This window comes from Klebsiella sp. CN_Kp097 (assembly GCF_040064495.1).
Lineage (GTDB): Bacteria > Pseudomonadota > Gammaproteobacteria > Enterobacterales > Enterobacteriaceae > Klebsiella > Klebsiella aerogenes.
Genome location: NZ_JBEAIL010000001.1, coordinates 112,733 through 170,038, shown reverse-complemented (window position 1 = coordinate 170,038; position 57,306 = coordinate 112,733). Strand labels below are relative to the sequence as shown.

The 57,306-nt window shown below is 54.1% G+C and carries 55 protein-coding genes (1 of these 55 running past the window's edge); 18 read left to right on the top strand and 37 right to left on the bottom strand.

The window, feature by feature from the left end; genetic code table 11:
• The 5 genes from ABLV07_RS00855 to ABLV07_RS00835 form a co-directional block, all read right to left on the bottom strand.
• On the bottom strand, window positions 1–635 hold the 5' portion of the coding sequence (locus ABLV07_RS00855; RefSeq protein WP_348853251.1) for an SDR family NAD(P)-dependent oxidoreductase. The gene continues 121 nt to the left of window position 1, outside the view; the window shows 635 of its 756 coding nt (coding positions 1–635); it begins with the start codon at window positions 633–635; its stop codon lies beyond the left edge, outside the window.
• Between the two features lie 19 nt (window positions 636–654).
• A complete protein-coding gene (gene acpS / locus ABLV07_RS00850) occupies window positions 655–1,023 on the bottom strand; it encodes a holo-ACP synthase (RefSeq protein ID WP_047035446.1) in 369 nt (122 codons plus the stop codon).
• 18 nt (window positions 1,024–1,041) lie between these two features.
• Window positions 1,042–2,688 carry a ShlB/FhaC/HecB family hemolysin secretion/activation protein gene (locus ABLV07_RS00845; RefSeq protein ID WP_348853252.1) on the bottom strand — a complete coding sequence of 549 codons (1,647 nt, stop codon included), beginning with the start codon at window positions 2,686–2,688 and terminating at the stop codon, window positions 1,042–1,044.
• A gap of 62 nt (window positions 2,689–2,750) precedes the next feature.
• Window positions 2,751–5,411 (bottom strand): filamentous hemagglutinin N-terminal domain-containing protein, encoded by a 2,661-nt coding sequence (locus tag ABLV07_RS00840; protein WP_348853253.1) that lies wholly within the window; start codon window positions 5,409–5,411, stop codon window positions 2,751–2,753.
• Between the two features lie 749 nt (window positions 5,412–6,160).
• Entirely contained in the window at window positions 6,161–6,652 is a 492-nt protein-coding gene (locus ABLV07_RS00835) for a YajQ family cyclic di-GMP-binding protein (protein ID WP_015367982.1), read from the bottom strand.
• Window positions 6,653–6,790: 138 nt separating this feature from the next.
• On the opposite strand from ABLV07_RS00835, the gene panE reads away from it, so the two are divergent.
• The 3 genes from panE to ABLV07_RS00820 are packed head-to-tail and all read left to right on the top strand — an operon-like array spanning window position 6,791 to window position 8,785.
• The gene (gene panE, locus ABLV07_RS00830; RefSeq protein WP_126027556.1) at window positions 6,791–7,702 is read left to right on the top strand and encodes a 2-dehydropantoate 2-reductase; all 912 of its coding nucleotides are present in this window, start codon (window positions 6,791–6,793) and stop codon (window positions 7,700–7,702) included.
• Entirely contained in the window at window positions 7,665–8,258 is a 594-nt protein-coding gene (gene yajL, locus ABLV07_RS00825; RefSeq protein ID WP_015367984.1) for a protein deglycase YajL, read from the top strand. Before panE ends, yajL begins: the two co-directional genes overlap by 38 nt.
• Before the next feature lie 50 nt (window positions 8,259–8,308).
• Window positions 8,309–8,785, top strand: coding sequence for an SRPBCC family protein (locus ABLV07_RS00820; protein ID WP_348853254.1), 477 nt, complete (start codon window positions 8,309–8,311; stop codon window positions 8,783–8,785).
• A gap of 56 nt (window positions 8,786–8,841) precedes the next feature.
• Here the strand turns inward: ABLV07_RS00820 and thiI are convergent, their stop codons facing one another.
• The gene (gene thiI / locus ABLV07_RS00815) at window positions 8,842–10,290 is read right to left on the bottom strand and encodes a tRNA uracil 4-sulfurtransferase ThiI (RefSeq protein WP_015367986.1); all 1,449 of its coding nucleotides are present in this window, start codon (window positions 10,288–10,290) and stop codon (window positions 8,842–8,844) included.
• Window positions 10,291–10,524: 234 nt separating this feature from the next.
• On the opposite strand from thiI, the gene xseB reads away from it, so the two are divergent.
• The 4 genes from xseB to ABLV07_RS00795 are packed head-to-tail and all read left to right on the top strand — an operon-like array spanning window position 10,525 to window position 14,582.
• Window positions 10,525–10,767 (top strand): exodeoxyribonuclease VII small subunit, encoded by a 243-nt coding sequence (gene xseB / locus ABLV07_RS00810; RefSeq protein ID WP_015367987.1) that lies wholly within the window; start codon window positions 10,525–10,527, stop codon window positions 10,765–10,767.
• Window positions 10,768–11,667 (top strand): (2E,6E)-farnesyl diphosphate synthase, encoded by a 900-nt coding sequence (ispA, locus tag ABLV07_RS00805; RefSeq protein ID WP_126027555.1) that lies wholly within the window; start codon window positions 10,768–10,770, stop codon window positions 11,665–11,667.
• An 18-nt stretch (window positions 11,668–11,685) separates the two neighbouring features.
• Entirely contained in the window at window positions 11,686–13,548 is a 1,863-nt protein-coding gene (gene dxs / locus ABLV07_RS00800; protein WP_126027554.1) for a 1-deoxy-D-xylulose-5-phosphate synthase, read from the top strand.
• Between the two features lie 59 nt (window positions 13,549–13,607).
• Window positions 13,608–14,582, top strand: coding sequence for an aldo/keto reductase (locus tag ABLV07_RS00795; RefSeq protein WP_015367990.1), 975 nt, complete (start codon window positions 13,608–13,610; stop codon window positions 14,580–14,582).
• 38 nt (window positions 14,583–14,620) lie between these two features.
• Here the strand turns inward: ABLV07_RS00795 and pgpA are convergent, their stop codons facing one another.
• From pgpA to nrdR, 6 genes are all read right to left on the bottom strand, one after another.
• Entirely contained in the window at window positions 14,621–15,133 is a 513-nt protein-coding gene (pgpA, locus tag ABLV07_RS00790) for a phosphatidylglycerophosphatase A (protein WP_264673663.1), read from the bottom strand.
• Window positions 15,114–16,091, bottom strand: a complete 978-nt coding sequence (gene thiL, locus ABLV07_RS00785) for a thiamine-phosphate kinase (RefSeq protein WP_015704562.1) — start codon at window positions 16,089–16,091, stop codon at window positions 15,114–15,116. The genes pgpA and thiL overlap by 20 nt, the downstream gene beginning before the upstream one ends.
• A 73-nt stretch (window positions 16,092–16,164) precedes the next feature.
• Entirely contained in the window at window positions 16,165–16,584 is a 420-nt protein-coding gene (gene nusB, locus ABLV07_RS00780) for a transcription antitermination factor NusB (protein WP_015367993.1), read from the bottom strand.
• Between the two features lie 20 nt (window positions 16,585–16,604).
• On the bottom strand, window positions 16,605–17,075 hold the full coding sequence (gene ribE / locus ABLV07_RS00775; protein ID WP_001021161.1) for a 6,7-dimethyl-8-ribityllumazine synthase: 471 nt from the start codon (window positions 17,073–17,075) through the stop codon (window positions 16,605–16,607).
• 86 nt (window positions 17,076–17,161) lie between these two features.
• Complete coding sequence (gene ribD / locus ABLV07_RS00770; protein WP_015704561.1) at window positions 17,162–18,265, bottom strand: bifunctional diaminohydroxyphosphoribosylaminopyrimidine deaminase/5-amino-6-(5-phosphoribosylamino)uracil reductase RibD; 1,104 nt, start codon at window positions 18,263–18,265, stop codon at window positions 17,162–17,164.
• Window positions 18,266–18,268: 3 nt separating this feature from the next.
• Window positions 18,269–18,718, bottom strand: a complete 450-nt coding sequence (gene nrdR, locus ABLV07_RS00765) for a transcriptional regulator NrdR (RefSeq protein ID WP_047464843.1) — start codon at window positions 18,716–18,718, stop codon at window positions 18,269–18,271.
• A 147-nt stretch (window positions 18,719–18,865) separates the two neighbouring features.
• On the opposite strand from nrdR, the gene ABLV07_RS00760 reads away from it, so the two are divergent.
• Together ABLV07_RS00760 and ABLV07_RS00755 are read left to right on the top strand one after the other, a co-directional pair.
• On the top strand, window positions 18,866–19,405 hold the full coding sequence (locus ABLV07_RS00760) for a DUF3251 domain-containing protein (RefSeq protein ID WP_015367995.1): 540 nt from the start codon (window positions 18,866–18,868) through the stop codon (window positions 19,403–19,405).
• Window positions 19,406–19,705: 300 nt separating this feature from the next.
• Window positions 19,706–20,590: a nucleoside-specific channel-forming protein Tsx gene (locus ABLV07_RS00755; RefSeq protein ID WP_015367996.1), complete on the top strand. Its 885-nt coding sequence runs from the start codon at window positions 19,706–19,708 to the stop codon at window positions 20,588–20,590.
• A 56-nt stretch (window positions 20,591–20,646) separates the two neighbouring features.
• Here the strand turns inward: ABLV07_RS00755 and ABLV07_RS00750 are convergent, their stop codons facing one another.
• The 7 genes from ABLV07_RS00750 to queA form a co-directional block, all read right to left on the bottom strand.
• Window positions 20,647–21,336: a YafY family protein gene (locus ABLV07_RS00750; protein WP_047076833.1), complete on the bottom strand. Its 690-nt coding sequence runs from the start codon at window positions 21,334–21,336 to the stop codon at window positions 20,647–20,649.
• A 24-nt stretch (window positions 21,337–21,360) separates the two neighbouring features.
• Window positions 21,361–21,726: a VOC family protein gene (locus ABLV07_RS00745; RefSeq protein ID WP_032712728.1), complete on the bottom strand. Its 366-nt coding sequence runs from the start codon at window positions 21,724–21,726 to the stop codon at window positions 21,361–21,363.
• Window positions 21,727–21,862: 136 nt separating this feature from the next.
• Window positions 21,863–22,834 (bottom strand): protein translocase subunit SecF, encoded by a 972-nt coding sequence (secF, locus tag ABLV07_RS00740; protein WP_015367999.1) that lies wholly within the window; start codon window positions 22,832–22,834, stop codon window positions 21,863–21,865.
• A gap of 10 nt (window positions 22,835–22,844) precedes the next feature.
• Window positions 22,845–24,692, bottom strand: coding sequence for a protein translocase subunit SecD (secD, locus tag ABLV07_RS00735; protein WP_015704558.1), 1,848 nt, complete (start codon window positions 24,690–24,692; stop codon window positions 22,845–22,847).
• A 26-nt stretch (window positions 24,693–24,718) separates the two neighbouring features.
• On the bottom strand, window positions 24,719–25,051 hold the full coding sequence (yajC, locus tag ABLV07_RS00730) for a preprotein translocase subunit YajC (protein ID WP_003859109.1): 333 nt from the start codon (window positions 25,049–25,051) through the stop codon (window positions 24,719–24,721).
• 22 nt (window positions 25,052–25,073) lie between these two features.
• Window positions 25,074–26,201 (bottom strand): tRNA guanosine(34) transglycosylase Tgt, encoded by a 1,128-nt coding sequence (gene tgt, locus ABLV07_RS00725; protein ID WP_015368001.1) that lies wholly within the window; start codon window positions 26,199–26,201, stop codon window positions 25,074–25,076.
• A 108-nt stretch (window positions 26,202–26,309) separates the two neighbouring features.
• A complete protein-coding gene (gene queA / locus ABLV07_RS00720) occupies window positions 26,310–27,374 on the bottom strand; it encodes a tRNA preQ1(34) S-adenosylmethionine ribosyltransferase-isomerase QueA (protein ID WP_015368002.1) in 1,065 nt (354 codons plus the stop codon).
• 150 nt (window positions 27,375–27,524) lie between these two features.
• Between queA and acpH the strand changes: the two genes are divergently transcribed.
• Together acpH and ABLV07_RS00710 are read left to right on the top strand one after the other, a co-directional pair.
• Window positions 27,525–28,106, top strand: coding sequence for an ACP phosphodiesterase (acpH, locus tag ABLV07_RS00715; protein WP_015704556.1), 582 nt, complete (start codon window positions 27,525–27,527; stop codon window positions 28,104–28,106).
• A 169-nt stretch (window positions 28,107–28,275) separates the two neighbouring features.
• On the top strand, window positions 28,276–28,878 hold the full coding sequence (locus ABLV07_RS00710) for a peroxiredoxin (protein WP_015368004.1): 603 nt from the start codon (window positions 28,276–28,278) through the stop codon (window positions 28,876–28,878).
• 102 nt (window positions 28,879–28,980) lie between these two features.
• Here ABLV07_RS00710 and ABLV07_RS00705 read toward each other — a convergent pair whose 3' ends face one another.
• The 3 genes from ABLV07_RS00705 to ABLV07_RS00695 form a co-directional block, all read right to left on the bottom strand.
• On the bottom strand, window positions 28,981–30,849 hold the full coding sequence (locus ABLV07_RS00705) for an amidohydrolase (protein WP_042893550.1): 1,869 nt from the start codon (window positions 30,847–30,849) through the stop codon (window positions 28,981–28,983).
• A gap of 25 nt (window positions 30,850–30,874) precedes the next feature.
• Entirely contained in the window at window positions 30,875–31,420 is a 546-nt protein-coding gene (locus ABLV07_RS00700; RefSeq protein ID WP_045361774.1) for an antibiotic biosynthesis monooxygenase, read from the bottom strand.
• A 184-nt stretch (window positions 31,421–31,604) separates the two neighbouring features.
• Window positions 31,605–32,246 carry a hydrolase gene (locus ABLV07_RS00695; protein WP_020079504.1) on the bottom strand — a complete coding sequence of 214 codons (642 nt, stop codon included), beginning with the start codon at window positions 32,244–32,246 and terminating at the stop codon, window positions 31,605–31,607.
• 278 nt (window positions 32,247–32,524) lie between these two features.
• On the opposite strand from ABLV07_RS00695, the gene ABLV07_RS00690 reads away from it, so the two are divergent.
• On the top strand, window positions 32,525–33,427 hold the full coding sequence (locus ABLV07_RS00690) for a LysR family transcriptional regulator (protein ID WP_015704553.1): 903 nt from the start codon (window positions 32,525–32,527) through the stop codon (window positions 33,425–33,427).
• Here the strand turns inward: ABLV07_RS00690 and malZ are convergent.
• The 5 genes from malZ to phoB all read right to left on the bottom strand — a co-directional run bounded on the left by malZ (window position 33,424) and on the right by phoB (window position 40,625).
• Entirely contained in the window at window positions 33,424–35,241 is a 1,818-nt protein-coding gene (malZ, locus tag ABLV07_RS00685) for a maltodextrin glucosidase (protein ID WP_047046855.1), read from the bottom strand. The genes ABLV07_RS00690 and malZ overlap by 4 nt on opposite strands.
• Window positions 35,242–35,388: 147 nt before the next feature.
• On the bottom strand, window positions 35,389–36,762 hold the full coding sequence (proY, locus tag ABLV07_RS00680; RefSeq protein WP_042893547.1) for a proline-specific permease ProY: 1,374 nt from the start codon (window positions 36,760–36,762) through the stop codon (window positions 35,389–35,391).
• Between the two features lie 123 nt (window positions 36,763–36,885).
• On the bottom strand, window positions 36,886–38,205 hold the full coding sequence (gene brnQ, locus ABLV07_RS00675) for a branched-chain amino acid transporter carrier protein BrnQ (protein ID WP_015368011.1): 1,320 nt from the start codon (window positions 38,203–38,205) through the stop codon (window positions 36,886–36,888).
• 413 nt (window positions 38,206–38,618) lie between these two features.
• Window positions 38,619–39,914 carry a phosphate regulon sensor histidine kinase PhoR gene (gene phoR, locus ABLV07_RS00670; protein ID WP_032707533.1) on the bottom strand — a complete coding sequence of 432 codons (1,296 nt, stop codon included), beginning with the start codon at window positions 39,912–39,914 and terminating at the stop codon, window positions 38,619–38,621.
• A gap of 21 nt (window positions 39,915–39,935) precedes the next feature.
• Window positions 39,936–40,625 (bottom strand): phosphate response regulator transcription factor PhoB, encoded by a 690-nt coding sequence (phoB, locus tag ABLV07_RS00665; protein ID WP_004099401.1) that lies wholly within the window; start codon window positions 40,623–40,625, stop codon window positions 39,936–39,938.
• 219 nt (window positions 40,626–40,844) lie between these two features.
• Here phoB and sbcD point away from each other — a divergent pair, with 219 nt between their 5' ends.
• Both sbcD and sbcC read left to right on the top strand, forming a co-directional pair.
• Window positions 40,845–42,047 carry an exonuclease subunit SbcD gene (sbcD, locus tag ABLV07_RS00660; protein ID WP_015368013.1) on the top strand — a complete coding sequence of 401 codons (1,203 nt, stop codon included), beginning with the start codon at window positions 40,845–40,847 and terminating at the stop codon, window positions 42,045–42,047.
• A complete protein-coding gene (sbcC, locus tag ABLV07_RS00655) occupies window positions 42,044–45,178 on the top strand; it encodes an exonuclease subunit SbcC (protein ID WP_348853255.1) in 3,135 nt (1,044 codons plus the stop codon). Before sbcD ends, sbcC begins: the two co-directional genes overlap by 4 nt.
• A 49-nt stretch (window positions 45,179–45,227) precedes the next feature.
• Here the strand turns inward: sbcC and mak are convergent, their stop codons facing one another.
• On the bottom strand, window positions 45,228–46,133 hold the full coding sequence (gene mak / locus ABLV07_RS00650) for a fructokinase (RefSeq protein WP_015704548.1): 906 nt from the start codon (window positions 46,131–46,133) through the stop codon (window positions 45,228–45,230).
• A gap of 91 nt (window positions 46,134–46,224) precedes the next feature.
• On the opposite strand from mak, the gene rdgC reads away from it, so the two are divergent.
• The gene (gene rdgC, locus ABLV07_RS00645) at window positions 46,225–47,136 is read left to right on the top strand and encodes a recombination-associated protein RdgC (RefSeq protein WP_015368016.1); all 912 of its coding nucleotides are present in this window, start codon (window positions 46,225–46,227) and stop codon (window positions 47,134–47,136) included.
• 54 nt (window positions 47,137–47,190) lie between these two features.
• Here rdgC and ppnP read toward each other — a convergent pair whose 3' ends face one another.
• The 4 genes from ppnP to aroL all read right to left on the bottom strand — a co-directional run bounded on the left by ppnP (window position 47,191) and on the right by aroL (window position 49,279).
• Complete coding sequence (gene ppnP, locus ABLV07_RS00640; RefSeq protein WP_015368017.1) at window positions 47,191–47,475, bottom strand: pyrimidine/purine nucleoside phosphorylase; 285 nt, start codon at window positions 47,473–47,475, stop codon at window positions 47,191–47,193.
• A gap of 87 nt (window positions 47,476–47,562) precedes the next feature.
• Window positions 47,563–48,240, bottom strand: a complete 678-nt coding sequence (locus tag ABLV07_RS00635; RefSeq protein WP_015704547.1) for an AroM family protein — start codon at window positions 48,238–48,240, stop codon at window positions 47,563–47,565.
• A gap of 251 nt (window positions 48,241–48,491) precedes the next feature.
• Window positions 48,492–48,683, bottom strand: a complete 192-nt coding sequence (locus ABLV07_RS00630) for a YaiA family protein (protein ID WP_015368019.1) — start codon at window positions 48,681–48,683, stop codon at window positions 48,492–48,494.
• Window positions 48,684–48,754: 71 nt separating this feature from the next.
• Window positions 48,755–49,279 (bottom strand): shikimate kinase AroL, encoded by a 525-nt coding sequence (aroL, locus tag ABLV07_RS00625; protein WP_348853256.1) that lies wholly within the window; start codon window positions 49,277–49,279, stop codon window positions 48,755–48,757.
• A 334-nt stretch (window positions 49,280–49,613) separates the two neighbouring features.
• Here aroL and ABLV07_RS00620 point away from each other — a divergent pair, with 334 nt between their 5' ends.
• Window positions 49,614–50,321 (top strand): DUF2076 domain-containing protein, encoded by a 708-nt coding sequence (locus tag ABLV07_RS00620; protein ID WP_046884023.1) that lies wholly within the window; start codon window positions 49,614–49,616, stop codon window positions 50,319–50,321.
• Here ABLV07_RS00620 and ABLV07_RS00615 read toward each other — a convergent pair.
• Window positions 50,318–50,776, bottom strand: a complete 459-nt coding sequence (locus tag ABLV07_RS00615; protein WP_032707528.1) for a YaiI/YqxD family protein — start codon at window positions 50,774–50,776, stop codon at window positions 50,318–50,320. The genes ABLV07_RS00620 and ABLV07_RS00615 overlap by 4 nt on opposite strands.
• Window positions 50,777–50,891: 115 nt before the next feature.
• Here ABLV07_RS00615 and proC point away from each other — a divergent pair, with 115 nt between their 5' ends.
• Entirely contained in the window at window positions 50,892–51,701 is an 810-nt protein-coding gene (proC, locus tag ABLV07_RS00610; protein ID WP_015704543.1) for a pyrroline-5-carboxylate reductase, read from the top strand.
• 50 nt (window positions 51,702–51,751) lie between these two features.
• Here the strand turns inward: proC and ABLV07_RS00605 are convergent, their stop codons facing one another.
• The 4 genes from ABLV07_RS00605 to ABLV07_RS00590 form a co-directional block, all read right to left on the bottom strand.
• A complete protein-coding gene (locus tag ABLV07_RS00605; RefSeq protein WP_020079512.1) occupies window positions 51,752–52,063 on the bottom strand; it encodes a PsiF family protein in 312 nt (103 codons plus the stop codon).
• Between the two features lie 91 nt (window positions 52,064–52,154).
• Complete coding sequence (phoA, locus tag ABLV07_RS00600; protein WP_015368025.1) at window positions 52,155–53,570, bottom strand: alkaline phosphatase; 1,416 nt, start codon at window positions 53,568–53,570, stop codon at window positions 52,155–52,157.
• Window positions 53,571–53,670: 100 nt separating this feature from the next.
• Complete coding sequence (iraP, locus tag ABLV07_RS00595; RefSeq protein WP_015368026.1) at window positions 53,671–53,931, bottom strand: anti-adapter protein IraP; 261 nt, start codon at window positions 53,929–53,931, stop codon at window positions 53,671–53,673.
• Window positions 53,932–54,241: 310 nt separating this feature from the next.
• Window positions 54,242–55,441, bottom strand: a complete 1,200-nt coding sequence (locus ABLV07_RS00590) for a multidrug efflux MFS transporter (RefSeq protein ID WP_020079514.1) — start codon at window positions 55,439–55,441, stop codon at window positions 54,242–54,244.
• 302 nt (window positions 55,442–55,743) lie between these two features.
• Here ABLV07_RS00590 and ddlA point away from each other — a divergent pair, with 302 nt between their 5' ends.
• Complete coding sequence (gene ddlA / locus ABLV07_RS00585) at window positions 55,744–56,841, top strand: D-alanine--D-alanine ligase (RefSeq protein WP_348853257.1); 1,098 nt, start codon at window positions 55,744–55,746, stop codon at window positions 56,839–56,841.
• Window positions 56,842–57,306: the final 465 nt, after the last annotated feature.

Sequence of the window (57,306 nt, the reverse complement as noted above, 5' to 3'; positions counted from 1 at the left end):
GGAATTGAGTTAGTCACCTCACGAACCACGGTACGGGGAACCTTCTTCGCCATTTTAGATTCAATCATTCCTGGCGCTACCGCATTAACACGCACTCCCCGCGGGGCCAGCTCAGCCGCAAGAGTGCGGGTGAAACTTAAAATTGCACCTTTGGATGCACAATAGTTTGCCTGGCCAATGCTTGGTACCAGAGCTGCAACAGATGCAACGTTGATAACAACTGGACTTTCCGCTGAACGTAATAACATTAATGCTTCTTTCGTTAACCGAAACAGACTAAGTAAATTGATGTTGATAACCGAATAAAAATCATCAAAACTCATTGATGCAAAGAGGCTATCTTTAACAATTCCCGTATTATTCACCAGCACGTCCAGTCTTCCGGCATTTATGGTCAGGCGCTCGCACAACGCCACGACTTCTTCCCGGTTCGTGAGATCGCAAGGCAAAATATGTAGCAAGTCACCATTGGCATGATTTTCTTTCAGTGCAAGCAGCGGTTCGTCATTCGATTTATATAATGCATAAACAATACATTTTTGCTCAAGAAATTTCCCACAAATTGCAAGACCTATGTCGCCGCTAGCACCAGTAATCAGCACCTTTTTACTTGCAAGAGCGTTATATTTATACATTTTATATGAATGCCTTAAATTAATATATGATGGTTACGGCTATCGCATATGTCCGGCAATGTGAAATACTTAATGACATATTCATCACTCGCTGCTCATTAAGAATATCCCTAACTCTACCGGATAATATAAACTCAGGTTTTCCATATTCGTCATGAACAACTTCAATATCATGGAATCGAATTCCATGGCCAAATCCGTAGCCAATGGCTTTTACCAGAGACTCCTTTGCAGCCCAAAATCCTGAGGCTCGTTCATAATTTAGATCAATAACATCGATTTCTTTTATTTCATTATTCGTAAATACTCTCTGAAGAAACCCCGACTTATGATTAGCAATAGCCTTTTTAATTCTTGCTACTTCGACAATATCTGTACCAATACGCATTACATATTTCCAAAAGAATTAAATCTGGTACGAAAAATTGAAATTAAGCTTATACTTATCCACATCGAAATCATCCGGATAGAGAAAAGGTGTTGATAACGAAGCATCATACTCGACCGCTTTCACCGCGCCTTTAACTCCTAAGACTCCACCCATTATCCTTTTCCCACTCAGGTCTTGTGAAGGTAACTTACCAATTATTTGTCCATAATCTGTGCCAACATAAGGGGTGATACCGTCAAATCCAGTCACTACATTCAGGGTATTTTGTATAAAAAAACCTTTATTCCCATAGATACCATCGCTGTTTTGAAAACCACGTACACTCCAACGATCGCCTATTGTAAATTGATCCTGTAACGTCAAATTATCTGGTGAATACTGGGCACCAAAATTAAGTTCGTAATAGGCATTGGCTGGCAATATCGTTAACCATTTCACATAGTTCACATTAAGGTTTACAATTTGACTTTTCTTACTCACAGTGCCAGTACGCATGTCTGGTGTGTCAGTACCACCAAAAGCCCTGGTAAACCGTTGCCAGGTTAATGTGGAATCCAATGCTGCCCCGGTAAAGTTTCTCTTATAATTTAATCCTAACCGTATGTTACCCATATCTCGTTTTTGCAAAACCAGTTCTGTCCCACCCAATGTGTAGTCATATTTCCGTCTGATAAATTCAGCACTCGCAGACAATTTAGAGTTCACATTGCGGTATAGCATACGATTACCTTTGAGGCTGAAATATTCCGTCTCACCTACATAATCAAAAGTATATGTACCAACATCAATACCCTGAGTAGATTTACTTTTACTATAAAAAAGACTTAGATCGTTATATCCAAAAGGCACACTATAATAGGCACTAGCATTTTTATACCCCCCGGTCTGGCTACCCGTCCCTGCCAGGTAAAAAACATCGCTCAAACTAGTGACATTATATAAATACCCCACTCCACCAATAAGTTGGTTTCCAGTGCTATCATCACCATAGTTATTGTACGAAGCTCTGGCACTCCATATTTTTTTTCGTTGCGTATTAATTACCAACTTGCTCGTGCCATTTTTAGTACCTGGCACTATGTTAATTTTAACATCAACCTCAGGTGTTCTCTGTATATTTTCCAGGCCCTGCTCAACATCCCTGATATTGAGAATATCACCTTCTGAAAATGGCAAAACCCATTTACTTATATCGTTATCAACAATGACAATCTCAGAAATCCTTCCTGGTATCACTGCCAAACTTAATTTTTTAGTCAAGAGATCTTGAGATGGAATTTCCACCCTCGTTGTTATATACCCCGCATTTATATAGTAATCTTGAAAAAGCACAGCCGCTTTTTTCAACCCATTCATCCCTAAGCATTTTCCAGCAACCTGTTTTTTAATTTTATTTAATCCGCGATCGTCTAAAAAATCATTGCTAAGCACTAATTCATCAATTTGAAAACACGGAGTTTCCAGCGGGAATGTGCTATCGGTTTCTTTTTTTGCGACGGCATCGGAGAACACATCCTTTTGTTCTATTTTTCGGTCTTTGAACGCAGCGTTATCATTGCTTTGCTGGTCTTTTACAAGCCGCCCTAACTGAGCATCAGCCGCTACTGCAGGGCCGGTAATCAACAATACCAGGCTAATAATTACTATATTGCGAATATCCATTTCATACCCTAATCAGGTAAAAGCAGTAATCCCTTACCGCTTTTACCTTCAACCTAAGTTATTTATTTACCTACAACGGTACCAAATACGTTTACAACATTAGCTGTAGTCTCAAATCCTTGAGCTCCACCTAATACAGCCCAGAAACCAGTGTTGACGATTTTCTTAGCATCGATTACCGCCTTACCCGCTGTATAAAGGTTGCCATAGTTGTAGATGTTATTACTTGCAGTGACATTCAACTGGCTATCAGCAACTAAATTAGCCCAGTTTGAGATATTTTTAGCTGTGACGTTAGTTGTTTTGGCAGAAATGTTTGCGCCAAGATTATTGGTCAAATCATTCGCCGTCGAAATGTTCAAAGTATTACCAGCAGCAATATCGCTGTTGTTAGTGATGGTTTTCCCGGTCAGGTTCAAGTCACCATCAGCATTAAAAGCGTGATTATTTGTCAAGTAACCGGAGGCATTAACCGTCAGATTACCTTTAGCATTCACCCATCCGGTGTTATTATAATCACCATTAATATTAATCAAGACGTCGCTATCTGAAGAGATGACTCCGTTAGCCGTATTCTTTGCAATGGAACCGCTTGCTTTTGATGACAATGAAGATGCATCAATTTGCATGTTACCAGAGCTATAAATAGTTGCGTAATCAGCAGCGATTTTCTTCGCAGCAATCGTCATCCCCCCTGAATTAGCAACAATCTGCCCTTTGTTACTTGCGAGATCGCCAGTCAGATTAATATTTACATCACCGGTTTGCGCAATAATACGGCCAGATTCGTTATTCAGGCTCTTAGCCGTAATATCAACCCCTTCACCGCCAATTAGACCGCCTTGCTGATTCCCATAGCCGAAGTATTGCCCCACATAGAAACCAAATTTGTCACTGTCAGTACTGGTGATTTTACCAACCGCATTAAGCGCTAGTTTTTCATCCGCAACCATCATTGTATATTTCGCATCAATATCAGCGCCTGAATCAATACTGATATTTTTAGCTTTGATCACCGAACTGTCTGTACTGACTGTATCGGCTTTGATAGTTACGTCACCGTTCACGGAAGTTATTACGCCCAGACGGCTATAATAGTTGTTAAGATCGATATTAACACCCGCCCCGCCATTGATACCCGATTGGCTGGTATTCATGTTGCGACCAGTAATTGACACAGTCTTACTGCTTTCAATTTTACCCATATAGTTATCAATATCACTGGTGGTTTGGATGCTCACATCACCATCTGAGGCAATTTCGCCAGCCCAGTTAAATAAGTAGTCAGCAGCAATCTCGATGCCATTACCTGAGACGATACCCAAGGATTCACCGCCCGTGGTATCGGCCGATTTGTTGTCGTTGTTTTTAACTGCTTTGGTTGTCGTTAATTTTACAGCACCAGCACTGGAGCGAATCAAACCAGTTACGTTTTCAATATTCCCCGTACTTTCAACTTCAACATTTCCAGTTGAATCAATAGTGCCGCCATTATTAGTTAACGATGTATTTTTCAGGCCAACATAGCCAGCATGAATCTGACCGTTGTTATTATTAAAATCACCTGATTCGATTGCAACGACACCCGCCTCAATACCCGCCGTTTTAGCTTTTCCGGTATTGGTAAAAGTATTACCGCTAGTATTGACAGCCAGCGTTTGTCCGGCAGCCAGTTTACCATTGCTATTATCGAATTTACCGCTGGTAATATAGTTATTAGTGGTTGCTAAAATATTGCCACCGTTGATATTACTAACTTTATTACCCGCGGTATCAATGGCGATCATTTTGTCGCTGTTGATTTTCCCTGCGCTATTTTCTAAAACACCGTTGGTGTTCAGGGTGATATCACCACTGGATTGAATAACCGCATTGTTGTTAAGCAGTTTACCGTTACTGGTAATCTTAATACCGCTATCCCCGGCAGAAATCGTCCCCAGATTACGCACGCCTACGCCATTTTCTGTGCTGACAAGACTAATTTTATTCGCATACATACCACCAAGCTTAGAAACATCCACGCCGTAGGTACTTGCGTTACCGGTAGGCGTTACGGAGTCGGTGACCACACCGTCGGCGTTGACCGCATTACTCCCTGCGACAATCTTAAGCTCACTGGCTGAAAGCGCACCATTCACAACGACACTACGCGCCAGAATTTCGGTCGGTGATTCGCTCTGAAAGCCACTTACAGTAATCGTTCCGCCATTAACGGAATAGCCATTTAACAGCCCATCCTCACCTAACTTTGGCGTACCTGTCGTCAACGTCCCTTTTTCAGCGTTGATGAACCCGCCTCCCTGAGTCGTGATGCCATTAGGGTTGGCAATGATTAAGTGAGCGGAATCCCCGGCAACTTCCATCATGCCATTAATGGTACTCGCATTCGTTGAAGTCACTTCGTTAAGAATAACCATCGCGCTGCGGTCCGTAAGGTTCGGGTTGGCCGCAATCTGCCCAGCCAGCACGGACTGCGCCGCGCTTGCCGCGTTGTTAAAGATCACCCCTTCAGCGCCAACGTTCAGGGTGTCATATACGTTATGCGAAAGACCATTGCTATTCGGTTTCGCGATATTGACAATCGGCACACCATTTGAGGCTTCAGTAACGCTGCCATTTTTAATAGAAATTTCCGCTTGCGCCACTACAGGCATCAGCAGTAATAATGATGCCGCAATTGGGTTTAATTTCGCGGACCTTTTTTTATTTTCGTGATATTTCATATGAACCTTTCTAAGATAGTATTGATTGAGTGCAGCCAGAAAGAATAACCTGCGCTTATGCAGCGATATTCACCCTGACTATTTTAAGTACGCGTCATGCGTACAAAATCCCTGTGAAAAGCACGTAAACTCATCAAACGTTATATGCAGTTCTATTCAACAAATTAATATTAAATAAGTTAAAAATTATATATTTCAGATCGTTTACGCCGAATGCATATACCTACATGGCACAAAGAAAGTTGATTTAATTCATACGAAATATGAGACATCCCCTGTCCGTGCATCGAGCGTAATTCCTCGTTTAAGCGTTGTTGACTCATCATTTTTCAAGCGCTAAATCACCTGTTCTCGTGATGCGTAATAAATAATGCCACGTACAACACCATATCCTTACTCCGTTACAGTTTCCCCGATCAATATAATGAACAAAAAGTGAATTCTTTCTATACATATTCAATTTTCTTCACTTCATGATTGAGATCACGACCCTCGCCTCTTCTCTCCCAGGGATTATTCATCCTTCAACTTCATCATTCATGCGTGAATTCATCTTTATGAATTTGTATTTGAAAGCAGATGGGCACAATAAGCCTGCGGCGGGTAATGAAGCCGGCATGATGAAATGCCTTGTGAAGGATTAAAAAGAAGTTCAGAAGAGATAGGTAATGAGGACTTAATTTGCCGGAGAGAGGCTTAATGCCTTCTCCGGCCTGGATATCAACACAATGCCTGAATCGCTTTGCGTTTTAATCGCGGAAGTTTTTGAACTGGAATGGCTGGCCAAGATCGCCGCCGCGAACCAACGCCATAACCGACTGCAGATCGTCACGGGATTTGCCAGTGACGCGAATTTCTTCGCCCTGAATCTGCGTCTGTACTTTGAGTTTGCTGTCTTTAATCAGTTTAACGATTTTCTTCTGTATTGCGCTCTCAATACCCTGCTTCAGTTTAGCTTCAACAAACCAGGTTTTTCCGCTGTGTACGAAGTTTTCCGGCACGTCAAGCGAGCTTCCCTCAATACCGCGCTTGAGTAGCTTTGCACGCAGGATGTCCAACAGCTGATTGACCTGGAAATCAGACTCGCTCAGCACCTTGATGGTTTTACTGGTTTCGTTCAGCTCAAAGGTGGCTTCAACATTACGAAAATCAAATCGTGACTCGACTTCGCGGCTTGCGTTTTCGACCGCATTACGCGCTTCCTGAAGATCGACTTCAGAGACAATATCGAAAGATGGCATCTTTTCCTCTCCTTCCGTTTCTTTTGCGTTGCATAATACCCACAACGCGGCATAACTCAACTTGTTATCCCGGAAGCTTAGCTGATAACGCTATACTTTAGCTACAAGCGCCTGGGAAGTCGCAGGTGAGGAGGAATAATGAAAGTAACCGTACTGGGATGCGGTGCATTGGGGCAACTATGGTTAACCGCGCTGTATAAAAACGGACATGAGGTTCAGGGCTGGTTACGCGTCCCGCAACCATTTTGTAGCGTTAATCTCATTGAGACTGACGGTAGTAATTTCAACGAATCAATGACCGCTAACGATCCTGATTTTCTCGCCACCAGCGATTTACTACTGGTGACGCTAAAGGCATGGCAGGTTTCCCAGACAGTGAGAAATCTGGCTGTTATCTTACCGGCTTCTGCGCCTATCTTGCTCATTCATAACGGCATGGGCACTCTTGATGAATTAAAAAGCGTTAAACACCCACTGCTGCTGGCGTCCACCACTCATGCCGCCCGCCGCGATGGCAACGTCATCATTCACGTCGCGCAGGGAACAACTCATATTGGACCAGCCAAAAGCTATAGCGAAGATTACAGCGGTCTCGCCGACATTCTGCAAAACGTCCTGCCGGATGTCGCCTGGCACGACAATATTCACCCTGCTCTTTGGAGTAAGCTGGCCGTCAACTGTGTGATTAATCCCCTGACTGCGCTGAAAGATTGTAGAAACGGCGATCTGCGAGATTTTCCGCAAGAGATCGGCGCAATCTGTCATGAAGTCGCAGCGGTAATGCAACGTGAAGGCATTCATACATCTGCGGAAAACCTGTTATTGTATGTAAATCAGGTAATTGAAAGTACAGCAGACAATATCTCATCTATGTTGCAGGATATTCGCGCGCAGCGGCATACGGAAATCGACTACATCACCGGTTTTCTGCTGAATCGCGCCCGGGCCCACGGTCTGTCAGTGCCAGAAAATGCCCGTTTATTTGAACAGGTAAAGCGGAAGGAGAATACTTATGAGCGCGTCGGCACTGATTTGCCTCGCCCCTGGTAGTGAAGAGACCGAAGCAGTCACCACTATCGATTTATTAGCGCGCGGCGGCGTGAAAGTGACTACCGCCAGCGTCGCCAGTGATGGCAATCTGACCATCGTTTGCTCGCGCGGCGTGAAGCTACTTGCGGATGCACCGCTGGTCGAAGTCGCTGATGGCGATTTTGATATCATTGTCTTACCTGGCGGTATTAAAGGCGCCGAGTGCTTTCGCGACAGCCCTTTGCTGGTAGAAACCGTGAGACAATTTCATTTATCCGGGCGCATCGTGGCGGCTATCTGCGCCGCGCCAGCGACCGTTCTGGTGCCGCATAATCTGTTTCCTATCGGCAACATTACCGGTTTCCCGGCGCTAAAAGAGCAAATCCCCGCCGAACAGTGGCAGGATAAGCGCGTCGTCTGGGACCCAAGGGTTAATCTGTTAACCAGTCAGGGGCCGGGAACCTCTATTGATTTCGCGCTAAAAATGATTGACCTGCTGGTCGGTCGCGAAAAAGCATACGAAGTGGCTTCGCAGTTGGTCATGGCTGCTGGCATCTATAATTACTACGAATCCTGATAGCCGGTCCGCGCAGCGGGCTGGTTTCCCCCTTCTTGAGGAGCCGTAGCATGTCCCGTAGCGCAACCGATTCTCGTGACCTCGTCATCAGCCGCCTACTCAGCGCCCCCACGACAGCCCTCTGGCGCGCGTGGGCCGACCCGGCTTTACTCAAAACCTGGTGGTGTCCTAAGCCATGGTATACCGACGTTCTGGCCTTTGATTTGCGTCCCGGAGGGGCTTTTCACACCGTGATGCACGGCCCTGACGGTGAACGTAGCGATAATCCCGGCTGCTTTCTTGAAGTCATTCCGCGGCAAAAATTAGTCATGACCTCAATGCTGACCGCAGACTTTCGCCCTGCCGTTTCCCCGTTTGCCATGACGGCTATTATCACCTTTGCGGATGAAAACGACGGCTGTCGCTATACGGCAACGGTACTGCATGCAGATGATGAAACCTGCGAGCAACACGAAAAGATGGGATTTTTTGAAGGCTGGAATATCGTTATCGATCAGTTGAATGCCCTGGCGATGACACTACGCTAAACCCAGATGTAAAAAAGCCTTCCCTAAGGGAAGGCTTTTTCATCAGTACAGGTGAATTACGGGCGATACACTTTCACGTTAGTAAAGCCCTGCTCACGCAGGTACAGCGCCTGCAGACGGCTCATTACGCCGCGCTCACACCACAACAGCCAGGTTTTGCTCTGATCGAGGTTGCCAAATTGGGTGCTCAGTTTATAGAACGGCAGCGAAACAACATCGACGCCTTCCACTTTCAATGGCTTATCATCCTGCTCATCGACAGAACGAATATCGAGAATCACGTCGTTCGCGCTGAAGCCGCTGACGGTTTCGACTTCCACCACGTCCTGCTGCGTTTGCTGAGCGATGTCGCGAATGTCGATGTTATTCGCTTCCTCAACCACTTTATCCAGAATGCTAAAATCGAAGTTTTCTTCTTCCGCTTCGATCTTCGCTTTTACCGCTTTTATGGTTGGGCTCTTCGAGATAACGCCGCAGTATTCCGGCATGGTGCGGGCAAAATCTTCAGTGCCGATTTCGCGCGCAAGATTGATAATGTGTTCTTTATCGTGAGAAATCAGCGGGCGCAGGATCAGCGTGTCTGAGACATTATCGATAAGACGCAGGTTAGTCAGCGTCTGGCTGGATACCTGGCCCAAGGCTTCGCCGGTCACCAGTGCCTGCACGCCATAACGCTCAGCGACTTTCGATGCTGCACGCACCATCATACGTTTGAGCACCACGCCCATCTGGCCATCCTCGACTTTCTCAAGGATTTCACCAACCACCGGCTCGAAATTGATTGCCACGAAGCGAACGCGATGGGAGCTGCCGAAGCGGTTCCACAAATAGTGCGCCACCTGACGAACGCCAATTTCATGCGCGGCGCCGCCGAGGTTGAAGAAGCAGTAGTGTACGCGGCAGCCGCGACGCATCAGCATATAGCTGGAGACGCCGGAGTCGAAGCCGCCGGAAATAAGCGACAGCACATCTTCCTGAGTACCAATGGGGAAGCCGCCAATACCTTCATAGCGCCCTTTCACCAGCAACAGACGATCGTTTTCGATTTCCAGGTTAACCGTCACGTCCGGATCGGTGAGCTTCACGCGCGCCGATTCGATATGCTGGTTCAGGCCGCCGCCAACGTAGCGCTCAACCTCAATTGAGGTGAATTCATGTTTACCACGGCGCTTCACACGCACGCAGAAGCTTTTGCCTTCGAGCTGTTCACGCCACAGCGGTAGCGTCTGTTCAAAAATGTTATGCAGAGAAGTGAAAGGTACGTCCTCCACTTCCAGAATATGATGAATGCCAGGGATACGGGTCAGCGCATCGCGAATAACCGGCCGCTGGTTTTCGTCTTTCGCGCGAACTTCGATATGATCCCAATGACGAACGACGGCGAGCGTCTCATCATAGTTTTTGAGAACGTTACGAATGTTCCCGGTTAAGATTTTAATAAAGCGCAACCGCACAGATTGGCTTTTGATGGTGATTTCCGGGAACAATTTAATGATAAACTTCATGGCGACAATAGTTCGTTGGCAAGCCCGACGGGGCTTTAAGCAAAAAAGTTGTACAGGCGCGATACAGCGTCTGCATCCAGGGCGCGGAGTATACCATCATTGTTCGCTTTTCGCCTGGCATTGCGCATTTTCGCAAAAATGTATCCGTAGGGTGAATGCCGCGAGTTTGCTTAACCGCCCGACTCCGTTACCATACTGATAGCCATCGAGACATAACAAGAGTCTATATTCACTATGCCAAAGAAAAATGAGGCCCCGGCCAGCTTTGAGAGCGCTTTAGGCGAACTCGAGCAGATCGTTAATCGTCTGGAAAGCGGCTCACTACCGCTGGAAGAAGCGCTCAGCGAATTTGAACGCGGCGTGCAGCTCGCGCGCCAGGGCCAGACGAAACTGCAACAGGCCGAGCAGCGTGTCCAAATCCTGCTGGCCGATAGCGAAGATGCGCCGTTGACTCCCTTTACGCCGGACGCTGAATAAATGGACTTCCCGCAACAATTACAGGCCTGTGTCACCCAGGCCAATGACGCGCTGCGCCGTTTTATCTCTCCGCTGCCATTTCAGAACACTCCGCTGGTTGAAGCCATGCACTATGGCGCATTATTAGGCGGCAAACGCCTGCGCCCTTTCCTGGTTTACGCCACCGGCGAGATGTTCGGTGTTAGCCGTTCCACACTGGATGCCCCAGCCGCTGCCGTCGAATGCATTCATGCCTACTCGCTGATGCATGACGATCTGCCGGCGATGGACGACGACGATCTGCGCCGCGGTCAACCCACGTGCCACATCAAGTTTGGCGAAGCGAACGCTATTCTTGCCGGTGACGCCCTGCAAACGCTGGCATTTTCTATACTGAGTGATACGCCGATGCCGGAAGTACCGGATCGCGACCGTCTGGCGATGGTTTCCGAACTGGCCCAGGCCAGCGGCGTCGCCGGAATGTGCGGCGGTCAGGCGTTAGATCTCGAGGCGGAAGGCAAGCAGGTCGATCTACAGGCGCTGGAGCGAATTCACCGCCATAAGACCGGAGCGCTTATTCGCGCGGCGGTTCGCCTTGGCGCGCTGAGCGCCGGCGAGCGTGGCCGTCAGGCGCTGCCAGCACTCGATCGCTTTGCGGAGAATATCGGTCTCGCCTTCCAGGTGCAGGATGACATTCTGGATGTGGTAGGTGATACTGCGACTCTTGGCAAACGTCAGGGTGCCGACCAACAGTTAGGCAAAAGTACCTATCCGGCGCTTTTGGGTCTTGAGCAAGCCCAGCAGAAAGCGCGCGATCTGATTGCCGATGCCCGCCAGGCTTTAGATGAACTGGCTGCGCAATCGCTGGATACCACGGCACTGGAAGCGCTCGCGAATTACATTATTCAGCGCGATAAATAAACAATAAATGAGTCTCTGATGAGTTTTGATATTGCCAAATACCCAACCCTGGCGCTGGTAGATTCCACCCAGGAGTTGCGCCTGCTGCCAAAAGATAGCCTGCCCAAGCTTTGCGATGAGCTGCGCCGCTATCTTCTGGACAGCGTGAGCCGCTCAAGCGGCCATTTTGCCTCTGGCCTTGGCACGGTTGAACTGACCGTGGCGCTGCACTATGTCTACAATACGCCGTTCGACCGCTTAATTTGGGATGTCGGCCATCAGGCCTACCCGCACAAAATTCTCACTGGCCGCCGCGACAAAATCGGCACTATCCGCCAGAAAGGCGGCCTGCATCCGTTCCCGTGGCGCGGCGAAAGCGAATATGACGTACTGAGCGTTGGCCACTCTTCTACCTCTATCTCCGCGGGTATTGGGGTCGCTATTGCCGCCGAAAAAGAAGGCAAACAGCGGCGCACCGTTTGCGTCATCGGCGATGGGGCTATCACCGCCGGGATGGCGTTTGAGGCGATGAACCACGCGGGGGATATCAAACCAGACATGCTGGTGGTGCTGAACGACAATGAAATGTCGATTTCAGAAAACGTCGGGGCGCTGAATAATCACCTGGCGCAGCTGCTGTCCGGCAAGCTGTATTCCTCGCTGCGTGAAAGCGGCAAAAAAGTCTTCTCCGGCGTACCGCCGATTAAAGAACTGCTTAAACGTACCGAAGAGCATATTAAAGGTATGGTGGTGCCCGGCACGCTGTTTGAAGAGATGGGCTTTAACTACATCGGCCCGGTAGATGGCCACGATGTGCTGGGTCTGGTTAATACGCTGAAGAATATGCGTGATCTGAAAGGACCGCAGTTCCTGCATATCATGACCAAAAAAGGCCGTGGATATGAACCGGCGGAAAAAGATCCCATCACCTTCCACGCGGTACCGAAATTCGATCACACCAGTGGCGTGCTGCCGAAAAGCAGCGGCGGCCTGCCTTCCTATTCGAAAATATTTGGCGACTGGCTGTGCGAAACCGCGGCCAAAGACGACAAACTGATGGCCGTCACCCCGGCGATGCGTGAAGGATCCGGGATGGTCGAGTTCTCGAAAAAATTCCCCGATCGCTATTTCGATGTCGCGATTGCCGAACAGCACGCGGTGACCTTTGCCGCCGGGATGGCGATTGGCGGCTATAAGCCGATCGTGGCGATCTATTCCACCTTCCTGCAGCGCGCTTACGATCAGGTGATCCATGACGTCGCCATTCAAAAGCTGCCGGTGCTGTTTGCAATCGATCGTGCGGGCATCGTCGGCGCCGACGGTCAGACCCACCAGGGAGCGTTCGATCTCTCCTTCCTGCGCTGCATTCCGGAAATGGTGATCATGACCCCGAGCGACGAAAATGAATGTCGCCAGATGCTCTACACCGGATACCACTATAACGATGGCCCTAGCGCGGTACGCTATCCGCGCGGCACAGGTACCGGCGCGGAACTGGAACCACTGGCGCCGCTGCCGCTCGGGAAAGGCGTGGTGAAAAGAAACGGCGAGAAGCTGGCGATCCTTAACTTCGGGACTTTACTGCCGGAAGCCGCTCAGGTTGCGGAAAAACTCAATGCGACGCTGGTCGATATGCGTTTTGTGAAACCGCTTGATGAGGCGCTGATCCTGCAGCTTGCCGCCGATCACGAAGTGCTGGTCACCCTTGAAGAGAACGCTATCATGGGCGGCGCTGGCAGCGGCGTAAACGAGCTGTTGATGGCTCATCGCCGCATGGTGCCGGTGCTGAATATCGGTCTGCCGGACTTCTTTATCCCGCAGGGGACTCAGGAAGAAGTTCGCGCCGACCTCGGCCTGGATGCCGCCGGTATCGAAGCCAAAATCCGCGACTGGTTGGCATAATTGCCAATACCGCTCCTGCTATGCTTAAAGGATACCTTTTAAAGTAGCAGGAGCGTCTTATGCACTACATTCCTCTTGGCGATACCCATCTTCGCGTTTCCCGACTCTGTCTCGGCTGCATGACCTTCGGCGAACCTGACCGCGGCAATCATGCCTGGACGCTGCCAGAAGAGAGTAGCCGTCCGCTGATTAAACGTGCGCTGGAAGGCGGAATTAACTTCTTCGATACCTCGAACAACTACTCCGACGGCAGCAGCGAAGAGATCCTCGGCCGCGCGCTGCGGGAGTATGCTCGCCGCGATTCGGTGATCGTCGCCACCAAAGTTTATCATCAGGTCGGCGATCTGCCGCAGGGGCTGTCTCGAGCGCAAATCATGCGATCCATTGACGATAGCCTGCGTCGCCTGGGAATGGAGTACGTCGACCTGTTGCAGATCCACCGCTGGGATTACTCCACGCCCATCGAAGAGACGCTGGAGGCGCTCAGCGACGTCGTACGCGCCGGGAAAGCGCGCTATATCGGCGCATCATCAATGCATGCCCGCCAGTTCGCCCAGGCGCTCGCCCTGCAGGAACAGAACAATTGGGCACGCTTCGTCACCATGCAGGATCACTACAACCTGATTTATCGCGAAGAAGAAAACGAGATGCTGCCGCTCTGCCAGCGCAAAGGGATTGCGGTCATGCCGTGGAGCCCGCTGGCACGCGGCCGACTAACACGACCATGGGGAGAAACGACCGCGCGTCTCGTCTCCGATGAATTCGGCAAATCGCTGTATAGCGCCACCGACGCCAATGATGAGCAGATAGCACAGAAGCTGGAGGAGGTGGCTGAAGAATTAGATGCCAACCGCGCGCAGGTGGCGCTGGCCTGGCTATTAAGCAAGCCCGGCGTGGCTGCGCCGATTATTGGCGCCTCGCGGCAGGAACAGCTGGATGAGCTCCTGCATGCCGTCGATTTAACCCTGACGCCAGAACAAATCGACAAGCTGGAGGCGCCCTATCGGCCCCACCCAATCGTCGGCTTCAAGTAACGCCGCAATTTATACCCCGGCCGCGCCGGGGTGCAGATTTAGAGCAGACCTATCGGCCAGTGGTGGCCAATCAGATACAGTACGCCGGCGGAGATCACCCCGGCGACGATATCGTCGACCATGATCCCCATTCCACCATGGATGTTGCGGTCGAACCAACGAATTGGCCACGGCTTCCACATATCAAAGATGCGGAAAATAACGAAACCGGCGGCCACCCACTGCCAGTCCATCGTCGGTAACGCCATCAAAGTGATCCACATCCCGACAAACTCATCCCAAACGATGCTGCCGTGGTCATGAGTGCCCATATCTTTAGCCGTACGGTGACAAAGATAGACGCCGATACAGATGCTCATCATCACCGCCAGCGAATAGAGCTGCCAGGGGAGAAAGGTCATCAGATACCAGAACGGAATCGCCGCCAGAGACCCCATCGTTCCCGGCACCACCGGGCTCAGCCCACTGCCGAACCCGGTCGCCAGCAGATGCCAGGGATTGCGCATATTGAGGCGGCTTTTCGCCTCGTCTCTACTGCGTGCCAAAATGATCGTACCCCTTTAAATCCAATTTAATCGGCTTACCCTCACGGGTAAACTGCAGTCCATCCGCTTCCGCCACGATCTGGCCGATACAGGTAAAGCGTGCGCCAAGCTGACCAATCGCGACATCCAGCGCCCCGCGGTTCAGCTCGGGAACGGTAAAGCACAGTTCATAATCTTCGCCGCCGGCGAGCGCCCAGCGTAGCGCCTGTTCAGGATCAACCTGGCGCAGCATGGCATCGGAATACGGCATCGCATCGAGATCGATACGCGCGCCGCAGGCGCTGGCCTTGAGAATATGACCAAGGTCAGAGATAAGGCCGTCAGAGAGATCGATCGCTGAATTAGCCAGATCGCGCAGCGCCTGCCCCTGCAGCACGCGGGGCATTGGACGCAAATGGCGCGCCAGCAGATAATCGGCATCCGCTGGCGAATCTACCGTTAGCCGGTCCTGTAAAAGCGCCAGCCCGGCGGCGCTATCACCGGGCGTGCCGGTGACATAAATCCAGTCGCCAGGCCTGGCTCCGGAACGCTTCATCGCACGGCCCGGCGGCACAAAGCCGTGGATACCCAGCGTCATCGACAGCGGCCCACGGGTGGTGTCGCCGCCGATCAGCTGCATATCGTAATAGTTAAGCTGGACAAACAGACTGTCGCTAAAGGCTTCAAGCCACGCTTCGTCTGCTTCCGGCAAAGTGAGGGCCAGCGTCAACCATGCCGGTTCCGCCCCCATCGCCGCCAAATCGCTCAGGTTCACCGCCAGCGCTTTATACGCCAGATCGGCAGGGTCGATGTCGGCTAAAAAGTGGTTGCCCGCCACCAGGGTGTCGGTGCTGATTGCCAGCGTTTTTTTCTCGGGGATATTCAGGAGCGCGCAGTCATCGCCGATGCCGGTTTCAACATCAAGGCGGGCGCTTTTAACGCGATCAAAATAACGGGCAATCAGGGAAAATTCGCCGCATGCCATACGTTATGCCTCAGCAAAGAAAAGAATAAGGCCGGGTTCGCAGGATCAGATCCTGCAAAGCCCGGCCTGCAGTTTACTTTTTGCGGGGACGGATTACCGGGGCCGCTTTATCCAGCACGCCGTTGACGAACTTGTGGCTATCTTCAGCGCCGAAGGTTTTCGCCAGCTCGATAGCTTCGTTGATAGCCACTTTGTACGGCACGTCGTCACGCTTCGACAGCTCAAACAGCGCAATACGCAGTACCGCTTTTTCTACCTGACCCAGCTCTTCCAGCTGACGTGACAGGTATGGCTTCATCAGACCGTCGAGATACGCGCTGTTAGTCGCCACTCCGGACAGCAGTTCACGGAAATACAGAACGTCTACATCTTTTACATCCTGTTCCGCCAGGAACTGGTATTCAACATCAGCGATGTCGTTCTGGGACAACTGCCAGGAGTAGAGCGCCTGGACGGCACACTCACGGGCGCGGCGACGAGCAGCAGGTTTCACGGAATTCCCCTTACAAAAAATCAGGCCTTGATGGCTTTCAATACGTTAATCATTTCCAGCGCGGTCAGCGCGGCTTCTGCGCCTTTGTTACCGGCTTTGGTGCCAGCGCGTTCGATGGCTTGTTCAATACTTTCAGTCGTCAGAACACCGAAGGCTACCGGGATTTCACTGTCCTGAGCGACGTGCGCCAGGCCATTGCTTGCACCGCCAGCCACATATTCAAAGTGGGCGGTACCGCCGCGAATCACCGTACCCAGCGCGATTACCGCGTCATATTTACCGGTTTTTGCCAGTGCGCCAGCCGCCAGCGGCAGCTCATACGCGCCTGGTACCCAAACAACGGTGATGTTTTCATCTTTTACCTGACCAATGCGCTTGAGGGCGTCAATCGCGCCTTCCAGCAGGCTGTCATTGATAAAGTTGTTGAAACGCGCAATGGTGATGGCGACGCGAGCGTCCGGGGTAGCAACGTTAGCTTCAATAATGTTCATACTCTTCCTTCGGGTTCATGTGCCCCGCAAGGGGGGCGGATTTTATCATAATATTCTGGGCGCTGCTTCCTAATATTAGGAATACATCACGCAGTCGTTAAATGCAGGCAGACATCGGGCCCGACCTGACGTATCTCGTTGAATTTGAAATGGGGGGCCTGGCTCAGTTTCTCAAGCCCCGGCAGCGCGCATAAACCGCGCGCGTCACTGCCTAACAGTTTAGGCGCAATATAGACGATAAGCTCATCCACCAGCCCGGCCTGTAGCAAAGCGCCGGCCAGCGTCGGCCCCGCTTCCACCCAAATGCTGTTCACCTGCTGTTTACCGAGCTGCATCATTAGCAACACGAGGTCGAGATGGCCGTTATGCTCCGGCACCAGTAGGGTACGCACGTTGTCAGGCCAGGCACGTTCATCGGCATGGGTGCGAGCGAACAAGGTTTCACCTTGCTGCTGGATAATTCGATGCTCCGGCGTGACGCGGTTTTGGCTATCGATGACGATACGCAGCGGCTGACGCAGGTTCTCCTGCGGATAGAGCGCCTGCGTATCGGCGCTCAGCTCCTGCCAGCGCACGGTCAGCGCCGGATCGTCCGCCAGCACGGTCGCGCTGCTGGTGAGAATAGCGTGGCTCTGCGCGCGCAGGCGCTGCACGTCGCGTCGCGCCTGTGGCGAGGTGATCCACTGACTTTCACCGCTGGCCATCGCCGTACGGCCATCAAGCGAAGCGCCCATCTTCAGCTGGATCCACGGAAAACCGGTGCGCATCCGCTTCAGAAAACCTTTATTCAGCGCTTCCGCTTCATTCATCATCAGCCCATGGCTGACGTCAATGCCGGCCTGCTGCAGGCGGTACAGGCCGCGACCGGCCACCTGTGGATTCGGGTCCTGCATTGCCGCTACCACGCGAGCCACGCCTGCGGCGATCAGCGCGTCGCAGCACGGCGGCGTGCGACCATGGTGGCTACAGGGCTCCAGGGTGACGTAGGCGGTCGCGCCTTTGGCTTTATCGCCGGCCATACGCAGCGCGTGCACTTCGGCGTGCGGCTCGCCGGCCCGATAGTGGAAGCCCTCGCCGACGATCTCGCCGTCTTTTACAATCACACAGCCGACGTTGGGATTAGGATGGGTAGTAAAGCGTCCGCGCGCGGCAAGCTTCAGCGCTCGCGCCATGTACATTTCGTCCTGCATGGCTTAGTCCTGTAAACGGGCGATTTCTTCGCCGAACTCTTTAATATCTTCGAAACTGCGATAGACGGAAGCGAAGCGAATATAGGCGACCTTATCGAGCTTCTTCAGCTGCTCCATCACCAGATTACCGATCATTTTACTCGCGATTTCACGCTCACCGGTGCCGCGTAGATGGGTTTTAATGTGATTTACCGCCATTTCGACGTCATCGGCGCTGACCGGGCGCTTTTCAAGCGCTTTCAACATCCCGCTACGCAGCTTGTCTTCGTTGAAAGGTTCGCGCACGTCGTTGCTTTTTACCACCCGCGGCATTACCAGCTCAGCCACTTCAAAAGTGGTAAAGCGTTCATTGCAGACCAGACACTGCCGACGACGACGCACGGAGGAGCCTTCGCCGACCAGGCGAGAATCGATGACTTTGGTATCCACGGCGAAACAGAAAGGGCAATGCATGGCGCGTCCTGACAGGTAGTTAATCTGAAGGATAGTTTACCCTGAAGTCAGCGGACTACAAAGAAAGAGCTTTTGAGACAAAGGATCTATGGTAGGTCAATTCAGTTTAGCTACCATTAATCATCCTCTGTAAACGGAATCCTGACCATGACAAGACGTTACCTACAACTGGCTATCATCGGCAGCCTGTTCACCCTTACCGCCTGCGCCCAGCAAAGCGAAGTTCGTCAGATGAACGAGAGCGTCAGTACGCTGAGCAAAGAGATGACCCAACTGAATCAGCAAACGATAAAAATCACCCAGCAAAACGCACTGAATGCTAAATCAACCCGCGGCGTTTATCTGCTGCCGGAGGCCAAAACCCCCGCGCGGCTGGAGAGCCAGATCGGCACCCTGCGCATGTCAGTGGGTAGCATTACGCCAGATGGCGACGGTTCGCGCCTGACCTTACGCATCCAGGGCGAGTCTAACGATCCGCTCCCGGCCTTCACCGCGACCGTCGCTTCCGGACAGATTACCGGCACCACCCACAGCTATCAGGAAGTCAACGTCCAGGATCAGCTGATTAGCGCCCCGGCCAGCATCCTGGCGCCCAGCGATGTGGATATCCCGCTGCGCCTGAATGTGACGCCTGATAAAGTCGGCTTTATTCGTATCCACGATATCCAACCCGCCAGCGCGCAGTAAGCGCTCACGCCGGGCAAAACGGCCCGGCGCCCGCTTTTCATCTATCGAAGTTATCCATTTACAACTTTTCATAAGAGTTCATTAGAAATCGCTCCTGAAGGCGATTTTCAGTAGCATTTTGTCAAGAAATGCATAGAATCGTGAACGCAATCGATTACGCATGTTCTGGTTATGTGAAACAACACGTATTTTTGTGAGCAATGATTTCTATAATAGACCCCCACAGAAAGACGAAATATTTAGCAACGCTTCGGCAATTTTCTTAACGCCTTTTGGCTTAATTTAAACAGTGGCATCAACATGAAAAAAACATTACTGGCAGCGAGCGCTGTTGTGGCGCTTTCCGCTTCTTTCACCGCTGGCGCGGCAGAAACTGAAAAACCGCAGTACCTGTCTGATTGGTGGCACCAGAGTGTGAACGTGGTCGGTAGCTACCACACTCGTTTTGGACCGCAGATCCGTAACGATACCTATCTGGAATACGAAGCGTTTGCTAAAAAAGATTGGTTTGATTTCTACGGCTATATTGATGCGCCGGTCTTCTTCGGCGGCAACAGCACGGCGAAAGGTATCTGGAACAAAGGCTCCCCGCTGTTTATGGAGATCGAACCGCGTTTCTCTATCGACAAGCTGACCAACACCGACCTGAGCTTCGGGCCGTTCAAAGAGTGGTACTTCGCGAACAACTATATCTACGATATGGGCCGCAACGACTCTCAGGAGCAGAGCACCTGGTATATGGGTCTGGGTACCGACATCGATACCGGTCTGCCGATGAGCCTGTCGCTGAATATCTATGCTAAATACCAGTGGCAGAACTACGGCGCCTCCAACGAAAACGAGTGGGACGGCTACCGCTTCAAGGTGAAATACTTCGTTCCGCTGACCGACCTGTGGGGCGGTTCGCTGAGCTATATTGGCTTCACCAACTTCGACTGGGGTTCTGACCTTGGCGACGACAACTTCTACGATATGAACGGTAAGCACGCGCGTACCAGCAACTCTATCGCGTCCAGCCACATCCTGGCGCTGAACTATGCGCACTGGCACTACTCTATCGTCGCGCGTTACTTCCATAACGGCGGCCAGTGGGCTGATGATGCTAAGCTGAACTTCGGCGACGGCGACTTCAGCGTTCGCTCTACCGGCTGGGGTGGCTACTTCGTTGTCGGTTACAACTTCTAATTGCTAATACAGCAAGACAGCGCCCGGGACGCGTTTTACGCTTACCGGGCGTTTTTTTATCGCTCCTCACATCTCACCTTACGTAAGAAATCGCTCAGTGAACGGTCGGCGCACTCGCTGAAACGACGTTCGATCACCTTCACCTCCAGACAACGATCGAGACGAAAGTTACGATAATCACTGCGCAGTTCGCACCAGGACACCAGCAGCCAACGCTCCCCCCAGAAAAATAGCCCCAGCGGCAGCACTTCACGCCGCGTTACCTGACCAGATTCATCCTGATAGTGAAGCTGCAACACCTGCTGATTGGATACGGCCTGATGGATAACGTCAAAATGGGTTTTAGCATAACGATGCGCGCCAAGGTCAGGGGCAAACAGCCGGGTCTGCTCCGCTTTGCGCCGCCGGTCTTCCGGCAAAATCGCCAGCATTTTTTCCTGAGCTGACTCCAGCGATTGCGAAAGCGCATCTCCGCCCCAGGTCTTCAGTAGTCGAATCGCGGCAATTAGCGCTTCGGATTCTTTGCTGGTCAGCATCAGCGGCGGCAGATCATAGCCCGCCAGCAGACGATAACCGCTCCCGGCCTCGCCCTCAACCGGTACACCGGAGAGCGAGAGGTCGCGGATATCGCGATAGACGGTTCGCTCCGACACGCCCAACCGCTCCGCCAGCAGCGCCGCGGTGGTTAGCCGCCTGCCGCGCAGGATCTGTACAATCTGAAATAAACGGTCGGCGCGTCGGGTCATTTCTCGTTTCGCTAAATAGTCAGGTTAAACCGGTTGATGCAAACCTACGCGGTTACCTTCGCTGTCGGTAAACAGGGCGATGGTGCCAATATCATTCGGCAGCGCAAGTGGGCCAAACACGCACGATCCGCCCGCCGAGGCGACGCGATCCAGTGTGGCGGCAAGGTTGTCGGTGTGCAGATAAATAATAGCGCCCTGCGGCGATGGCGCGATACCGTCAAATTTAGCCAACGCGCCGCCGGGGGCCGGATCCTGATGCGGGAAGACGGCCAGGTCCGCACAATCCATGGTTTCACGACGCAGCGTCACCTGCATTACCGGCTCATAAAACGCGACGGCGCGATCCATATCAGCGACCGGAATTTCAAACCAGTTAATCACGTTGTTCATACTTCCTCCTGCTCGTTAGTGAGTTCAGAAGCAGTGTACGAGAGGGCTCCTGACAGCATACTGTCAGCAGGTTTCAGGCAGGCAAAAAAAATCCCGGCCATCGAGGCCGGGATTGCTTTATCTCAACTGAACTCTATTACGGCAGAATAGACGGCTGATCCGCCCCTTCTTTTTCGACCTTCTGCTGGATCAGATGCTCGCGCTTCATGCCCAGTTTCAACGCCAGTGCGGACGCGACGTAGATAGAAGAAGCCGTACCGATGGAAACACCGATCAGCATGGTCAGCGAGAAGCCTTCCAGAATCGGGCCGCCGAAGAGGAACAGCATCAGGATCACCATCAGGGTGGTACCGGAGGTGATCAAGGTACGATGCAGCGTCTGGGTCAACGACACGTTAAAGATTTCGTACGGCGTACCGCGACGGATCTTACGGAAGTTTTCACGGATACGGTCCGACACCACGATACTATCGTTCAACGAGTAACCAATTACCGACATCAGTGATGCGACGATGGTCAGGTCAATCTCGATGTGGAACAACGACAGTACGCCCATGGTAATCACCACGTCGTGCGCCAGTGCAATAACGACCCCTGCCGCCAGTCGCCATTCAAAGCGGAAGCCGACATAGATAAGGATACACACCAGCGCCGCAATCAGCGCCAGAGCGCCGGTTTGCGCAAGGTCCGCGCCCACGCTCGGGCCAACGAACTCAATACGTTTCACCGTCGCGCTTTGGCTGGTCGATTCGTTAATCACGTTAACGACTTTGCTGCCCAGCTCCTGGCTGCCGTTGGCATCGTGTACCGGCGGCATACGCACCATGATGTCTCGGCTGCTGCCGAAGTTCTGCAACTGCGGCTCCTCAAAGCCTGCTTTCTGCAGCGAATCGCGCAGCTGGTCCATATCAACCGGTTTTTCGAGGGTAATTTCAATCACCGTACCGCCGGTGAAATCGAGACCCCAGTTAAACCCGCGGACGCCGATGATGGCGATCGACACAATCAGCAGAAAACCTGAAATGCCGAAGGCCCAGTAGTCCCAGCGCATAAAGTCCCAGACTTTACGGCCGTGGTTCAATTGTTCAACAGTATATTCCTGTGCCACAACGCACTCCTCAGATAGACAGCTTTTTCACGCGCTTGCCGCCGTACAGCAGGTTCACGATGGCACGGGTGCCGACGATAGCGGTAAACATTGAGGTCGCGATACCGATACCGGTAGTAATCGCAAACCCTTTAATGGCACCGGTACCGACCGCGTACAGGATGATAACCTTAATTAGCGTCGTCACGTTGGCGTCGAAGATAGAGCTAAATGCGCCCTTATAACCTTCGTCAATCGCCTGCTGAACGGTACGTCCGTTGCTCAGCTCTTCTTTGATACGCTCGTTAATCAGTACGTTAGCATCGACCGCCACCGCAAGGGTTAGGACGATACCCGCGATACCCGGCATGGTCAGCGTTGCCCCAGGAATCAGGGACATAATGCCGACAATCAGCACCAGGTTAGCAATCAGCGCGGAGGTCGCAATCAGGCCGAACTTCTTATAGAAGAAGATCATGAACAGGATAGAGACCACCAGACCGGCCAGACACGCTTCCAGGCCCTGCTTGATGTTCTGCATACCCAGAGTTGGGCCGATAGTACGTTCTTCAACGATCTGAATCGGCGCAATCAGGGCGCCCGCACGCAGCAGCAGAGAAAGCTGACGCGCTTCGGTCGGGTTGCTGATACCGGTGATACGGAAGCTATTGCCAAGGCGAGACTGGATATTGGCGATGTTAATCACCTCTTCCTCTTTCGCAAGGATAGCGCGACCGTTGGCATCTTTCTTACCGCTGTCTTTGTACTCCACGAACAGGGTCGCCATCGGTTTACCGATATTGTCCTTGGTGAAGTTAGACATAATGTTGCCACCTGCGCTATCGAGCGAGATGTTAACCTGCGGCTGGTTGTACTCGTCCATGCTGGAAGTGGAGTCGGTGATATGGTCGCCGGTCAGGATCACGCGCTTATACAGCACCACCGGACGGCCTTCACGGGTGTCTTTCACTTCCGAATCGCCAGGTACGCGGCCAGAAGCGGCTGCGGACTGATCGACGTTGGTGTTCACCAGACGGAATTCCAGCGTCGCGGTCGCGCCAAGGATTTCCTTCGCACGCGCGGTATCCTGGATACCCGGCAGTTCAACCACGATACGGTCGGAACCCTGACGCTGAACCAGCGGTTCGGCCACGCCGAGCTGGTTTACACGGTTACGCAGAATGTTGATGTTCTGCTGAACGGCGTATTCACGGGCTTCTTTCAGACGTTCGTCGGTCATCACCGCTTTCAGCGCATTGTTACCCTGGCTTGAAATAACCAGATCGCGATGGCGCGGGCTGAGATAAGAGATAGCCTGATCGCGCGCCGCGCTGTCGCGGAAGACGATGCTCAGACCGTAGTTGTCTTCCTTACGCACGGTGGAGTAAGGAATGCCTTTGTCACGCAGCTCGCTGCGCAGGCTATCGATGTTTTGTTCCTGCAGTTTGCCTAATGCGGTGTCCATGTCAACTTCCATCAGGAAGTGCACGCCGCCGCGTAGGTCAAGACCCAGCTTCATCGGCTCGGCATACATCGCCGCCAGCCAGCGCGGGGTAGCAGGAGCAAGGTTTAGCGCCACGACGTATTTGTCACCCAGCAGGTTAACCAGCGCTTCACGCGCTCGCAGCTGAGTGTCGGTGGTGTCGAAGCGCGCAAGAATTGCGCCCTCTTCCAGTGCCACAGACTTCGCGGTGATTTTTTCTTCTTGTAAAGTTTTCTGGACCTGGATCAGCGTTTGCTCACTGGCGGCGACGCCGCGCGCGCCAGTGATTTGAACAGCCGGATCCTCACCATACAGGTTGGGAAGCGCGTAAATCAGGCCGACGATAATCACGACGACCAGCATCACGTACTTCCACAAAGGATAACGGTTTAACACGGCAGTTCCCTTAGGGAAAATGGTAATTACAGCGCCTTCATGGTGCCTTTCGGCAGAACGGCAGCTACGAAGTCACGTTTGATAACCACTTCGGTGGTATCGTTCAGCGCGATAGCGATGTAGCCGTTTTCCGCGACTTTAGTCACACGACCAACCAGACCGCCGTTAGTCAGGACTTCATCACCTTTGGCGATGGAGTTCATCAGATTCTTGTGCTCTTTAGTACGTTTCTGCTGTGGGCGCAGGATCATGAAGTAAAAAATCAGACCGAACACCACCAGCATCAGAATCAGAGACATTGGGCTGCCCTGCGCCGGCGCGCCGGTTGCTGCTACCGCATCAGAAATAAAAAAGCTCATTGAAATTCCCTCATTATTAAAATTAATCAACGTTCAAAGGAGGAACGGAACGCCCCTGACGTTGGTAAAAATCGGTCACGAAGCTCTCTAATTTACCCTCTTCGATAGCCTTGCGTAAACCAGCCATTAAACGCTGATAGTAGCGCAGGTTATGAATGGTATTGAGGCGCGCGCCCAATATTTCGTTGCAACGATCAAGATGATGCAAGTAAGCACGTGAATAATTGCGACACGTATAGCAATCGCACTCGGCATCCAGCGGCGATGTATCGCTTTTATGCTTCGCGTTGCGGATTTTCACTACGCCATCGGTCACAAACAGATGGCCGTTACGCGCGTTGCGCGTCGGCATAACGCAGTCAAACATATCGATGCCGCGACGTACCCCTTCCACCAGGTCTTCCGGTTTCCCGACGCCCATCAGGTATCGCGGTTTATCTGCCGGGATCTGCGGGCAAACGTGCTCCAGGATACGGTGCATGTCTTCCTTCGGCTCGCCGACAGCCAAACCGCCGACAGCGTAGCCATCAAAGCCAATCTCTACCAGACCTTTCACCGAGATATCTCGTAAATCTTCGTAAACGCTGCCCTGAATGATGCCAAAGAGCGCGTTTTTGTTGCCGAGGCCATCGAAACGGTCGCGGCTGCGCTTGGCCCAGCGCAGAGACATTTCCATCGAACGCTTAGCGTAATCCCAGTCCGCCGGGTACGGCGTACATTCGTCGAAGATCATTACGATATCGGAACCGAGATCGTACTGAATCTCCATCGATTTTTCCGGATCGAGGAAAATCGGATCGCCGTTGATCGGATTGCGGAAATGCACGCCCTGTTCGGTGATCTTACGGATATCGCCAAGGCTGAAGACCTGGAAGCCGCCGGAATCGGTGAGGATCGGCCCTTTCCACTGCATGAAATCATGCAGATCGCCGTGCAGCTTCATGATTTCCTGGCCCGGGCGCAGCCACAGGTGGAAGGTGTTGCCGAGGATGATTTGCGCGCCGGTGGCTTCAACTTCTTCCGGCGTCATCCCTTTGACGGTGCCGTAGGTACCAACGGGCATAAAGGCTGGCGTTTCAACCACGCCGCGATCAAACACCAAACGGCCGCGACGCGCGCGGCCATCGGTGGTATCAAGTTCAAATTTCATTATTGCTCCTGCGTCAGAAAAACAGTCCGACGTTTAAATACTCGCCACGGAATGATTCCGTAGCTAAAAAATGCGTCAAGGCGTCAGAAAGCCGGCGTGCCGGCCTTTTTAGGGACGCTCAGAAATAGCCTGCGGATTGTACGTGATAAACATCGCGTCCCCGTAGCTAAAAAAGCGATATTTTTGTTCTACCGCAGCCTTATAGGCGTTCATGGTGTGCTGATAGCCAGCGAAAGCGGAGACCAACATAATCAGTGTGGATTCAGGGAGATGGAAGTTAGTCACCAGCGCATCGATGACTTTGTACTGATATCCCGGATAGATAAAGATCTGCGTATCGGCAAAGAACGGCTCAATCAGGCCATTTTTAGCCGCCTGCGCCGCGCTTTCCAGCGAACGCACGGAAGTGGTGCCGACGGCGATGACGCGGTTACCGCGCGCTTTCGCCGCCAGAACCGCATCAACCACATCCTGCGGCACCTCCGCATATTCTGAGTGCATGATGTGCTCTTCGATGCTGTCGACTCGCACCGGCTGGAAGGTCCCCGCGCCAACGTGCAGCGTCACAAACGCCATCTCAATGCCTTTAGCGCGCAGTTTTTCCAGCAGCGGGTCGTCAAAATGCAAGCCGGCGGTCGGCGCGGCGACCGCGCCCGGCTTGGTGCCGTAAACTGTCTGGTACAGCTCGCGATCCGCGTCTTCGTCCGGGCGGTCGATATACGGCGGCAGCGGCATATGACCGATGCTGTTCAGAATATCGAGCACCGGGCGCTCATCGTTGAACTCAACTTCAAACAGTGCGCCGTGGCGCGCCAGCATTGTGGCGTTAATGCTTTCGTCATCGCCTAACAGCAGCTCCGCCCCCGGCTTCGGCGCTTTAGAGGCGCGAATATGTGCCAGAATACGTTTATCATCCAGCATTCGCTCGACCAGCACTTCAATCTTACCGCCGCTGGCTTTACGGCCAAACAGACGCGCCGGGATCACCCGGGTGTTGTTAAAGACCAGCAGATCGCCAGGGTTGAGCTTATCGAGCAGATCGGTGAAAGTACCGTGCGTCAGCGCGCCCGTCGGCCCGTCCAGCGACAGCAAGCGGCAGCTACTGCGCTCCGGCTGCGGATAGTGAGCAATCAGGGATTCAGGTAATTCAAAGGAAAAATCGGTAACGCGCATGACGATGACTCAGACTAAATAAAGAGGCGGGTAGTCTAGTGCCGGGCGGGTCTTCCTGCAACCGTTACCCTATTCAACGCTGGATATAATAGCGGAATATCATGATTAACCAGCAAGAACGGCATGACCGTGTGAAGGATTGAAGTCGATATGAATTTTCTCGCGCATTTACACCTCGCCCATCTTGCGGATAGCTCGCTGCCGGGCAACCTGCTGGCCGATTTTGTCCGCGGTAACCCGCAGGGCGAGTATCCTGCGGATGTGGTTGACGGCATTTATATGCATCGGCGTATAGATGTAATGACCGACAATCTGGCGGAAGTTAAAACGGCGCGCGAATGGTTTCGCCCCGAGACCCGCCGCGTCGCGCCAATTTCCCTCGACGTCATGTGGGATCATTTCCTGTCGCATCACTGGGCGCAGCTGTCGCCGGATCTGCCGCTAAACGAGTTTGTGCGTTACGCCCACGCGCAGGTAGCGCAAATTCTGCCGGATTCGCCGCCGCGCTTTGTTAATCTCAACGAATATATGTGGTCCGAACGCTGGCTGGAACGTTATCAGGATATGGAATTCATTCAGCGCGTCCTGAACGGTATGGCCAGTCGCCGCCCGCGCCTCGATGCGCTGCGTGATTCATGGTACGACCTTGATAACCACTATGGGCAACTGGAGCAGCAATTCTGGCGTTTTTATCCGCGAATGATGGAGCAGGCGAAAAAGAGAACGCTGTAAAACCTTGCGCTTTCTCACAAAACGATTATTCTGAAAGCGCTATTGAATAATTATCAATAGGCAAAACCTATCTCATCGATTGTCAGCGCCGCATTGAGTTCCTGCCCGCCTCTGCCTATACTGGCCCGCGTTGCGTTCCAATTAACCTTAGTAATAACAGGAGAATCATATGGTTCTGGTTACTCGTCAGGCTCCGGACTTTACCGCTGCAGCAGTATTAGGTAACGGCGAAATAGTTGAGAAATTCAACTTCAAACAGCACACCAACGGTAAAGCTACCGTCCTGTTCTTCTGGCCAATGGACTTCACTTTCGTTTGCCCGTCTGAACTGATCGCTTTCGACAAGCGCTACGAAGAATTCCAGAAACGCGGCGTAGAAGTGGTTGGCGTTTCCTTTGACTCCGAGTTCGTTCACAACGCATGGCGTAACACCCCGGTAGACCAGGGCGGTATTGGCCCGGTTAAATACGCGATGGTTGCCGACATCAAACGTGAAATTCAGAAAGCTTACGGCATCGAGCATCCGGACGAAGGCGTTGCGCTGCGTGGTTCCTTCCTGATCGACGCTAACGGCATCGTTCGCCACCAGGTTGTTAACGACCTGCCGCTGGGCCGTAACATCGACGAAATGCTGCGTATGGTTGACGCGCTGCAGTTCCACGAAGAGCACGGTGAAGTTTGCCCGGCTCAGTGGGAAAAAGGAAAAGAAGGTATGGCCGCTTCTCCGGAAGGCGTAGCTAAATACCTGACCGAAAACGTATCCAGCCTGTAATCGGCTAGACGTTTCCATAAAAAGGCTCGCAAATGCGAGCCTTTTTTGTGCCTGTTATATTCGCTGTGAGCCCGGTAAGCGCGGCGCCACCGGGCAAAAGTATCAGAACGCGAAGCAAGAACAGCCTAATACGCCCCAGAAAGCCTGCTCATCCGCCACCGGAATCGACGACTTGCGCGCAATATCATGCTGATGTCCATGCACGCCGCAGCTGCCGCAGCACTGGTGCATCTGCACCACCGCGCCAATCTTCGCGACCGCAGGCGGCGCCGAGCGATAATGCCCAGGCACTTTTACCACCGGCGACCACTCCGGCAATACCGGAATTGGCGGCGGCGCCAGCGGCGAGAAATGGCCGGCCGCGTACACCACCTTGCCATCAACGATGGTCAATACCGACTCAATACCTTTAATGTCCTCTTCCGCAACGCTGAAGTAGTCTTTTGACAGCACTACCAGGTCAGCCAGTTGCCCTTTCTCAATGCGTCCTTTTTTACCCTGCTCGCTGGAGAACCACGCGCTACCGGCGGTCCATAGCTCAAGGGCGACGTCGCGCGGCAAACGGTTGTTATCGTCGTACATCGCCATGCCGCCGACGGTACGTCCGGAAACCAGCCAGTACAGCGCGGTCCACGGGTTATAACTGGCGACGCGGGTCGCATCGGTACCCAAGCCTACCGGTACGTCCAGTTCCAGCATTTTCGCCACCGGCGGCGTATGTTTCACCGCCTCTTTGCCGTAGCGATCGACGAAATACTCGCCCTGGAAAGCCATCCGGTGCTGCACCGCGATACCGCCGCCTAGCGCCTTCACGCGTTCAATATTACGTTCGGTGATGGTCTCGGCGTGATCGAAGAACCAGTGCAGGCCGTTAAACGGAATATCGCGGTTCACCTTCTCGAACACATCCAGCATTCGGCTAATCGACTCATCGTAGGTGGCATGCAGACGGAAAGGCCAGCGGTGTTCCACCAGATGACGCACCACCCGCTCCAGCTCATCTTCCATGCCTTGCGGCAGATCCGGCCGCGGCTGCAGGAAATCTTCAAAATCCGCCGCCGAGAAGACCAGCATTTCACCAGCGCCGTTGGCACGGTAGAAATCGGTGCCCTGCCCCGGCTTCAGCATGTCGGTCCAGCGCTCGAAATCTTCCAGCTCCTGCTTCGGCCGCTGGGTAAAGAGGTTATAGGCGATACGCACGGTCATCTGCTCTTTGGCGTGCAGTTGCTCGATAATTTCGTAATCTTCCGGGTAGTTCTGGAAACCACCGCCGGCATCGATAGCGCTGGTTAATCCTAAACGGTTCAGTTCGCGCATAAACTGGCGCGTGGAGTTAACCTGTAGATCGAGCGGCAGCTTCGGTCCTTTGGCCAGCGTCGCATACAGGATCATGGCATTCGGTTTGGCGATCAGCATCCCGGTCGGGTTGCCGTTGTTATCGCGAACGATCTCGCCGCCCGCCGGATCCGGCGTCTCTTTGGTATAGCCAACGGCTTTCAGCGCCGCGCGGTTAAGCAGCGCGCGATCGTACAGATGCAGCACGAATACCGGCGTGTCAGGCGCCGCTTCATTCAGCTCTTCCAGCGTCGGCATGCGGCGTTCGGCAAACTGGAATTCGCTCCAGCCGCCGACCACCCTCACCCACTGCGGCGACGGCGTGCGATCGGCCTGATCTTTTAGCATACGCAGCGCATCCGCCAGCGAGGGCACGCCTTCCCAGCGCAGCTCGAGGTTATAGTTCAGGCCGCCGCGAATCAGGTGCAGGTGGGAGTCGTTAAGACCCGGGATCACCGTATGGCCTTTAAGATCGACAATTTGCGTCCCCTCGGCGGCGAACGTCATGATTCGATCGTGGCTTCCGGTCGCGAGAATTTTTCCATCGCCGATGGCCACGGCTTCCGCCAGTGGGTTCGCGCGGTCGAGTGTATGAATCTGACCGTGGGTCAGAATCAGTGTGGCAGTTTGCGACATAACGCACTCCTTTAAGCGGGTTGAGCTAATTTTTTTTCAACCAACCGGCAAACAGACGGGTCACGATAGGCATCCACAACCAGACCACCAACGCGACCACCAGGGCATCGTTAATCAGATGCAGTAACAAGCTTCCCCGTAACTCCGGTAGCGCCATGCCGGTCAGCCATGGTACCAGGTTGGTACTTGGGAAGATGACCAGCAGGGTTATCAGGAACTGTTTCCAGCGCAGCGGCTGGCGAATATTGGCCGCAGGCGGGGTAAACCAGAACGCCGGTTCGGTGCGGATTTCGGTACGATCGCCTTCATTGAGAAACGGCGCGATTTCCGCGACTAATTCACGACGGGTTTCCGACTGTGTCCAGGCGTAGAGATGTTCAATGGTGTCGAAGCGAATTATCACGCTCCAGAGATTTTGCCCGGCCGCCGGACGGATCACGTTGGCGCCAAGATGGCCGGGAAACTCCGCCGCAACCGGCATGATTTTGCCCAACCATGCTTCATAGCGCTGGCCGTTTTGTGGATCGAGATGATGACTGATGACCAGCGTCACTGATTTCTGTTGCGCCATTAAGAGTTCCTTGCTTCAGGGGAATGACGGGATTTCTCCCGCCATCAGCCATAAATGACAATACACAAAATCATTCATGCCGCATTGAGGCGGCAAGATTGCCCGCCCTCGAGCGCTGACATCAGCCAGTGACCGGGGCGGACAAGCGAAGCCAACAAAGAGGCAGCTTGCAGGATGAAGTGTTTTAGGCTTTACGTTCCGGCGCGCCGTGCACCATGGTATAAGCATAATCCACGCCCATACCGTAGGCGCCGCTATGTTCACGAACCAGATCCATCACCGCGTCATAAGTCTCTTTACGTGACCAGTCGCGCTGGTACTCCAGCAGGACCTGCTGCCAGGTCACCGGTACCGCGCCGGCCTGCACCATACGGTCGATGGCGCGCTCGTGAGCGTCAACGGAGGTACCGCCGGAGGTATCGGTTACCACGTACACTTCATAACCTTCTTCCAGCGCCATCAGCGCCGGGAAGGTCAGGCACACTTCAGTCCACAGCGCGGAAATAATCAGTTTTTTACGTCCAGTGGCTTTCACCGCATTAACAAAACCGGCGTCTTCCCAGGAGTTCATAGAAGTACGTTCAATCGGTTTCACTTCAGGATGAACCGCCAGCAGTTCTGGCCAGATATAGCCGCTGAAGCTTTTGGTTTCGACAGAGGTATAAATAACCGGAACGTTAAAAATCTTGCCCGCTTTGGCCAACGCGACGGTGTTATTTTTCAGCGTCTGGCGATCGATATTGGCCACACCAAAAGCCATTTGCGGCTGGTGGTCAATAAAAATAAGGGTGGAATTAGACGGATCAATCAGTTCACGAATAGACATAACACATCCTATTAATCAATTAGTTAGGAAGATAATACACTGCCGTTGTGCTGTGCTGATTGTGGCCAATAACGCATGATGAGTATAGTCAGTAATTTCTAACGAGTTATTAAAGAAATCTTTCCGTTTTAATTCACTTAAGCAAAAATAGTGACCGTTTGAATAATTAAAAAAAGACTAATCAAAAAATTACTGGGAACTGTTCTAATTTATTCACTGGAATTGAACATAGGCCTTCGGTAAAACAACGTTAATATTAGACTGGCGGATCGAGACTAATGCGTTTAAACCTTGATGTACTTTTGATTCTTGATGCTCTGGATAGGCATGGCTCGTTCGCGCTGGCGGCGGAGTCGCTATTTAAAACCCCCGCCGCGCTGAGCTATATGATCCAAAAACTGGAAAACGATCTAAACATCAGTCTGCTGGATCGTTCCGGACACCGGGCGAAATTTACCGATACCGGTAAAATGATGCTGGAAAAGGGGCGCCTGCTGCTCAATGCCGCCAACGATCTGGAAAAACAGGCGCAGCTGCTGAGTTCCGGCTGGGAGCGGGATCTGGCGATTGCGCTGGACGACTCTTTTCCTTTCCAGGCCCTATTGCCGCTGATTGAAAAATTTTACGCGCAATATCCGCAAACCCGGCTCAACTTTACCCACCATACCCTGGCGGGCTCGTGGGAAGAGCTGACTCACAACGGCGCGGATATTATTCTTGGGGCGATTAACGAACCGCCGACTTCAGCGGAATGGTCGTGGAAAATGCTCGGCGCGATGGACAACGTGTTCGTTGTCGCGCCCGGCCACCCGCTGGCGGCAACAACCCAGCCACTGACCAACAAACAACTCAGCCTGCATCGCGCGGTGGTTATTAGCGATAGCGCCCGCTACTGTCATCCACTGAACAGCAACCTGCTCGATGAGCAGGAGCAAATCCGGGTAGATGATTTCGCCACCAAAGTCGCGCTCCTGCGCGCCGGTTTGGGATGCGGATTCCTTCCCCGCCACATCGCCCTCCCGTGGCTGGAGAGCGGTGAGTTGCTGGAGAAACCGGTGATTTCGAGCCGTGAGAAAGATATAACCTATATGGCCTGGCGTAGCGGCAATAACGGTCTGGCTCAGCGCTGGTGGCGAGAGGCTATTCTCGAAGACAGCTGTCTGAGCCAGCTCTACCGTTAACGGCTACACCAGACGCTTGCGGAAATCGCGGGCAAACTCAGCACATCATTGTGCATGTCGCCCGTGCCTTCTTTTCGCTGCCACGTTTTCCCCTCCAGCAAAGGCGATGCGTCGATTACCACCTCGCAGGCATGACCGCGGTTTATCGCCACCAGCACCCGCTGCTGTTTGTAAACGCGAACAAAGACCACCACGTTATCTTCCGCATAGATGACCTGGCAGCCGCCATAGCGCAGCGCCTGATGCCCCTTACGCAAGGTGGTCATACGCTTATATAACGCCAACAAGTTTTCATCCTGCAGCGCCGGATCCCATGGGAAGGGTTTACGGCAGAAGGGATCGTTGTTGCCATCGACGCCGACTTCGTCACCATAGTAAATACACGGAACGCCCGGCCAACAGAACAGCCAGACCACCGCCAGCGGCAGTCGCGCCACATCCTTACCCAGCAAGGATTTAAAACGCGCGGTATCGTGGCTGTCCAGTTGGTTAAACATCCGCAATTGCTGCTGATGCGACAGCCCGGCGCGATAGTTGTCCATCCACGCCATACAAGTTTGCGCATCGATGTGCTGCGGATCGTAGGAAATATCGGTATTGGCGAGGAACCCCCACAGCGGGAAGGTAAAACCACGATAGTTCATCGCCGCGTCTTCGGCATCAGCCTGCAGCCACTGGCGCGCATCGCCAAAATGTTCGCCGAATACAAAAGCCTCCGGCTGCTCCCGCTTCGCCGCCTGGGTGATACCAGCAATATGACGCAGGTTATTACGCGCGCCGCCATCCTCGCCCAGCATATGCACCACGTCCAGCCGCCAGCCGTCCATACTCCACGGCGCTTTTAACCAGTGGCGCACCACGCTGTCTTCACCCGCATAGATTTCGTTAACCAGGCTCGATGAACGGTAGTCAAGTTTTGGCAGACTGGCGTAACCCAGCCAGTTATGCGCCACCCCGTCCGGGGAAAAATTAAACCACTCACGCCACGGTGAATCCGGCTGATGGCAGGCGCCGTTGCTCGCCTGCTGGTGGCGATCGAACCACGGGTGCGAGTCACCGGTATGGTTAAACACGCCGTCGAGGATTAGGCGCATCCCTTCACGCTGCGTATTGTGGCGCAGGCGCAGCAGCGCGGCATCGCCACCGAACTGCGGATCGACACGGCGGTAATCAGCGGTATCGTATTTATGTACGCTGGGCGCGACGAATACCGGATTGAGATACAGCGCAGTCACGCCAAGCTGCTTCAGATAAGGAAGCTTCTCGCTAATACCGTCGAGGTCGCCGCCATAAAAGGTCGAACCGCCCGCCTCGCCGGTTAACGGCTCATCCCACGCTTTTAGCACAATATCCTGACCGGCCGCATGGTGGTAATAAACCTGGTCCTGCCCGGCTTCTCGCGCCTCGCTACGGGCGAAACGATCGGGGAAAATTTGATAAAAGACCTGATCGGCGACCCACTGCGGGCCGCTATCCGGCACATCAACCGCAAACTGCTCCAGCCTCGCGGGCGGGAAACGCTGGAATCCCTGCGGCGTAAACCACAACTGACGGTCCGCCCACAGCAGCTTAAAGCTATAGCGGCGGCGCGGCTGGCCGTTCATCAGGTTTATCTCTCCACGCCAGGCGACGACATCGGCGTGTGGGGATTGGCGCAGGCGCTGCATGGGCAACGACAGCTCTTCATTGTCTTCTTCCGCGCGCAGCGTAATTCGCTGCGGCATTGTTTCGCCGCTTAGCCACAATGTGATAACGAGTCGTTCCTGCTGCTCTTTAATAAAAGGAGCAACCGGCAGGTGCCAGGCCTTCAACATCATCATTCCTCTTTTTGCGTAATGGCCACACCTTGCCACAGTGAACAGGCGTATAACTCATCATCAATAGAATAATTGGGGGAGGAGAAAGGAGGAGGATGTGATTTTTCCGGGCCGCGGCAAAGCCGGACCCGGAAGAGTGGAGAATTACTGCGCCTGCGCTAACTGGCGATCGCGGCGGGTCTTAATTTTCCAGCCAACCAGCAGCAGCACGATCCACGCAAAGCCGACGTACAGCGAAATGCGGGTATCCGGATGGTAGCCGATAAGCGCGATGATAAAGACCAGGAACAGCAGGCCAAGTACGGTGGTGGCCACGCCGCCCGGTACTTTAAACTTCAGCGCTTTCACCTCTTCCGGCGACAGGCGGCGACGGAAAGCGATTTGCGACAGCAGGATCATAATCCACACCCACACCGTGGCGAAGGTCGCCAGCGAAGCAATTACCAGGAAGACGTTTTCCGGCATGATGTAGTTGAGATAGACCGCAAACAGCAGCGCCACGGTCATCACCAGCACCGTCACCCACGGCGTACCGCGACGCGACGTTTTGGCGAACACTTTCGGCGCGCTCCCCTGCTCGGCCATTCCGTGCAGCATACGGCCAACGCCGAATACGTCGCTGTTAATCGCCGATAGCGAGGCGGTTAACACCACGAAGTTCAGGATGCCGGCGGCAAAGGTAATTCCCATATGCTGGAAGGTCAACACGAACGGGCTGCCGTTAGTGCCCACCAGGTTCCAGGGATAGATAGACATAATGACGAACAGCGTCCCCACGTAGAACACCAGGATACGCATCGGCACCGAATTAATCGCCCGCGGAATGGATTTTTCCGGATCCTTCGCTTCACCGGCGGTGATACCGATAATCTCAATTCCGCCGTAGGCGAACATCACCATCTGCAGCGACATCACCATCCCCAGCCAGCCGTTACTGAAGAAGCCGCCGTTACTCCATAAGTTATGAATACCGGTTGGCTGACCGCCGTTGCCGATACCCCAGATGATGATGCCGAAACCGGCAAGGATCATGATGATAATCGTGGCGACTTTAAAGAATGAGAACCAGAACTCCAGTTCGCCGAACACCTTCACGCTCATCAGATTGACGGCGCAGATAATCAGCACCACGCTCAGTACCCATATCCAGTGCGGCACCGCCGGGAACCAGACGCCCATATAGATACCGAAGGCGGTCACGTCGGCAATCGCGACGATCAGGATTTCAAAACAATAGGTCCAGCCGGTGATATAGCCGGCCAGCCCGCCGAGGTTCTCCTGCGCATAACGCGAGAAAGAGCTGGCGGAAGGGTTATGCACCGACATTTCGCCCAGCGCGCGCATGATGATATACGCCGCCACGCCGCCGATAATGTATGCCAACAATACGCTCGGCCCCGCCATTTTAATGGCGTCTGCCGAACCATAGAACAGGCCGGTACCAATAGCGGAACCAAGGGCCATAAAGCGAATGTGCCGGGTACTTAGCCCGCGCTTAAGCTTGTTACTACTTTCCATCGTGTTCCATGCCGTTTTTCTCGTTTGTGCTTTGCGGGGGCAAAACGCAAAAGGGAATGACCAAAAAAACAAAAAACCACGGGACCTTAAGTCCCGTGGTTAAACACCTGCGTAAAGCGTCGGTTAGTGGGCTTTTGAGACCACCGGGCTACCCGCTGCGCGATCGATGATCGCGGCCAGCACAGCCATCACCGCGGTTGGCAGCAACCATGCCAGACCTTGCGCTGCCAGCGGCAGGCTCGCGGTCCATTGCGGCAGGATATCTGCGAACGCCGATGCTTTAACACCGTCAATGATACCAAACATCAGGCTGATAAACATTGCCGGCGCGATAACGCGGGAGGAATTATGCCACCAACCGCGGGTAAAGCTTAATACCACCAGTGCGATACACGGCGGATAAATAGCGGTTAACACCGGAATCGAGATCTGAATCAGATGGCTGAGCCCCAGGTTAGAAACCGCCATGGAGAACAGGCCGAGAATAAACACCAGCGAACGATACGACAGCGGCAGATACTGCGCGAAGAACTCAGCGCAGGCGCAGGTCAGGCCAACCGCGGTGACCAGACAGGCGATAAATATCAATGCCGCCAGCAGGAAGCTGCCCGCGCCGCCGAAGGTATGCTGCACGTAGGAGTGCAGAATAGCCGCGCCGTTTGCCGACTGATCGACCAGCGTCGCGCTATCGGAACCCAGGCGGAACAGCGCCAGGTACAGCAGCGTCAGGCCCACGCCGGCCATCAGACCAGCCCAGACGGTGTAGCGAGTCAGCAATCGGGCTTCGCTAACGCCGCGGGAACGCGCGGCATTGACGATAACGATACCGAAGACCATCGCCCCCAGCGTGTCCATGGTCAGATAGCCATTGACGAAACCATTAGAGAACGGCGCGGTACGATAGGCTTCCATCGCGTCGCTAATCGGGCCAGCCGGCCAGATAACCGCGGCCACCGCGAGCACGACCAGGGCGATAATTTTCAGCGGCGCCAGGAAATTGCCGACGGTATCCAGCAGTTTGCCCGGATAGAGGGAAACCAGGATCACCAGCGCGAAATAGATAACGCTATAGATAAGCAGCGGCAGCGCGCCGTCGCCGGTCAGTGGAGCAATCCCCACTTCAAATGAAACGGTTGCGGTACGCGGGGTCGCGAACAGCGGCCCAACCGCCAGGTAGCACACCACGGCCAACAGAATGCCCGCAACTTTGCCGATTGGCGAGCTCAGACGCTCAACGCCGCCGCCGACTTTCGCCAGCGCGACTACCGTTAGCACCGGCAAACCCACGGCGGTAATCAGGAAGCCAATGGCTGCGGTCCAGACGTGTTCGCCGGCCTGTAAGCCAACCATCGGAGGGAAGATAATGTTGCCTGCGCCAACGAACAGCGCGAAGGTCATAAAGCCCAGCGCGATGATGTCGCGAGATTTTAACTGATGGGTCATAAATTCATTACTGCCTGTGGATGTGGTGTTGTAAAAAACGGAAAAATACCGTGCCTTCCTTTCGGGATGATACAGCGGCCATTGCCTGTAAACTCAGCGAGATATGCTCTCGAAGCGGCGTGGAAAAGAATTGTTTTTTGAATTACCACGCAAAAGCAGTCTTACCGGGACTGCATAGGGGGCAATTTAAACGCTTATAACGTTTTAAAGCAAGGTGGGATCGTAAAACCAGATGATTATGCTAACTATGATTTTGAACCTGGATTAATTAACCATAACGACGCAAAACGCGTGGCTAATCATGCGAACAATAAATAACCAGGCGTTCGTTTAATACGCAACGAAAAGTTGACTGCAAATGAAAATGACCAGCCGAAGCCGGTCATTGGCAAGGAAAGCTGACAGACGCCGCGTCAGGCGACATTTTTGGCAATTAAACGTTCCGGCAACAGGAAGCTAAAGCGCGTTCCCTTCCCGACCGTACTTTCGATTTCCAGCCGGCTTTCGTGATGGCTAACCGCATGTTTCACAATAGCCAGCCCTAAACCGCTGCCGCCGGTTTGCCGGGAGCGCGCCTTGTCGACGCGGTAGAACCGCTCGGTCAACCGGGGGAGATGTTCAGGCCCGATGCCAGGGCCGTTGTCCTCAACGCTAAACAGCGCGCCGTGTGGCGCCCGCTGCCAGCTGACGTGAATCTCAGTTCCCGCTGGCGTATGGTTAACGGCGTTGTACACCAGATTGGAAATCGCACTGCGCAACTGCTCTTCGTTGCCCATCACCTGGAGCGTTTCGTCGACGCTAAAGTGCAACTGATGCTTACCCTGGCTGAGGGTTTGCGCCTCGCGCTCAACCACCCGCAGCATCATCGGGACGTCGATTTTATCATTCATCGCCAGCACCGGCGCGGCTTCAATACGCGAGAGCGTCAGCAACTGCTTCACCAACCCTTCCATCCGCTGCGTTTGCTCACGCATGGTGTGCAGCGCTTTTTCCCGCGTCGGCCCTTCCAGCACCTGCTCCTGCATCATCTCGAGATAACCCTGCAGTACGGTGAGCGGCGTGCGCAGCTCGTGGCTGACGTTGGCGAAAAAGTTGCGCCGCGCGCCTTCCAGCTGGTGCATTTGCGTGACATCGCGCGCCACCATCAACCACTGTTTATCGCTATAAGGCATCACGCGAATTTCCAGATGACGGGCGTTATTGAGCACCAGATTAAGGGGCTTGGTGAAATCACGGTTTTTCAGATAGTTAGCAAACTCTGGGTAGCGCAGCAGGTTGAGGATATTCTGCCCGCTATCGTCCGGCCAGCGTAGATTAAGGATTTGTTGCGCCAGGCCATTACACCAGAAGATGGCGCCCTCTTCGGTGGTCAGCACCACCGCATCGGGTAAGGACTCCGCCCCGCTGCGAAAGCGCTTGATGAGGCTTCCCAGTTCGCGACGACGTTTTTTATTACGCATCTGCATTTGATGCAGACCATACAGCAGCGGTTCCCAACTGCCGCTTCCCGGCGGCGGCGTCATACTGCGATCGACCCACAGCCACCACGACAGACGTAACAAATTCCAGAAATGCCAAATAAGCAATCCGGTCACCGCCGCCAGTAAAAACCACGGCAGATGACCGAAAAACGCCCCGAGGATCAGGGCCGGGATACAACATAAGAAAAGCTCAAGCGCCAGCCTTTTCCATGACAGCCGTTCCAGCACGGGTCACACTCCTGTCAAAATTCAGAAACGGGCGGAGAAACGATATCCCGTGCCGCGAACCGTCTGTACCATCCGGTCATGGCCGCTATGTTCCAGCGCTTTGCGCAGGCGGCGAATATGCACATCCACCGTCCGGTCTTCAACGTAAACGTTGGTTCCCCAAACGTGATTCAGCAGCTGTTCACGGCTGTATACGCGTTCCGGGTGGGTCATAAAGAAGTGTAATAATTTAAACTCGGTCGGCCCCATATCCAGCGGGTTTTCACCGGTCATGACGCGATGCGAGGAGGGATCCAGGCTCAGCCCCTGCATCTCAATCACCTCTTCGACCGCCATTGGCGAAATACGCCGCATCACCGCCTTAATTCGCGCCACCAGCTCCTTCGGCGAAAACGGTTTGGTAATGTAATCATCCGCACCGGTTTCCAGACCGCGAACGCGATCTTCTTCTTCGCCGCGCGCCGTCAGCATCACCACCGGAATATCGCGGGTCATCGCTTCGCGCTTAAGCTGTTTAATAAACTGTAGCCCCGATCCGCCCGGCAACATCCAGTCAAGGAGAATCAAATCGGGCCAGGGTTCATTGAGTTGATTCACCGCACTGTCAAAATCTTCCGCCTCGACGGGCTGAAAGCCGTTTTGCTCCAGAACAAAGCAGACCATTTCGCGGATTGGAGCTTCATCTTCAACGACCAGAATTCTTCTCGCCATTATTTACCCTGTGTTTTTTAGCCATCAGTATAGAAGTGCGCGGCCATTATGCGTCAGATTTGTGACAGATTTATGAAAAAATGACCGTCTGATGAATGCGGATTTTGAATGATGACACGCACTTAACGCATCCAGTCTCGCGGTAATATGGCAAAAGGAATACGGGCGGCGGGATCGACGTTATAATGGCCGCCTGGCTTTTATCGCAACGGAATTTTTATGCGCATCCTTCATACCTCCGACTGGCATCTCGGCCAGAACTTCTACAGCAAAAGCCGCGCGGACGAACACGCCGCCTTTCTCGACTGGCTGCTGGCGCGCGCGCAGGAACACGAGGTGGATGCCATTATCGTCGCTGGCGATATTTTTGATACCGGCTCTCCGCCGAGCTACGCCCGCGAACTGTATAACCGTTTTGTCGTTCAACTGCAGCAAACCGGCTGCCAGTTGGTGGTGCTGGCGGGCAACCACGATTCGGTAGCGACGTTAAACGAGTCGCGCGAAATTCTCGCCTTCCTGAAAACCACCGTGGTCGCCAACGCCGGCCACGCGCCCTTTATCTTGCCGCGGCGCGACGGCGCGCCCGGCGCGGTCTTCTGCCCGGTGCCGTTTTTGCGCCCGCGCGAACTGGTGGTCAGCCAGGCTGGCCACTCCAGCGGCGAAAAACAGCAGCAGTTGCTCACCGCCATCAGCGACTACTATCAGCAGCAATATCAGCAGGCCTGCGATCTGCGCGGCGAACGGGCATTACCGATCATTGCCAGCGGCCACCTCACCACCGTCGGCGCCAGCAAAAGCGACGCGGTGCGTGAAATCTATATCGGTACCCTCGACGCCTTCCCGGCCAATCGCTTCCCGCCCGCCGATTACATCGCGCTCGGTCATATTCATCGCGCCCAGATGGTCGGCGGCTGCGAGCATATTCGCTACAGCGGTTCGCCGCTGCCGCTGAGTTTTGATGAAACCGGAAAAAACAAAAGCGTTAATCTGGTCTCATTCAACGAGGGCAAGCTCAGCGAGGTGACGCTGCTGCCGGTGCCGATCACCCAGCCGCTGGCGGTACTGAAAGGCGATTTCGCCAGCATCAGCGAACAGCTTCAGCAGTGGCAGGATAGCGCGCAGCAGCCGCCGGTCTGGCTGGATATCGAAATCACCAGCGATGAATACCTGCACGATATCCAAAGAAAAATTCAGCAGCAGACCGAATCGCTGCCGGTGGAAGTGCTGCTGGTGCGCCGCAGTCGCGCCCAGCGTGAACGCATTCTGGCCGGCGTTCAGCGGGAAACGCTGAGCGAACTGCAGGTGGAAGAGGTGTTTGCCCGCCGCCTGGCGCTGGAAACCCTTGATGCTCCGCAACAGCAGAGGCTGGAGCAACTGTTTACGGAAACGCTGCATAGCCTGAACGGTGAGGAACACCTGTGAGAATCCTGAGCCTACGCCTGAAAAACCTTAACTCGCTGAAAGGCGAATGGAAAATCGACTTTACCACTGAACCGTTCGCCAGCAATGGGTTATTCGCGATTACCGGGCCGACCGGCGCCGGGAAAACCACCCTGTTAGATGCCATCTGTCTCGCGCTGTACCACGAAACGCCGCGCCTGAGCAGCGTATCGCAATCGCAAAACGATCTGATGACCCGCGACACCGCCGAGTGCCTGGCGGAAGTTGAATTTGAGGTCCGGGGCACCGCCTATCGCGCCTTCTGGAGCCAGAACCGCGCCCGCAACCAGCCGGATGGCAATCTACAGGCGCCGCGCGTTGAGCTGGCGCGCTGCGACGACGGGAAAATTCTTGCCGACAAGGTCAAAGACAAACTGGAGCTGACGGCATCAATTACCGGCCTCGACTATGGGCGCTTTACCCGCTCAATGCTGCTTTCGCAGGGGCAATTTGCCGCTTTCCTCAATGCCAAACCGAAAGAGCGCGCCGAGCTGCTGGAAGAGCTGACCGGGACTGAAATTTACGGGCAAATTTCCGCGCAGGTCTTTGAAAAACATAAACTCGCCCGCATTGAGCTGGAAAAGCTGCAGGCGCAGGCCTCCGGCGTCGTACTGTTAAATGATGAGCAGCAGCAGGCGTTACAGCAAAGTTTGCAAGTACTTACTGCTGAAGAACAGCAGCAACTTGCCGAACAGACCCGCCAGCAAAATGGCCTACAGTGGCTGCGCCGCCGTCAGGAGCTAAACGCGGAAGCCACCCAGGCGCAGGCCGCTTTACAGCAGGCGCTGCTGGCGCAGGAAGCCGCCGCGCCGCAGCTGGCGGCTCTACAAACCGCGCAGCCGGCAGAGCAACTGCGTCCATTATGGTCGCGGCTGCAGGAACACAGTAGCGCGCTGGCGCAAACTCGCCGTCAGGTTGAGGAAGTAAATACTCGCTTACAGCACAGCCTGCGCCGTCGCGCCGGGATCCGCCTGGCTGCCCAACAACGTCTGGCTCAACTAGAATCCAGCCAGCAATCGTTAAATGAGTGGCTTAAAGCGCACGAGCGATTCCAGCAGTGGAGCACGGCGCTGGCAGGCTGGAAAGCCACCTTCCAGCAGCTTAACCGCGACGCTCAGCAAGAGTTGACGCTACAACAGCGCCTGCAGGATGCCAGCCGTAAGCTCGGCGAATTGCCGGCCACCGCGCTAACCCTCGATGCGCAGCAGGTCAGCCGCGAGCTGACACAGCATGCCGCCGCCCGCCCGCTGCGCCAGCAGCTCTCAACCCTCCATCGCCAGCTGCAGCCGCTGTTCCTGCGTCTGCGGCAGCTACAGAGCGCGGAAAACGCCTCACAGCAGGAAAAAGAGAAGCTTGAAGCCGCGCTACAACAGCGTCGTCAGGCGTGGAAGGAAAAAAATCAACAGCTCAGCGATGTAAAAGCCATCTGCGAACTGGAAGCGCGTATCGCCGGGCTGGAAGCCGAGCGCGCCCGCCTGCAGCCGGGCGCGCCTTGTCCACTGTGCGGTTCTGAACATCATCCGGCGGTCGCGGAATACCAGGCGCTGGTACCCGGCATCAACCAAACTCGCCGCGACGCGCTGGAGCGTGACGTGCGACAGCTGGCGGAAGAAGGCGCGCAGCTGCGCGGCCAGCTTGAAGCGCTGCTTAAACAACAGCAAAAAGACGCTGACGAGAAAACATCGCTTCTGCAGCAGGAGCAAGCGCTCACCTCTCAATGGCAAGCCACCCTCGCGGAATTAGCGATTACGCTGACGCCGCAGGATGATATTGCTGGCTGGCTGGATAGCCAACAGCAGCATGAACAGCAGCTGTATCAGCATCAACAACGGCTGGCCTGGCAGGCGCAACAGCAGGAGAGCCAGCTGCAGCTGCAGCAGTTACAGCAGGATCTCGAACAGCGCCGTCGCGCGCTGCAGGCGGAGCTGGACGTTTATACCCTGGCGCTGCCGCCTGCCGCGGAGGCTAACGACTGGCTGGCCCAGCGTGAAGCCGAAACCCGCGGCTGGCAGGCGAAACAAAATGAAGCCGCCGCGCTGCAGGAACAGCGCCAGCAGCTAACGCCGCTGCTGGAAACCCTGCCTGAGTCAACGGAAGCCGCGGATCCCGCGCCGCTGGAGGGCTGGCGGCAGGTGCATGATGATTGCCTGGCGCTACAGAGCCAGTGGCAAACGCTGGGCCAGCAAGAAAGCCAGCAGCAGGCACAGGTGAAGGAAAGCGAAAAGCAGTTTACTGCCGCGCTGGCCGCCAGCCCGTTTGCCGACCAAGCGGCCTTTCTTGCCGCTTTGCTTGACGAGGCAACCCGCCAGCGGCTGGAACAACTCAAGCAGACGCTGGAAAAAGAAGTTCAGCAGAACCAAACGCTGGCCCTGCGGGCGCAGACGTCGCTTGAACGCCATCAGCAACAGCCGCCCGCCGATATTGATATTAACCAGCCGCTGGAGCAGCTAGAGAATAGGCTGGAGCAACTGGCACGCCAGTTGCGGGAAAACAGCGCCCGTCAGGGTGAGATCCGCCAGCAGTTGAAGCAAAACAGCGATAACCAACAGCGCCAGCAATCATTACGTCAGCAGATGGAACAAGCCGCGCAGCAGGTCGAAGACTGGGCCTGGCTGAATGCGCTCATCGGTTCAAAAGAAGGCGATAAGTTCCGTAAATTCGCCCAAGGGCTGACGCTGGATAATCTGGTGTGGCTCGCTAACCAGCAGCTCAACCGCCTGCATGGCCGCTATTTGCTGCAACGTAAAGCCAGCGAGGCGCTGGAGCTGGAAGTGGTGGACACCTGGCAGGCCGACGCGGTGCGCGATACCCGCACGCTTTCCGGCGGCGAAAGCTTCCTTGTGAGCCTCGCGCTGGCGCTGGCGCTATCTGACCTGGTGAGCCATAAAACGCGGATTGATTCGCTATTCCTTGATGAAGGATTCGGCACCCTCGATAGCGAAACGCTGGATACCGCGCTGGATGCGCTCGACGCGCTTAACGCCAGCGGCAAAGTGATTGGCGTGATTAGCCACGTCGAGGCGATGAAAGAGCGCATCCCGGTGCAGATTAAAGTGAAAAAGATAAACGGTCTGGGATACAGCCGGTTGGATAAAGCGTTTGCGGTGGAGTGAAGTCTTCCCCTCATCCTAACCCTCTCCCCACAGGGGAGAGGGAATGAGATCACAGCGGCCACAGCCATGCCGCGCCGCGTACGCCGCTGGAATCGCCGTGCATCGCCCGGCGAATCGGCGTCTCGCATTCTCCACCGAACACCCACTGCTTCACCAGCCCCGGTACCGTTTGATACAGGCGTTCGACATTGCTCATCCCGCCGCCTAACACAATGACATCCGGGTCGAGGATATTCACCACATGCGCCAGCGATTTCGCCAGCCGCTGCTCGTAGCGGCTAAGCGCCAGTTCGGCCTTTTCGTCACCTTCACCCACCAGGCGCATAATCTCGCTGCCGGTTAACGGGTTTCCGCTCAGCCGCTGATAGTCGGTGGCGAAACCGGTGCCGGAAATAAAGGTTTCAATACACCCCTGCTTGCCGCAGTAACAAGGCACTTGCTGACGATAGCGCAGCTCATCTTCATCCATCCACGGCAGCGGGTTGTGCCCCCATTCGCCGGCAGTGCCATTGCCGCCGATATGCGCGCGCCCGTTCAACGCCACCCCCGCGCCGCAGCCGGTACCGATAATGACCGCAAACACGGTTTGCGCCCCCGCGGCCGCGCCATCGACCGCCTCCGAAACCGCCAGGCAGTTGGCGTCGTTGGCAAGCCGGACCTCACGATTGAGGCGCAGGCTGAGATCTTTATCGAAGGGCTGGCCGTTCAGCCAGGTCGAGTTGGCGTTTTTCACCACCCCGCTATACGGCGAAATCGAGCCGGGGATGCCCATACCGACGGTGCCGCGCTGCCCGGTCGCCTGCTCGGCCATCTCCACCAGCGAGGCAATCGTCTCGATAGTCTGGCGATAATCCTCCCTCGGGGTTGGCAAGCGGTGGCGAAATAACTGCTGGCCCTGCTCACTCAGGGCGATGACTTCTGTTTTTGTTCCACCTAAATCAATACCAATACGCACAGTCTGCTCCTCACCCCGATTAACAATGCAAGCATAGCGACAATTCGCTATCATGCCCGCCTGATTTAACGACAAAGCCGTGGAAATTATCATGCTGTGGTTCAAAAATTTAATGGTTTACCGTCTGAGCCGCGATATCGAATTGCGCGCCGAAGAGATGGAAAAACAGCTGGCCGAGCTGACATTTACCCCTTGTGGCAGCCAGGATATGGCGAAAACCGGTTGGGTATCGCCGATGGGATCGCACAGCGACGCGCTGACGCATACGGCAAACGGCCAGATCGTTATCTGCGCCCGTAAAGAAGAAAAGATCCTGCCGTCGCCGGTGATCAAACAGGCGCTGGAAGCAAAGATCCTCAAGCTCGAAGCCGATCAGGGCCGCAAGCTGAAGAAAACGGAAAAAGACTCGCTGAAAGATGAAGTTCTACACTCGCTGCTGCCGCGCGCCTTTAGCCGCTTCAGCCAGACGATGATGTGGATCGATACCGTCAACGGCCTGATCATGGTGGACTGCGCTAGCGCGAAGAAAGCGGAAGATACGCTGGCGCTGCTGCGTAAAACGCTGGGCTCGCTGCCTGTAGTGCCGCTGACGCTGGAAAATCCGATCGAGCTGACGCTGACCGAATGGGTGCGCTCCGGTAGCGTGGCTCAGGGCTTCCAGCTGCTTGACGAAGCCGAATTGAAAGCGATGCTGGAAGATGGCGGCGTGATCCGCGCGAAGAAACAGGATCTGGTGAGCGATGAGATCGCCGTACATATCGAAGCGGGTAAAGTGGTCACCAAACTGGCGCTCGACTGGCAGCAGCGTATCCAGTTTGTGATCTGCGACGACGCATCGATTAAACGTCTGAAGTTCTGCGACGAATTACGTGACCAGAATGAAGATATTGACCGCGAAGATTTTGCGCAGCGTTTTGACGCCGACTTTATCTTGATGACCGGCGAACTGGCGGCATTGATTCAAAGCCTGGTTGAAGGACTGGGCGGCGAAGCCCAGCGCTAACGCGCCACCTTCCTGCCGGGCCCGGAAAGTGGACGCGGCAGGAAGGCGCTTAAATTACAGATAACGGCACAGGTAGGAAGTCGGTTCCGCCACCTGCAGGTGGAATTCGCTATTACCCGGCACGTTAAACACTTCGCCTGCCGCGTAAACTTTCCATTCAGTTTCACCCGGCAACAGCACGTTCAGCGCACCGCTGACCACGGTCATCTCTTCCGGCTGGGCGGTGCCAAAGGCGTATTCACCCTCTGCCATCACCCCAACGCTGGCGCGGCCGGTACTGCTGCTGGTGAAGCCGATAGATTTCACTTTCCCTGAAAAATACTCATTGCTTTGAAGCATAAACAAGACCTTATCATCGTTGGTTGAAGCTTCAATATAGGGGGCGCTCCTTGCCCCTGTCACGCAAAATTAATCGATAACGTCGGGTTAAACTAATAGTTCTGCCGCCAGTCGCGAAACCAGCACATTTGACAATAATACCGGGACATCCAGCGCCTTTTGTAATACGTCGCGGTGATGCTGATGATAGCCAAGACAGTCGAGCACCAGTACATCCGCCCCCTGTTCGACTAAACCTCTTCCTGCATCCAGCAGATCGCTGTCGCTGCCGCCCATCGGGTTCGCCAGCGCATAATAAGGCGTATTTTCTAAAGTGAGCCACTTTTGCCGCTGTAGAGGCAAGACTTCTTCAACGGGTACAATCACGCCCACCTGATGGCCATCGACGATCGAGGCCACCAGCGGCGGAATAATCCGTTCAGGCTCAAGAAGGATAGCGTTGTGCGTCGCCAGGCCGCTCAACTGTTCGGAACTGAGAAGAAGAATGACATCATATTCCTGCCGATCCAGCATCTCGATAACGCAGCGCAGATCGCGCTCCACCTTTTGGCGGGAGACTTCCACCAGTTGGTTATCATTAAGTAAGGTCAGCAGCCCCTGGTCGCCGGATTCCACGGCATAATCTTCCATAACGTCTTCACGCGTCATTTTACCTAACAGGCTAATATGGGTGATCTGCTCTTCCCTGATATGTTCGGTTAACAGCGGCAAAACTTCCGCCACCGGCGCCACGCCAATGGTCAAAATTGCCATCGTTGCACTCATATCATGTACCTTTTCACTACCACTGCTTCAACACAGGCTTTTCACACACGACATCCGCCCCCCTGGTGAGTAAAAATCAACCGTCGAGAAGCGTAGCAGCTCAGCGCCGCTGCGGAATGTAAAGATTCCAGAAGCTTCAGAGTCGCTCCTGAAAAATCCGTGTGTTAGGTATTCATTAGTACCATTGATGAATTAAAAATGTGAGCTGGGCCCGGTATTGCCATCTTCATGACGCAAACCGGGCCGGGGGATTAGGTTTTCTCGGGATCTTCGTAACGCCGTTTGGCGTCTAACGCTTCCTGCTCGGAGGGATGCTCGCTGATCAGCGAATCGGGTGTCGGGTAATCCGCACGCAGCTGATACCAGGTGACCGTCTGACCCGCGGCGCCTTTTTCAACGGCGACAACGCGGGCTTGTCTCGGATAAGGAGGTCTGTTTGGCATTGTTCTTCCTTTTTCGGCTGTCAGAACAATTAAGTATAGGCCCCGCTTTCTTCCCTGACCCAGGTAAAATCCTAACTTACCGTCACATCGCACAGCATGGTCATAATCTGTTCAACCACCGCATCCGGCGTCGCGGTGGCGTCTACGGTATGATGGGCGGTTTCGCGGTACAGGGCTTCCCGTTGCGCCAGCACTTCGCCGACTTCCTCACGGACAGGCTTACCGGTCAGCGTTGGGCGTTGTTCCGCCTGCGGATAAGCTTCCAGCCGCTCAATCAAGGCGTTAACAGAAGCCTGCAGATAAATCACAATGCCATTTTCACGCATATACAGACGATTGCGTTCAGCGAGAATAATTCCTCCGCCGGTCGCAATCACCGTATCCGGCAGCGTAACGGCCTTCAGCGACAGCGTCTCCAGTTCACGAAAGCGCTCCCAGCCCTCTTTCTGCACGATTTCCGCTACCGTGCGTTTCTCATGGGCCTGTAAACGATGATCGGTATCGGAAAACTGGAAATGCAGCGCGCACGCCAGGGCATGGCCGATCGTCGTTTTACCGCAGCCTCGCGGCCCGATGAGAAAAATTGGTTGTGTCATTACCGAAGACCCCCTGGTTCCGCGTGTCGCGGAGAAATAAAGGCGAAAAGTACGCCATGATACCTGCAAATGTCTGCCACGATAACCGTAAAATAATCGTTACATTTTTTAGGGAACCCTATTTACCACAGAGTTTGAATGGATTCCGCATGTAAACTTATCATTGCATTTAGTGTTATGCCAGCTTTACTTAAAGGCGAAGGATTATTTTTTATCCATCGTTTGCCGTAAACGGTAACACATTTCTGCACAGCTTTACGCTGCAACATATTTACAACACCGGCAGACCGTCGCACTCTGACGGTAAATGACCCGTGTGACAGAGGAATGTATCATGCAATCTGAAGAACAACGCCTTATTGATGGCCTGTTTTCCCGTTTAAAAGAGGCCGAGACGCACAGCGCATCGCGCGACGCCAGCGCCGAGGAGCGGATTGCCCAGCACGTAACCCAACAGCCGGCGGCCCCATACTATATGGCGCAAACTATCCTGATTCAGGAAGCGGCTATCAAACAGCTTAACGACCGCATTCAGGCGCTGGAGGCGCAGGTTAGCCAGCTGCAGGCGGCAAAACCGAGCAGCGGCGGTTTCCTGTCGGGCCTGTTCGGTGGCGGCCAGTCCCGCGGCGCCGATCCGATTCCAGGAGCCGAGCAATATGGCCGCCCGCAGACGAATAACCCTCAACCGCAGTATGCGCCACAGCAAAACTATGCCCCGCAGGCGGCAGGCCGCAGCGGCGGCGGCTTTATGGCGGGCGCACTACAAACCGCGGCCGGGGTGGCAGGCGGCGTGGTGCTGGGCAATATGCTGACCAATATGTTCAGTGGTTCACATCCGCAGGAGATTGTGAACATCATCGATGAACAGCAGCCGCAGCAGCAACAAGATGTCAGCCCGGCGCTGGATAATAACGCCGCCGAGGATCCGTTCCGCCAGCAGGACGACCCTTTCCTGGCGGACAATAATACCTTCGACTCCGATTTCGACGCCGGCTTCGGCAATGACGATGATTTCGGTAGCGATGATGACAGCTGGGTTTAATCCTGCTGGCGTTTAACCGCAAGCAGCCACTTCTCCAACTCGGCGGCGAATAACTGCCGATCGCGCTGCGATAAACTATCCGGGCCGCCGGTCTGTACGCCGCTGGCCCGCATCGTCTCCATAAAATCACGCATCGTCAGGCGCTCGCGAATAGTCTCCTCACTGTAGCGCTCGCCGCGCGGATTCAACGCCGCACCTCCTTTCGCCAGCACTTCCGCCGCCAGCGGGATGTCAGCGGTGATCACCAAATCGCCCGGTTCACAGAGACGGACAATCTCGTTATCGGCAACATCAAAACCCTGCGCCACCCGTAGCGCGCGGACGTAGCGCGACGGCGGAACCCGCAGCGACTGGTTGGCGACCAACGTCAGCGGCGTCTGCGTGCGTTCGGCGGCGCGGAACAAAATTTCTTTAATGACATTCGGACACGCGTCCGCATCTACCCAAATCGCCATTTCGGCTCCTGTCGTCGGCAAAGGTTGCGACATTGTCGCCTGCTTTTCTCCCCCAGAAAAGCGCCAGGATGATAAGCTAGTGAGATCGTAACGAAAAATGCAGAGGGGAAAGGTAATGGATAAGAAAATTGGCTTTATCGGCTGCGGCAACATGGGTAAAGCCATTCTCGGCGGCCTGATCGCCAGCGGACAAGTGCAACCGGCGCAAATTTGGGTCTATACCCCATCGCCGGACAAAGTTGCCGCCCTGCATGACCAGTACGGTATTAATGCGGCGGAAAGCGCGCAGGAAGTCGCTCAGGTCGCCGATATCGTCTTCGGCGCGGTGAAGCCGGGGATCATGACCAAGGTGTTAAGCGATATCGCTTCCAGTCTGAACAAAGATTCGCTGGTGGTCTCGATAGCCGCGGGCGTCACGCTGGATCAGCTGGCGCGCGCGCTGGGCCACGATCGCAAAATTATTCGCGCCATGCCAAACACCCCGTCGTTGGTGAACGCCGGGATGACCTCCGTGACGCCAAACGCGCTGGTCAGCACGGAGGAGATCGCCGAGGTATTAACCATTTTCCGCTGCTTCGGCCAGGCGGAAACCATCGCCGAACCGATGATTCATCCGGTGGTTGGCGTCAGCGGTTCCGCGCCGGCTTACGTCTTTATGTTTATCGAAGCCATGGCCGATGCCGCCGTTCTCGGCGGTATGCCGCGCGCGCAGGCCTACAAATTCGCCGCGCAGGCGGTGATGGGGTCAGCGAAGATGGTGCTGGAAAGCGGCGAACATCCGGGCGCGCTGAAAGATATGGTCTGCTCGCCAGGCGGCACCACCATTGAAGCGGTTCGCGTACTGGAAGAGAAAGGTTTCCGTTCCGCCGTTATCGAAGCGATGGCGAAGTGTATGGAAAAATCAGAGCAACTGAGCCGCTCCTGATAATCCTGAAAGAGACTACGGGTGAGGCGCCACCGCCCCACCCGACATGCTTATTTCTTCAAACAGGTACTCATAAACTTATTACGATCGTCACCCTTCAGCGATTTCGACGACGCTTCTTTGCTGCAGGCGCTCATCTTCTGCTGTTGAGGCGTCAGCGTCTTGCCGGCCGCTGGCGCATCTTTCTTCAGGCAATTGCTCATAAAGGTTTTACGTTCATCACCCTTCAGCGACTTTGACGCCGCTTCGGTATTACATGCGCTCATTTTCTGCTGCTGAGGCGTTAACGTTTTATCTGCGGCACTTACCGCGGCAACAAAGACCAAACCAAAAAGTAGGGTTACCAGAAATGTTATTTTCATCACACCATCCCTCTGTTAGTGGATCCCTGTAAGTCTGGTCGCTATCAGCAAAAAAACCAGCCGGTAACGTAAATTCATTACCGGCCGCGGGTTATTTCAGGCCCAGCGCGTCTTTCATGGTGTAAAACAGATCGGTCTGGTCGGTGAGACCCACCACGTTGCCCGCATGCGGGCCATAGGCGGCAATACGCAGTTGGGTGCCGGTGTGTTCCATCGACTCTTCTTCAGAGTTGCCATAGCTCATCACCATTACCGCGCCATCTTTGGTCGTCAGCGCCTGGGTCAGGCCCGGCGCTTTCGTGTCTGCCGGGATAATCTGGCTGGAGTGGGCGTGATCGGCGGTGACGATCACCAGGGTATTACCCTCTTTTTTGGCAAACTCCAGCGCTTTCTGTACCGCTTCATCGAGGTCGACGGTTTCGCCAATCTGGCCGCAAGGGTTTGCCGCGTGGTCCTGTTTATCGATAGACGCCCCCTCAACCTGCAGGAAGAAACCTTTCTCGTTGCGGCTAAGGAGATCAATCGCTTTTTCGGTCATCTGCGCCAGCGTCGGTACGGAAGCATCGCGTTTCGGATTTGGGGTACAGGTTACCGGCGGTTTGTCGATATTGCCGTGATAAGAGGCTTTCGGGCCTTCCCACCGCACCGGCATATTGCCGTCGGAGAACAGACCGAGCAGTGGTTTACCCTGATTTGCTTCGCTGATAGCGGCGAGTGAAGCGGCGTCGGTCACAATCTGATAGCCGCGAGCGACCGCCTGCTCATGCAGGGTTTTCCCCTGCCACTCCCCTGCGGTCGCCGTTTCAGCAAAGGTCTTCGCCCCGCCGCCTAAAGAGACATCCGGACGGGCATTCAGCAGTTGTTCGGTGATAGAGCCCTTGCCGCCTTTTTCCAGCGCGTTGCTGGCGCATTTTTCGCTGGTCACGCTAGGGCCATAGCATTTACGCGAGGTCACATGGGCCACCTGCGCCGCCGGCGTCGCATCCTGCAGTTCAGCAGTCGAGACATTGCCGGTGGCAAGACCCGCGGCTTTCGCCAGCTCAAGGATGGTCTGATGATCTTTTTCGTGGATATCAACGCCCAGCGCGCCGTTATAGCTTTTCACGCCGGTGGTCCACGCGGTTGCCGAAGCGGCGGAATCAGTCACGTAATCCGGCTTGCCGGTTTTTTTATCCAGAGAATAATGGGTGTATTGGCCCGTCAGCGGCAGGGCATCAATACCTTTAAAGAAACCGCCGGCGCCTTCGGCATAATTTCGTGCGGCGGTAATTTCTGAATCACCCATGCCATCGCCAATGAGCAAAATAATATTTTTCGCCGGCTTATTGATTAACGAAGCGCGCAGCGCTTCGGTCTGATCGCCCGTTAAACGGCGCGCCCCGCCTGGGGTCGTGATATCGCCCTGCGCCGCGCGATTTTCCAGCACCGGAGAAGAAGTTGTTTGTGCATGAATAACCGGGGGAGCCAGCAGCGGTAACAGGGCAATAAAGAGGGCAGATAATTTCACTTTGTCGTCTCCATGTAAAAAATACTTAAAAAACAAAACGAGGGAGACTTTATAAAAGTGGTGTGACAGAAAAATGACAGCATCCTTACTGGTCACATGATTAGTTACGAGGATGCCGGAGCAGCTTTTTTATATATTGCTGCAGAAGCTGGGTGTCACGGTCGTCCACCAGCGGCCCGGGCTTGACCTGCTCCATGGCGGTTTCGATATCCTGAATCAAACGTTGCTGTGCATCCTCAGCCATATGGCGCAGCAACGCGGTGACGACAATTTCCAGCGCCTCAACCTGTACCGTCAGCTCTTTTGCCTCTTCTTCTTTTTGCGCCAGATTGACCAACAGCTCAGCAATGAGATTTTTCATTACGCATTATCCTTAAGCAACATCCATAATGGCCTAGTTATGTCATACATCGGCATATCGATACCAGAATTATTTTCAAATAATAGGGTTATTCCTGCAATAATATTCAGCGAAACGTTTTTATTACCGCCAGGCAACAAAGGGAATGCTCCTATAATTAATAGCTAAAAGATAATTCTATAACCAAATTTAATAGTAAATAATAAAATGGAATATACGTCGCACTATTTAAGGATAACTAAAGGTAATGGTTAATAGCTATATCAGCTGATTAATATAAGGCGCCATTATGAGCGCCCAATATTTTTATTTAAACGGCCGCGCGGCGGCTTCGGCGTAACATAATCGCCAGTTGCCAGATATTAATCAGGACAATCAACGCAGTGGCAATAAACACCCAACGGAAACCCGCCATTGCCGAGACCGAAGCGCCAATGAGCGGCCCGGCGACATTACCCAGATACATAAATGACTGGTTATAACCGAAAATACGCCCGGTGACGTTATCGCTGCAGTATTTCAAGAGCAGCGTCTGGACCGCCGGTAACATCGCGCCGTCGGCAAAGCCCAGCAGGAAGCGCAATACCCCGAGCTGCAGCGGCGAAGTCACGAACGACATCGCAAAGAACATCACCACCGCGCAACATAACGTCGCCAGCAGAATACGCGACGTCCCGATGCGATCGCCGAGTTTCCCCAGCCGAGGCGCGGAAATCAACGCCGAAATCCCCGGTACGGCGGCAATCATCCCCGCAAGAAACGCGATGTTGTTACTATCCGGCGCCATCGACTTGATAAATAACGCCAGAATCGGCCCGATAGAGCCGTTACACAACTGGATAACCAGGGTGGTGAAAAACAGGCTAATCACCAGCCCCGGATGGGTCAATGAAGCAAAGACCGCTTTACCGCTCAGGCGTTCAGCTTTGCTCATTTGCGGCCGGGCGCCCTCTTTAATCAGAAACAAGGTCACGAGGAAGCTGACCGTCAGTAAAATCGCGGTAATGAAAAATACCGCCCGCAGGCCGACGTGGTCGGCAAGAAAACCGCCAAGCAGCGGGCCGCCGATCACGCCGCTTATCTGCGCCGTCGAGAGCGTACTTAGCGCCCAACCGCTGCGTTCACGCGGCACCTGCGAGGCCACCAGCGCCATGGCGTTGGGTATATAGCCTGAGGTTAGCCCCATTACCGCACGCAAAATAAAAAGCTGCCAAACGTTGGTCGCAAAAGCCTGTAGCAAAATTGCTATCGCCATGCCAAGGGAGGCGCGCAGCAGCATCAGTTTGCGCCCTTTGCGGTCTGCCAGGCTCCCCCACATCGGCGAAACAATCGCCGACACCAGGAAGGTGACGCTAAAGGTCAAGCCCGACCACATCGACAGCGCTTCATGTGAGGTAACGCCCAACTGAGAGACATACAGCGGTAAGAAGGGCAGAATTTGACTGATGGCGAGTCCGGTGAAAAAACAGCCGAACCAGACAGAAATGAGATTAACCTTCCAGGATTCCATAACTACGCGTATTCATTAGTGTTTCGTTAATTATTACCTAGCTTAGCAATTTCCGTCTCCGCACGTAGCACCAGAGATGCGCATGCCGCGAGTTTGGTGTTTTATCGCCCTGACCGCGGAGTAGACAAACATAATCGAAGATAACCGCATTCTCGTCAGTGCGATGTGCTGAGGCACATCGGCGGATAGCGACGAATGCGCAGCATTTAACCCTCTGCAGCATAGGGTAAAGATTCAGGCAGCCATCTCGCTAAAACCCATGCTATGTTATGTGTTTTGATGTAATCAGGATGGAAGTTGAAATGGCTAAAATGAGGGTTGGGATCGTTTTTGGCGGTAAGTCGGCAGAACATGAAGTGTCGCTGCAGTCAGCCAAAAATATCGTCGAAGCAATTGATAAAACGCGCTTTGATGTTGTGCTGCTGGGAATCGATAAACAGGGGCTTTGGCATATCAACGATGCCAGCAACTATCTGCTGAACCCGCAGGATCCCGCCCATATCGCGCTGCGCCCATCAGACGTGACGCTGGCGCAAATTCCCGGTCGCGATGCCCATCAGTTGATCAATGCCGATAGCGGCCAGCCGCTGGCAGCCATCGACGTTATCTTCCCGATTGTTCACGGCACCCTTGGCGAAGATGGTTCGCTGCAGGGGATGCTGCGGATGGCGAATTTGCCGTTCGTCGGATCCGATGTGCTGGGCTCCGCCGCCTGCATGGATAAAGACGTTACTAAACGCCTGCTACGCGATGCCGGTCTGTCGATTGCGCCGTTCATCACCCTGACTCGCGCCAACCGCCAGCAGTTCAGCTTTGCCGATGTCAAAGCGAAGCTGGAGTTACCGCTGTTCGTGAAGCCCGCGAACCAGGGTTCTTCCGTCGGCGTCAGCAAAGTGAAGAGCGAAGAAGAGTACCTGCAGGCCGTCGCGTTAGCCTTTGAATTCGACCATAAAGTGGTAGTTGAACAAGGGATTAAGGGCCGTGAAATCGAGTGCGCGGTGCTGGGCAATGATTATCCTCAGGCCAGCACCTGCGGGGAGATCGTTCTCAATAGCGAATTCTATGCCTACGATACCAAGTACATTGATGATAAAGGCGCGCAGGTGCTGGTTCCGGCAGCCATCGCCCCGGAGATCAACGACAAAATCCGCGATATCGCCGTCCGCGCTTACCAAACGCTCGGCTGCAGCGGAATGGCCCGCGTGGACGTCTTCCTGACGGAAGATAACGAGGTGGTGATCAACGAAATCAACACGCTGCCTGGCTTTACCAACATCAGCATGTATCCGAAGCTGTGGCAGGCCAGCGGCCTGGATTACACCAGCCTGATAAGCCGCCTGATCGAGCTGGCGCTGGAGCGCCACGCCGCCGACCGCGCGCTGAAAACCTCAATGAGCTAAGCCTCTTTCCCGGGTAGCGGCGTACCGCCTTACCCGGGCTACCGCGGTGCCGTTATTTTGTCGGATGGCGGCTAACGCCTTATCCGACCTACGGTCCGTGCGGCCTGCTGTTAATTTCTTCACCACGCTGGCTGACACTACTGGTGCTCTCAACCCCCGGTGGCGCTGCCGCTTACCGGGGCTACAGCGCTTTGCGATTTGGTAGCCCGGAGAAGGCGCAACGCGCCGCGTCCGGGAAAAACCCTTAAAAAGTTGCAAACCGATAACAGTATCTACGCCGGCATGTGATCTGTAGGCCCGCGCAAGCGTAGCGCCGCCGGGCAATAACCGCGGGTAAAAAGCCACTTTCGCGCCGGATGGCGGCGGCGACTGGCCGCCCTCTGTGCGCTCCCTGCGCCATGAGAGACATAACGCAGAAGAATTATCGGGAGCGCAATGTGCCTGGAAACAGCACAGAACAACCGT

Excerpts from the sequence above, each read along its gene's own strand:
- acpS (WP_047035446.1), bottom strand. The coding sequence starts at position 1,023 with ATGCGTATTGGTACAGATATTGTCGAAGTAGCAAGAATTAAAAAGGCT.
- ABLV07_RS00845 (WP_348853252.1), bottom strand. The coding sequence starts at position 2,688 with ATGGATATTCGCAATATAGTAATTATTAGCCTGGTATTGTTGATTACC.
- ABLV07_RS00840 (WP_348853253.1), bottom strand. The coding sequence starts at position 5,411 with ATGAAATATCACGAAAATAAAAAAAGGTCCGCGAAATTAAACCCAATT.
- ABLV07_RS00835 (WP_015367982.1), bottom strand. The coding sequence starts at position 6,652 with ATGCCATCTTTCGATATTGTCTCTGAAGTCGATCTTCAGGAAGCGCGT.
- panE (WP_126027556.1), top strand. The coding sequence starts at position 6,791 with ATGAAAGTAACCGTACTGGGATGCGGTGCATTGGGGCAACTATGGTTA.
- yajL (WP_015367984.1), top strand. The coding sequence starts at position 7,665 with ATGAGCGCGTCGGCACTGATTTGCCTCGCCCCTGGTAGTGAAGAGACC.
- ABLV07_RS00820 (WP_348853254.1), top strand. The coding sequence starts at position 8,309 with ATGTCCCGTAGCGCAACCGATTCTCGTGACCTCGTCATCAGCCGCCTA.
- thiI (WP_015367986.1), bottom strand. The coding sequence starts at position 10,290 with ATGAAGTTTATCATTAAATTGTTCCCGGAAATCACCATCAAAAGCCAA.
- xseB (WP_015367987.1), top strand. The coding sequence starts at position 10,525 with ATGCCAAAGAAAAATGAGGCCCCGGCCAGCTTTGAGAGCGCTTTAGGC.
- ispA (WP_126027555.1), top strand. The coding sequence starts at position 10,768 with ATGGACTTCCCGCAACAATTACAGGCCTGTGTCACCCAGGCCAATGAC.
- dxs (WP_126027554.1), top strand. The coding sequence starts at position 11,686 with ATGAGTTTTGATATTGCCAAATACCCAACCCTGGCGCTGGTAGATTCC.
- ABLV07_RS00795 (WP_015367990.1), top strand. The coding sequence starts at position 13,608 with ATGCACTACATTCCTCTTGGCGATACCCATCTTCGCGTTTCCCGACTC.
- thiL (WP_015704562.1), bottom strand. The coding sequence starts at position 16,091 with ATGGCATGCGGCGAATTTTCCCTGATTGCCCGTTATTTTGATCGCGTT.
- ribE (WP_001021161.1), bottom strand. The coding sequence starts at position 17,075 with ATGAACATTATTGAAGCTAACGTTGCTACCCCGGACGCTCGCGTCGCC.
- ribD (WP_015704561.1), bottom strand. The coding sequence starts at position 18,265 with ATGCAGGACGAAATGTACATGGCGCGAGCGCTGAAGCTTGCCGCGCGC.
- nrdR (WP_047464843.1), bottom strand. The coding sequence starts at position 18,718 with ATGCATTGCCCTTTCTGTTTCGCCGTGGATACCAAAGTCATCGATTCT.
- ABLV07_RS00760 (WP_015367995.1), top strand. The coding sequence starts at position 18,866 with ATGACAAGACGTTACCTACAACTGGCTATCATCGGCAGCCTGTTCACC.
- ABLV07_RS00755 (WP_015367996.1), top strand. The coding sequence starts at position 19,706 with ATGAAAAAAACATTACTGGCAGCGAGCGCTGTTGTGGCGCTTTCCGCT.
- ABLV07_RS00750 (WP_047076833.1), bottom strand. The coding sequence starts at position 21,336 with ATGACCCGACGCGCCGACCGTTTATTTCAGATTGTACAGATCCTGCGC.
- ABLV07_RS00745 (WP_032712728.1), bottom strand. The coding sequence starts at position 21,726 with ATGAACAACGTGATTAACTGGTTTGAAATTCCGGTCGCTGATATGGAT.
- yajC (WP_003859109.1), bottom strand. The coding sequence starts at position 25,051 with ATGAGCTTTTTTATTTCTGATGCGGTAGCAGCAACCGGCGCGCCGGCG.
- tgt (WP_015368001.1), bottom strand. The coding sequence starts at position 26,201 with ATGAAATTTGAACTTGATACCACCGATGGCCGCGCGCGTCGCGGCCGT.
- queA (WP_015368002.1), bottom strand. The coding sequence starts at position 27,374 with ATGCGCGTTACCGATTTTTCCTTTGAATTACCTGAATCCCTGATTGCT.
- acpH (WP_015704556.1), top strand. The coding sequence starts at position 27,525 with ATGAATTTTCTCGCGCATTTACACCTCGCCCATCTTGCGGATAGCTCG.
- ABLV07_RS00710 (WP_015368004.1), top strand. The coding sequence starts at position 28,276 with ATGGTTCTGGTTACTCGTCAGGCTCCGGACTTTACCGCTGCAGCAGTA.
- ABLV07_RS00705 (WP_042893550.1), bottom strand. The coding sequence starts at position 30,849 with ATGTCGCAAACTGCCACACTGATTCTGACCCACGGTCAGATTCATACA.
- ABLV07_RS00700 (WP_045361774.1), bottom strand. The coding sequence starts at position 31,420 with ATGGCGCAACAGAAATCAGTGACGCTGGTCATCAGTCATCATCTCGAT.
- ABLV07_RS00695 (WP_020079504.1), bottom strand. The coding sequence starts at position 32,246 with ATGTCTATTCGTGAACTGATTGATCCGTCTAATTCCACCCTTATTTTT.
- ABLV07_RS00690 (WP_015704553.1), top strand. The coding sequence starts at position 32,525 with ATGCGTTTAAACCTTGATGTACTTTTGATTCTTGATGCTCTGGATAGG.
- malZ (WP_047046855.1), bottom strand. The coding sequence starts at position 35,241 with ATGTTGAAGGCCTGGCACCTGCCGGTTGCTCCTTTTATTAAAGAGCAG.
- proY (WP_042893547.1), bottom strand. The coding sequence starts at position 36,762 with ATGGAAAGTAGTAACAAGCTTAAGCGCGGGCTAAGTACCCGGCACATT.
- brnQ (WP_015368011.1), bottom strand. The coding sequence starts at position 38,205 with ATGACCCATCAGTTAAAATCTCGCGACATCATCGCGCTGGGCTTTATG.
- phoB (WP_004099401.1), bottom strand. The coding sequence starts at position 40,625 with ATGGCGAGAAGAATTCTGGTCGTTGAAGATGAAGCTCCAATCCGCGAA.
- sbcD (WP_015368013.1), top strand. The coding sequence starts at position 40,845 with ATGCGCATCCTTCATACCTCCGACTGGCATCTCGGCCAGAACTTCTAC.
- rdgC (WP_015368016.1), top strand. The coding sequence starts at position 46,225 with ATGCTGTGGTTCAAAAATTTAATGGTTTACCGTCTGAGCCGCGATATC.
- ppnP (WP_015368017.1), bottom strand. The coding sequence starts at position 47,475 with ATGCTTCAAAGCAATGAGTATTTTTCAGGGAAAGTGAAATCTATCGGC.
- ABLV07_RS00635 (WP_015704547.1), bottom strand. The coding sequence starts at position 48,240 with ATGAGTGCAACGATGGCAATTTTGACCATTGGCGTGGCGCCGGTGGCG.
- ABLV07_RS00630 (WP_015368019.1), bottom strand. The coding sequence starts at position 48,683 with ATGCCAAACAGACCTCCTTATCCGAGACAAGCCCGCGTTGTCGCCGTT.
- aroL (WP_348853256.1), bottom strand. The coding sequence starts at position 49,279 with ATGACACAACCAATTTTTCTCATCGGGCCGCGAGGCTGCGGTAAAACG.
- ABLV07_RS00620 (WP_046884023.1), top strand. The coding sequence starts at position 49,614 with ATGCAATCTGAAGAACAACGCCTTATTGATGGCCTGTTTTCCCGTTTA.
- ABLV07_RS00615 (WP_032707528.1), bottom strand. The coding sequence starts at position 50,776 with ATGGCGATTTGGGTAGATGCGGACGCGTGTCCGAATGTCATTAAAGAA.
- proC (WP_015704543.1), top strand. The coding sequence starts at position 50,892 with ATGGATAAGAAAATTGGCTTTATCGGCTGCGGCAACATGGGTAAAGCC.
- ABLV07_RS00605 (WP_020079512.1), bottom strand. The coding sequence starts at position 52,063 with ATGAAAATAACATTTCTGGTAACCCTACTTTTTGGTTTGGTCTTTGTT.
- iraP (WP_015368026.1), bottom strand. The coding sequence starts at position 53,931 with ATGAAAAATCTCATTGCTGAGCTGTTGGTCAATCTGGCGCAAAAAGAA.
- ABLV07_RS00590 (WP_020079514.1), bottom strand. The coding sequence starts at position 55,441 with ATGGAATCCTGGAAGGTTAATCTCATTTCTGTCTGGTTCGGCTGTTTT.
- ddlA (WP_348853257.1), top strand. The coding sequence starts at position 55,744 with ATGGCTAAAATGAGGGTTGGGATCGTTTTTGGCGGTAAGTCGGCAGAA.